The 55,927-nt window shown below is 64.0% G+C and carries 55 protein-coding genes (1 of these 55 running past the window's edge); 23 read left to right on the top strand and 32 right to left on the bottom strand.

The features are described from left to right. Positions 1–837: 837 nt before the first annotated feature. Together EHH60_RS11760 and EHH60_RS11755 are read left to right on the top strand one after the other, a co-directional pair. Entirely contained in the window at positions 838–2,403 is a 1,566-nt protein-coding gene (locus EHH60_RS11760; protein WP_124159817.1) for a glycoside hydrolase family 17 protein, read from the top strand. A 179-nt stretch (positions 2,404–2,582) separates the two neighbouring features. Then, the gene (locus tag EHH60_RS11755) at positions 2,583–3,161 is read left to right on the top strand and encodes a DUF1476 domain-containing protein (protein ID WP_124159627.1); all 579 of its coding nucleotides are present in this window, start codon (positions 2,583–2,585) and stop codon (positions 3,159–3,161) included. 77 nt (positions 3,162–3,238) lie between these two features. Here EHH60_RS11755 and EHH60_RS11750 read toward each other — a convergent pair whose 3' ends face one another. Then, on the bottom strand, positions 3,239–3,451 hold the full coding sequence (locus tag EHH60_RS11750) for a hypothetical protein (RefSeq protein ID WP_124159626.1): 213 nt from the start codon (positions 3,449–3,451) through the stop codon (positions 3,239–3,241). Positions 3,452–3,488: 37 nt separating this feature from the next. Next, on the bottom strand, positions 3,489–4,175 hold the full coding sequence (locus tag EHH60_RS11745; RefSeq protein WP_124159625.1) for a CBS domain-containing protein: 687 nt from the start codon (positions 4,173–4,175) through the stop codon (positions 3,489–3,491). 152 nt (positions 4,176–4,327) lie between these two features. On the opposite strand from EHH60_RS11745, the gene EHH60_RS11740 reads away from it, so the two are divergent. Beyond that, positions 4,328–5,149 carry a universal stress protein gene (locus EHH60_RS11740; protein WP_124159624.1) on the top strand — a complete coding sequence of 274 codons (822 nt, stop codon included), beginning with the start codon at positions 4,328–4,330 and terminating at the stop codon, positions 5,147–5,149. A gap of 25 nt (positions 5,150–5,174) precedes the next feature. After that, positions 5,175–5,357 (top strand): hypothetical protein, encoded by a 183-nt coding sequence (locus EHH60_RS11735; RefSeq protein ID WP_124159623.1) that lies wholly within the window; start codon positions 5,175–5,177, stop codon positions 5,355–5,357. 91 nt (positions 5,358–5,448) lie between these two features. Here EHH60_RS11735 and ppsA read toward each other — a convergent pair whose 3' ends face one another. Beyond that, positions 5,449–7,869 carry a phosphoenolpyruvate synthase gene (ppsA, locus tag EHH60_RS11730; protein ID WP_124159622.1) on the bottom strand — a complete coding sequence of 807 codons (2,421 nt, stop codon included), beginning with the start codon at positions 7,867–7,869 and terminating at the stop codon, positions 5,449–5,451. Positions 7,870–7,988: 119 nt separating this feature from the next. Here ppsA and EHH60_RS11725 point away from each other — a divergent pair, with 119 nt between their 5' ends. Then, positions 7,989–9,131: an SbmA/BacA-like family transporter gene (locus EHH60_RS11725; RefSeq protein WP_245454463.1), complete on the top strand. Its 1,143-nt coding sequence runs from the start codon at positions 7,989–7,991 to the stop codon at positions 9,129–9,131. Here EHH60_RS11725 and EHH60_RS11720 read toward each other — a convergent pair. The 3 genes from EHH60_RS11720 to EHH60_RS11710 form a co-directional block, all read right to left on the bottom strand. Beyond that, entirely contained in the window at positions 9,109–10,050 is a 942-nt protein-coding gene (locus EHH60_RS11720; RefSeq protein WP_124159621.1) for a 1-phosphofructokinase family hexose kinase, read from the bottom strand. The two genes, EHH60_RS11725 and EHH60_RS11720, sit on opposite strands and share 23 nt — an antisense overlap. Positions 10,051–10,054: 4 nt before the next feature. Continuing rightward, entirely contained in the window at positions 10,055–11,449 is a 1,395-nt protein-coding gene (locus EHH60_RS11715) for a GH1 family beta-glucosidase (protein ID WP_124159620.1), read from the bottom strand. A 157-nt stretch (positions 11,450–11,606) separates the two neighbouring features. Beyond that, positions 11,607–12,329 (bottom strand): c-type cytochrome, encoded by a 723-nt coding sequence (locus tag EHH60_RS11710; protein ID WP_124159619.1) that lies wholly within the window; start codon positions 12,327–12,329, stop codon positions 11,607–11,609. A 116-nt stretch (positions 12,330–12,445) separates the two neighbouring features. On the opposite strand from EHH60_RS11710, the gene EHH60_RS11705 reads away from it, so the two are divergent. Continuing rightward, positions 12,446–13,204 (top strand): CBS domain-containing protein, encoded by a 759-nt coding sequence (locus EHH60_RS11705; protein WP_124159618.1) that lies wholly within the window; start codon positions 12,446–12,448, stop codon positions 13,202–13,204. 244 nt (positions 13,205–13,448) lie between these two features. Here the strand turns inward: EHH60_RS11705 and EHH60_RS37095 are convergent, their stop codons facing one another. The 7 genes from EHH60_RS37095 to groL all read right to left on the bottom strand — a co-directional run bounded on the left by EHH60_RS37095 (position 13,449) and on the right by groL (position 17,785). Beyond that, the gene (locus EHH60_RS37095; RefSeq protein ID WP_158626726.1) at positions 13,449–13,613 is read right to left on the bottom strand and encodes a hypothetical protein; all 165 of its coding nucleotides are present in this window, start codon (positions 13,611–13,613) and stop codon (positions 13,449–13,451) included. 28 nt (positions 13,614–13,641) lie between these two features. Then, entirely contained in the window at positions 13,642–13,842 is a 201-nt protein-coding gene (locus EHH60_RS11700; protein ID WP_124159617.1) for a hypothetical protein, read from the bottom strand. A 256-nt stretch (positions 13,843–14,098) separates the two neighbouring features. Next, a complete protein-coding gene (locus EHH60_RS11695; protein ID WP_124159616.1) occupies positions 14,099–14,278 on the bottom strand; it encodes a hypothetical protein in 180 nt (59 codons plus the stop codon). Positions 14,279–14,297: 19 nt separating this feature from the next. Further along, the gene (locus EHH60_RS11690; protein ID WP_124159615.1) at positions 14,298–15,020 is read right to left on the bottom strand and encodes a CBS domain-containing protein; all 723 of its coding nucleotides are present in this window, start codon (positions 15,018–15,020) and stop codon (positions 14,298–14,300) included. Between the two features lie 77 nt (positions 15,021–15,097). Continuing rightward, positions 15,098–15,619 carry an Hsp20/alpha crystallin family protein gene (locus tag EHH60_RS11685; protein WP_124159614.1) on the bottom strand — a complete coding sequence of 174 codons (522 nt, stop codon included), beginning with the start codon at positions 15,617–15,619 and terminating at the stop codon, positions 15,098–15,100. Between the two features lie 245 nt (positions 15,620–15,864). Beyond that, entirely contained in the window at positions 15,865–16,083 is a 219-nt protein-coding gene (locus tag EHH60_RS11680) for a ChaB family protein (protein WP_124159613.1), read from the bottom strand. A gap of 79 nt (positions 16,084–16,162) precedes the next feature. After that, positions 16,163–17,785 (bottom strand): chaperonin GroEL, encoded by a 1,623-nt coding sequence (gene groL, locus EHH60_RS11675; RefSeq protein WP_124159612.1) that lies wholly within the window; start codon positions 17,783–17,785, stop codon positions 16,163–16,165. A 307-nt stretch (positions 17,786–18,092) separates the two neighbouring features. On the opposite strand from groL, the gene EHH60_RS11670 reads away from it, so the two are divergent. From EHH60_RS11670 to ftsH, 4 genes are all read left to right on the top strand, one after another. Further along, positions 18,093–19,328: an efflux RND transporter periplasmic adaptor subunit gene (locus tag EHH60_RS11670; protein ID WP_245454462.1), complete on the top strand. Its 1,236-nt coding sequence runs from the start codon at positions 18,093–18,095 to the stop codon at positions 19,326–19,328. Beyond that, complete coding sequence (locus EHH60_RS11665; protein WP_124159610.1) at positions 19,325–20,551, top strand: ABC transporter permease; 1,227 nt, start codon at positions 19,325–19,327, stop codon at positions 20,549–20,551. Before EHH60_RS11670 ends, EHH60_RS11665 begins: the two co-directional genes overlap by 4 nt. Beyond that, complete coding sequence (locus EHH60_RS11660) at positions 20,544–21,230, top strand: ABC transporter ATP-binding protein (protein ID WP_124159609.1); 687 nt, start codon at positions 20,544–20,546, stop codon at positions 21,228–21,230. Before EHH60_RS11665 ends, EHH60_RS11660 begins: the two co-directional genes overlap by 8 nt. Before the next feature lie 186 nt (positions 21,231–21,416). Beyond that, positions 21,417–23,228, top strand: coding sequence for an ATP-dependent zinc metalloprotease FtsH (gene ftsH, locus EHH60_RS11655; protein WP_502697401.1), 1,812 nt, complete (start codon positions 21,417–21,419; stop codon positions 23,226–23,228). Positions 23,229–23,292: 64 nt separating this feature from the next. On the opposite strand, the gene EHH60_RS11650 is transcribed toward ftsH, so the two are convergent. After that, positions 23,293–23,631: a hypothetical protein gene (locus EHH60_RS11650; RefSeq protein WP_124159607.1), complete on the bottom strand. Its 339-nt coding sequence runs from the start codon at positions 23,629–23,631 to the stop codon at positions 23,293–23,295. 349 nt (positions 23,632–23,980) lie between these two features. Between EHH60_RS11650 and EHH60_RS11645 the strand changes: the two genes are divergently transcribed. After that, positions 23,981–24,208, top strand: coding sequence for a DUF6894 family protein (locus tag EHH60_RS11645; protein WP_124159606.1), 228 nt, complete (start codon positions 23,981–23,983; stop codon positions 24,206–24,208). A gap of 430 nt (positions 24,209–24,638) precedes the next feature. On the opposite strand, the gene mgtA is transcribed toward EHH60_RS11645, so the two are convergent. The 5 genes from mgtA to EHH60_RS11620 all read right to left on the bottom strand — a co-directional run bounded on the left by mgtA (position 24,639) and on the right by EHH60_RS11620 (position 29,828). Next, entirely contained in the window at positions 24,639–27,179 is a 2,541-nt protein-coding gene (gene mgtA / locus EHH60_RS11640; RefSeq protein WP_124159605.1) for a magnesium-translocating P-type ATPase, read from the bottom strand. A gap of 220 nt (positions 27,180–27,399) precedes the next feature. Further along, positions 27,400–27,606 (bottom strand): hypothetical protein, encoded by a 207-nt coding sequence (locus EHH60_RS11635; RefSeq protein WP_124159604.1) that lies wholly within the window; start codon positions 27,604–27,606, stop codon positions 27,400–27,402. A 45-nt stretch (positions 27,607–27,651) separates the two neighbouring features. Beyond that, entirely contained in the window at positions 27,652–28,137 is a 486-nt protein-coding gene (locus EHH60_RS11630; protein WP_124159603.1) for a hypothetical protein, read from the bottom strand. A 415-nt stretch (positions 28,138–28,552) separates the two neighbouring features. After that, positions 28,553–28,846: a hypothetical protein gene (locus EHH60_RS11625; RefSeq protein ID WP_124159602.1), complete on the bottom strand. Its 294-nt coding sequence runs from the start codon at positions 28,844–28,846 to the stop codon at positions 28,553–28,555. 364 nt (positions 28,847–29,210) lie between these two features. Continuing rightward, positions 29,211–29,828 carry a helix-turn-helix domain-containing protein gene (locus EHH60_RS11620; protein WP_245454461.1) on the bottom strand — a complete coding sequence of 206 codons (618 nt, stop codon included), beginning with the start codon at positions 29,826–29,828 and terminating at the stop codon, positions 29,211–29,213. A 926-nt stretch (positions 29,829–30,754) separates the two neighbouring features. On the opposite strand from EHH60_RS11620, the gene EHH60_RS38675 reads away from it, so the two are divergent. Together EHH60_RS38675 and EHH60_RS11605 are read left to right on the top strand one after the other, a co-directional pair. Beyond that, positions 30,755–31,039 carry an EF-hand domain-containing protein gene (locus EHH60_RS38675; protein WP_349629063.1) on the top strand — a complete coding sequence of 95 codons (285 nt, stop codon included), beginning with the start codon at positions 30,755–30,757 and terminating at the stop codon, positions 31,037–31,039. 151 nt (positions 31,040–31,190) lie between these two features. Then, the gene (locus EHH60_RS11605; protein WP_124159598.1) at positions 31,191–33,509 is read left to right on the top strand and encodes a heavy metal translocating P-type ATPase; all 2,319 of its coding nucleotides are present in this window, start codon (positions 31,191–31,193) and stop codon (positions 33,507–33,509) included. A 34-nt stretch (positions 33,510–33,543) separates the two neighbouring features. Here the strand turns inward: EHH60_RS11605 and EHH60_RS11600 are convergent, their stop codons facing one another. Further along, the gene (locus tag EHH60_RS11600) at positions 33,544–34,266 is read right to left on the bottom strand and encodes a DUF72 domain-containing protein (protein ID WP_124159597.1); all 723 of its coding nucleotides are present in this window, start codon (positions 34,264–34,266) and stop codon (positions 33,544–33,546) included. A 90-nt stretch (positions 34,267–34,356) separates the two neighbouring features. On the opposite strand from EHH60_RS11600, the gene EHH60_RS11595 reads away from it, so the two are divergent. Next, on the top strand, positions 34,357–34,572 hold the full coding sequence (locus EHH60_RS11595) for a hypothetical protein (RefSeq protein WP_124159596.1): 216 nt from the start codon (positions 34,357–34,359) through the stop codon (positions 34,570–34,572). Between the two features lie 4 nt (positions 34,573–34,576). On the opposite strand, the gene EHH60_RS11590 is transcribed toward EHH60_RS11595, so the two are convergent. The 4 genes from EHH60_RS11590 to EHH60_RS11570 all read right to left on the bottom strand — a co-directional run bounded on the left by EHH60_RS11590 (position 34,577) and on the right by EHH60_RS11570 (position 39,632). After that, positions 34,577–35,725 (bottom strand): amidohydrolase, encoded by a 1,149-nt coding sequence (locus tag EHH60_RS11590; protein ID WP_124159595.1) that lies wholly within the window; start codon positions 35,723–35,725, stop codon positions 34,577–34,579. Between the two features lie 273 nt (positions 35,726–35,998). After that, on the bottom strand, positions 35,999–37,087 hold the full coding sequence (locus EHH60_RS11580) for a mandelate racemase/muconate lactonizing enzyme family protein (protein WP_124159594.1): 1,089 nt from the start codon (positions 37,085–37,087) through the stop codon (positions 35,999–36,001). A 74-nt stretch (positions 37,088–37,161) separates the two neighbouring features. Next, positions 37,162–38,355 carry a M20/M25/M40 family metallo-hydrolase gene (locus EHH60_RS11575; protein WP_124159593.1) on the bottom strand — a complete coding sequence of 398 codons (1,194 nt, stop codon included), beginning with the start codon at positions 38,353–38,355 and terminating at the stop codon, positions 37,162–37,164. 32 nt (positions 38,356–38,387) lie between these two features. Continuing rightward, positions 38,388–39,632 carry an MFS transporter gene (locus EHH60_RS11570; RefSeq protein WP_124159592.1) on the bottom strand — a complete coding sequence of 415 codons (1,245 nt, stop codon included), beginning with the start codon at positions 39,630–39,632 and terminating at the stop codon, positions 38,388–38,390. A 221-nt stretch (positions 39,633–39,853) separates the two neighbouring features. On the opposite strand from EHH60_RS11570, the gene EHH60_RS11565 reads away from it, so the two are divergent. The 3 genes from EHH60_RS11565 (at position 39,854) to EHH60_RS11555 (ending at position 42,006) form a co-directional block, all read left to right on the top strand. Continuing rightward, entirely contained in the window at positions 39,854–41,284 is a 1,431-nt protein-coding gene (locus EHH60_RS11565) for an ABC transporter substrate-binding protein (RefSeq protein WP_124159591.1), read from the top strand. Between the two features lie 143 nt (positions 41,285–41,427). Then, positions 41,428–41,622: a DUF3606 domain-containing protein gene (locus EHH60_RS11560; protein WP_124159590.1), complete on the top strand. Its 195-nt coding sequence runs from the start codon at positions 41,428–41,430 to the stop codon at positions 41,620–41,622. A gap of 201 nt (positions 41,623–41,823) precedes the next feature. Then, positions 41,824–42,006, top strand: coding sequence for a hypothetical protein (locus tag EHH60_RS11555; RefSeq protein ID WP_124159589.1), 183 nt, complete (start codon positions 41,824–41,826; stop codon positions 42,004–42,006). Between the two features lie 148 nt (positions 42,007–42,154). On the opposite strand, the gene EHH60_RS38545 is transcribed toward EHH60_RS11555, so the two are convergent. Beyond that, positions 42,155–42,376, bottom strand: coding sequence for an HGGxSTG domain-containing protein (locus EHH60_RS38545; protein WP_124159815.1), 222 nt, complete (start codon positions 42,374–42,376; stop codon positions 42,155–42,157). Positions 42,377–42,405: 29 nt separating this feature from the next. Continuing rightward, positions 42,406–43,041, bottom strand: a complete 636-nt coding sequence (locus EHH60_RS11545; protein WP_124159588.1) for a hypothetical protein — start codon at positions 43,039–43,041, stop codon at positions 42,406–42,408. 431 nt (positions 43,042–43,472) lie between these two features. Between EHH60_RS11545 and EHH60_RS11540 the strand changes: the two genes are divergently transcribed. Then, on the top strand, positions 43,473–44,456 hold the full coding sequence (locus tag EHH60_RS11540) for a Bug family tripartite tricarboxylate transporter substrate binding protein (RefSeq protein WP_124159587.1): 984 nt from the start codon (positions 43,473–43,475) through the stop codon (positions 44,454–44,456). A gap of 79 nt (positions 44,457–44,535) precedes the next feature. Here the strand turns inward: EHH60_RS11540 and EHH60_RS11535 are convergent, their stop codons facing one another. Further along, entirely contained in the window at positions 44,536–44,997 is a 462-nt protein-coding gene (locus EHH60_RS11535; RefSeq protein ID WP_124159586.1) for an NUDIX hydrolase, read from the bottom strand. A gap of 107 nt (positions 44,998–45,104) precedes the next feature. Between EHH60_RS11535 and EHH60_RS11530 the strand changes: the two genes are divergently transcribed. After that, positions 45,105–46,229 (top strand): DUF1236 domain-containing protein, encoded by a 1,125-nt coding sequence (locus tag EHH60_RS11530; protein ID WP_124159585.1) that lies wholly within the window; start codon positions 45,105–45,107, stop codon positions 46,227–46,229. Between the two features lie 42 nt (positions 46,230–46,271). Here the strand turns inward: EHH60_RS11530 and EHH60_RS11525 are convergent, their stop codons facing one another. Next, entirely contained in the window at positions 46,272–47,234 is a 963-nt protein-coding gene (locus tag EHH60_RS11525) for a lytic transglycosylase domain-containing protein (protein WP_124159584.1), read from the bottom strand. A 182-nt stretch (positions 47,235–47,416) separates the two neighbouring features. On the opposite strand from EHH60_RS11525, the gene EHH60_RS11520 reads away from it, so the two are divergent. Then, positions 47,417–48,448 (top strand): L,D-transpeptidase family protein, encoded by a 1,032-nt coding sequence (locus EHH60_RS11520; protein ID WP_124159814.1) that lies wholly within the window; start codon positions 47,417–47,419, stop codon positions 48,446–48,448. Here EHH60_RS11520 and EHH60_RS11515 read toward each other — a convergent pair. From EHH60_RS11515 to EHH60_RS11505, 3 genes are all read right to left on the bottom strand, one after another. After that, positions 48,445–48,720, bottom strand: coding sequence for a hypothetical protein (locus EHH60_RS11515; protein ID WP_124159583.1), 276 nt, complete (start codon positions 48,718–48,720; stop codon positions 48,445–48,447). The two genes, EHH60_RS11520 and EHH60_RS11515, sit on opposite strands and share 4 nt — an antisense overlap. Before the next feature lie 79 nt (positions 48,721–48,799). Then, positions 48,800–49,657, bottom strand: a complete 858-nt coding sequence (locus tag EHH60_RS11510; RefSeq protein ID WP_124159582.1) for a VOC family protein — start codon at positions 49,655–49,657, stop codon at positions 48,800–48,802. A gap of 144 nt (positions 49,658–49,801) precedes the next feature. Continuing rightward, positions 49,802–50,992: a urate hydroxylase PuuD gene (locus tag EHH60_RS11505; RefSeq protein ID WP_124159581.1), complete on the bottom strand. Its 1,191-nt coding sequence runs from the start codon at positions 50,990–50,992 to the stop codon at positions 49,802–49,804. 226 nt (positions 50,993–51,218) lie between these two features. On the opposite strand from EHH60_RS11505, the gene EHH60_RS11500 reads away from it, so the two are divergent. Then, positions 51,219–52,556 carry a PQQ-dependent sugar dehydrogenase gene (locus EHH60_RS11500; RefSeq protein ID WP_124159580.1) on the top strand — a complete coding sequence of 446 codons (1,338 nt, stop codon included), beginning with the start codon at positions 51,219–51,221 and terminating at the stop codon, positions 52,554–52,556. Positions 52,557–52,781: 225 nt separating this feature from the next. Here EHH60_RS11500 and EHH60_RS11495 read toward each other — a convergent pair whose 3' ends face one another. Beyond that, entirely contained in the window at positions 52,782–53,582 is an 801-nt protein-coding gene (locus EHH60_RS11495; protein ID WP_124159579.1) for an SDR family NAD(P)-dependent oxidoreductase, read from the bottom strand. A gap of 257 nt (positions 53,583–53,839) precedes the next feature. Between EHH60_RS11495 and EHH60_RS11485 the strand changes: the two genes are divergently transcribed. After that, entirely contained in the window at positions 53,840–54,673 is an 834-nt protein-coding gene (locus tag EHH60_RS11485; protein WP_124159577.1) for a cytochrome ubiquinol oxidase subunit II family protein, read from the top strand. Further along, positions 54,663–55,927: the 5' portion of a cytochrome o ubiquinol oxidase subunit I gene (gene cyoB, locus EHH60_RS11480; RefSeq protein WP_124159813.1), read on the top strand. It continues 736 nt past the right edge of the window; only the first 1,265 of its 2,001 coding nucleotides appear in the window; it begins with the start codon at positions 54,663–54,665; its stop codon lies off the right edge, out of view. Before EHH60_RS11485 ends, cyoB begins: the two co-directional genes overlap by 11 nt.

Genomic DNA, 55,927 nt, shown 5'->3' with positions numbered 1-55,927 from the left:
CAGCCCGCAAGGCGCCATTCGCCCTCTCAACGGCCGCTCGATCAATCGTTGCAGCTTTGATCGAGCGCAACGAAGGCTGCTGTTCAATTGCTAACGCTTCCGTTCCGGCTCGGAAGACAGTCATGCGAATTGTAGGAAAATTGAGCACACTCGCGGCCGTTGCCGTGATTGCCGCGGCAGCGTTGATGCCGACCGGAGCAGAAGCAAGGAATGGACGGATCGCCGCGGGGGTGATCGGCGGGTTTGCCGCTGGCATTCTCGCTGGAGTCGCCATGGGAGGGCCCTATTGGGGGCCCTATCCATATCCATACTATCCGGCTCCGGTCTACTATCCTCCAGGACCTTACTATGCACCATACGGGCCCATCTACTACGAACCGTGCGTTCGCCGCACCGTGTGGGATGGTCGGCGCTGGCGCCGCGTGCGCGTCTGCTACTGAGAATATGCAGATTGCAGCTCAGGGAGATCGCCAAAGCGGCGATCTTCCGGGCGATCATCCATGGCGACTTCAGGAATTGACTTGAAGCAACCGGCTTGTGGAAACGTGAGCGATCCTATAATTCTTCGGGAGCGACCGTTAACAAGCTCATTTGCATGATCCCCTTGCTTTTCATGCAAGTCGCGATCGCAGGCGCGCGCTTGAAGCAATGCGACGCGTCCGCGACATCGCGGCAGGTGAAAAGCGGCACCTCACATGTGATCAGTTGGTCCATCCTCAGAAAGCAAGCTGGTTCTCCAGGCTGTCGCTCTCGCCAAGCGAGGAAACCCGTCACGTCGCGCCTGCCGGAAAGCCCCCGGATGCTCTCCGCGTTTCGCTCGCGCTCTTCCTGATTTCGCTGGGCGTTACCGCCGTCGTGTGGTGGTGGTTGGGCACGCCGGTCCATCTGGTGCGCGCACCGATCGATCCGAATGACAAGGTCCAATGCATCTCATACGCTCCATTCCGCAACCATCAGACCTCACTTTCGCCGGCGACGCAGGTATCGCGTGAGCAGATCGCGGAGGATCTTGCCCAACTGGCGGAGATAACCGACTGCATCCGTACCTATGCAAACGATCTTGGTCTCGACCAGATCCCCGAACTTGCAGCCCGAGCGGGCCTGAAGGTCATTCAGGGCATTTTCCTCGACAAGGACAAGCAGAAGAACCGAACGCAGATTTCGACGGCCATACGCCTCGCCAGGGAATATCCCGGGACCGTGATCGCGCTCGTGGTCGGCAACGAGACGCTGCTGCGCAAGGACATAACAGTATCCGATCTCGCCGACACGATCCGCGCAGTCAAGGCGCAGGTCAATGTCCCCGTGACCTATGCCGACGTCTGGGAATTCTGGCTGAGCAATCGTGAGCTCTACGATGTCGTCGATTTCGTCACGATTCATATCCTGCCCTATTGGGAGAACGTGCCAATCCCGGCTGAGTCCGCTGCCAAGCACGCCGACGCAATACGCCGGCAGGTCGCAGCGGCCTTTCCGGGCAAGGAAATCCTGATCGGAGAGGTAGGCTGGCCGAGCCAGGGACGGATGCGGGAATCGGCGTTGCCGTCCCCTGTCAATCAGGCCCGAGTGGTCTCGGAGGTCCTCGACCTCGCCCGACGCGAGCATTTCCGCGTCAACCTGTTCGAGGCCTATGACGAATCCTGGAAGCGAGAGATCGAGGGCACAGTCGGCGGATCATGGGGCCTGTTCGGAGGCGAGGAACGTGTGCTCAAATATCCTGCCGGCATCCCCGTCAGCAACTATCCGCTCTGGAAGCTGCAGATGTGCAGTGGAATTGCGCTGGCGACGCTGATCTTCGGAGTGGCATGGTTGACCTCGCGTCGCAAGCCCGGCAGCCCTGGCCTGGCTTCATGGTTTGGGGTCGCAATATCGGCGACGACAGCCGGAATCCTGTTTGGCGTGGCCGCCCAGAAAGTGTTCTTTGAAAGTATCGGAATCGGTGGCTGGCTCATGTGGGGCTCTCTTCTGGTGGCCGCGACGGTTTCGCCGGTGTTTGGTACCAACGCCCTGATGTCGGGGCGCCCACCGCCCAGCTTTCAGGAGGTGCTCGGCCCGAAAGGCTACCGGACAGAATCGATGCTCGTGACCATGCACGGGGGGGCCTTGATCATGATCGTCGTGATCGGCACGGCGACCGCGCTCGGGCTTGTGTTTGACCCACGCTTTATCGATTTTCCTTTTGCCCCACTCACCATGGCAGCGGTCCCTTTCGCGGCCATCACCTTGCTCAGCCCGCCCGGGAAGGGAAGCCGTCCTGTGCCGGAGACGCTGTTTGCCGGCGTGTTTGTCGGAGCGGCGATCTATGTGGGGTTCAACGAAGGGCCGGCGAACTGGCAGGCGATGTGGACCTGCGCCGCCTATCTCCTGCTTGCCGCGATGCTGTGGCGGGCGCGTGCCTCCTGATCGGCATCAAGGTCGCTTCGGAACCGCAGCGATATGAACAACCATGCCTTCAGATCGCTCGATCAGCCAATCCGCCGCCGGAATGCGGGGGGCCTGAGCGTTGACCTGCATCAACCGGGAGCGCTGCTCTCAAGCTAACCTTTCAGTGTGGTGCTTCTGCGCCAGCTGGAGGACCGAGCATGTCTTCGTTCGACGAGCGCGAGAACGCATTCGAGGCCGAGTTCGCACATCGCGCGGAAGCAAAGTTCAGAGTCCGGGAGCGCGCGGTGGCGTCACTTGCGCAATGGGCAGCGCTTCGTCTCGGCAAGTCTGCAGCAGCCGCCAAGGTTTTTGCCCGGGAAATGGTAGCAGCCGACCTCGCAAGTCCGACCGTCGAGCCAACGATCGACCGGATCGTTGCTGACCTCGTACCGGCCGGCATCCCGAAGCAGGAGGTCCGGCAGGCGATGAACCGTTTCATGGCCGAGGCCGAAGCCGCCGAACGCGCCGGTCGTTCGTGGCGGGCGTTGGCGCGCGGCAAGTTTACCCTGCCCGAACTGGAGGCGAAGTTGGAAGCGCTGCAGAATGGGGCGATCCTTCAGATCGACCGCGTCGACTATGAGCGCCTGTTCGGATTGAACGATGTCGCACTTGGCCGCCTGCGCAATTTCGCCCGTGGTCACCAATGCGTCCCAAGCTTCGCCGACACGGCCGTCCTGTTTCGGAAGCATATCGCGCCGGTCGAGGAGTGGCGCGATCCACAACGCTCGCCAACCTGAGATCGTGCATCTCGCGGCGACGTGTCGCCCGGCAAGCGTGATGGCGGCTCATCGCGCGTCAATCACCGGGATGACTCTCAGGAAGGGAAATCGGCCGGCCTCACGTCGATCCGGTCGGCGTGGAGCGACCAGTCCCGGATTGCGCGAAGTTCGCAGAATTCCTGCTTCGCCAACCGCGCCGCCTCCTTCTCGTCGTCGGCATCGATCTCGATGGTACGCTGACATGCCTCACAGACTCGTCCTTGGTCGCCGACGACCTTCTTCAGAAAGCTGACGACAAAGTGCGGCATGAAATCCTCGCCATGTGAGCACGCGATCCGGCCTGCATCAGTAAACGAAAGCCGGAGTTTCGAGCAAGTGGTCATTCACCAGCACGACGCCCGGGATCGCCTCGGCCGCGACGCGGATAGCCGTGCGTTCGGCCGCAGATGGCGCGAAGCCCCAGATGTCGATGATGCCGTTCTGGACGGTTGCGTTCAGGTTGAACGTATGCGCCCAGGGCTGCTTCTTGAGCTCTTCAAGGAACCTCCTTCTGATGGTCGCATCGGAGACTGAAATCTCCAGCTTCGGCCGGGCGCTCGCGACGGCCTGCAGCAGATTGGCCCGGCTGACGATCCCGACGAGCTGGCCCTGCTTGTTGACGATCGGCACACGCTTGATCTGACGCTCCTCGATCAGCATGGCGATGTCGCTCAGCGGCGTTTCGGGGGTGGCAGTCACGACCTCGCGGGTCATGATATCCTTGACCTTGACCGCGTGCGACTTGACGTAGTCAGTCGCCATTTGCGCGTCACCGGTCAGGAGGCGAAGCCACCAGGCATAGTGGCGCTCGGTGCCGGATTCGGTTCGATGCATCAGGTCGCCTTCGGTCACGATCCCGAGGATCTTGTTGTCGGCATCGACGACCGGCACTGCGCTGATGCGGCGCTCGAGCAGGATCTTGGCGACCTCGCGAACGGTTGCATTTGCGCCGACGGTCACCACCGGTGCGATCATCACGTCCTGTGCTTGCATGGCGGGGCTCCGTGTTGGTTTTCGGCATCTTGCCGTCTCTCGGGCCAACCGGATTGATCGAGATCAAGGAGCGGCGGTGCCGCTTGATTTGCGTCAACGGGACGATTGGGAAACGCGAGATAAGGGTACAATTCAAGTCATGGAGCAATGACATGTCTCTTGCCAGCGTCATGGTCTACGTCGATTCCGAGCAGCAGGACGAAGGGCAGATTGCCGTCGCCGAGACGGTCGCGAGCGGCTTCGAGGCCGCCTTGCTCGGCGTCACGGCCGTCGCAATAGATCCTCCGTTCGTCGCCGAAGGAGTGATCATCGAACAGACCACCGAGGAGGATCTCAAGCGCATTCGCGCGACGCTGTCGGACAAGGAGGCGTGGTTCAGGCGCATCGTTCGCCTGCCGAACGAGAAGGTGGAATGGCGCTGGACGATCGGCTTTCCGACCGAGTTCCTGGTCGAGCAGTCCAGGGCGGCGGACCTCGTCGTGGTGAGGCGCAGCCAGCTGAAGCCGAATTACTCCAGGCATCTCGATGCGGCGGGAGCCATGTTGCGGCTGGGCCGTCCGATCCTCTCGGTGCCGGACGGCGTCACCCGGTTGTCGGGCGATCGGATCGTGGTCGGCTGGAAGGACGCCCGGGAGGCGCGCTTGGCCATTCGGGACGCGCTGCCGTTTCTGACCCGGGCTTCGCAGGTCACGGTCGTCGAAGTCTGCACGTCGAGCGAACAGGATGCGGCGCGAGACCGGTTGCGGGACGTGACCAGATATCTTCAGCGTCACGGCGTGAGTTGCCAGCACGAGGTGCGCGTGCATACGGCGGACCCTGATGCGGGCTACCTCGTTCGGCTGGCCGCCGACGTCGGCGCCGACCTCATCGTGACCGGAGGGTATGGGCACAGCCGGTTGGGCGAGTGGGTTTTCGGAGGCATGACGCAGAGCCTTCTGCGGCACGCTCCGGTCTGCCTGCTGATGTCGCACTGACGTCCACGTCCCAGGAGAGCGTGTAATGGACCAGCATGGTCAAGCGGCGAAGAAGAGCGTGGCCGAGCGAAAGGCCGAGGTACCCGCACCTGACCGGAACGCGCCGGTGCTGGAGACCAGGCCGGCAGACCGCGCGATCAAGGATGCCCTCGAGGACGACGAGGTGCGTCAGGCGCTTGGCGTACATCGCAGGGACAAGCGCCCCTGAAGCATGATCCGGAGAAGCGCGCAGCGGTTGCCCGCGCGACAAACGCGGAACGCGTTTGCGCGGAGATCATGCTCGAACGCTAACTGGCGCTCTAGCCCGCTGCCCGCCGGCCTTCCCCGCTGTCGCGCTCCGCGGCGCGGACGATCTCGATGGTTCGCAACACGCTCGACGGATTCACACTGATCGAGTCGATCCCGAGCTCAGCCAGATACTTCGCGATCTCCGGATAGTTGGCGGGAGCCTCGCCACAGATGCCGACGTGGCGTCGGTTGCGCCTGGCGCCGAGTACGGCCATCGACAGCATTTGCAGCATGCCGGGATCACGCTCGTCGAAGTCGAAGGCGACGATCTCGGAGTCGCGGTCGACACCGAGCGTCAGCTGGGTGAGATCGTTGGAGCCGATGGAGAAACCGTCGAACAATTGCGCGAACTGGTCGATCAGGATGACGTTGTTCGGGATCTCGCACATCATGAATATTTCCAGGCCGTTCTCACCTCGCCTGAGGCCATGACTTGCCATGGCTGCAATGACCTTGCGCGCCTCCTCGACACGCCGGCAGAACGGAATCATGATCTTGAGATTGGTGAGGCCCATCGCCTCGCGCACCCGCTTCATTGCAGCGCATTCGAGCTCGAACCCCTGCGCATAGGCGGGGTGCGCGTAGCGCGCGGCGCCCCGAAAGCCGAGCATCGGGTTCTCCTCGCGAGGTTCGAAATCGGCGCCGCCGAGTAGGTTCGCATATTCATTGGTCTTGAAATCCGAGAGGCGCACGATCACCGGCCGGGGATAGAACGCGGCGGCGATGGTGCCGACGCCCTCCGAAAGCCGCTCGACGAAGAATTCGGACGGCTGCTTGTAGCGTGCGGTCAACAGCTTGATCTTCCGCCGGTCCCGCGCCGAGGTCACCTTGTCGGGGCAGGCGAGCGCCATCGGATGGATTCCGATATGCTGGTTGATGATGAATTCCATACGGGCAAGGCCAACGCCATCACTCGGCAGGGATGCGCTCTTGAACGCGACCTCGGGATTGCCGAGGTTCATCATGATTTCGGTGCGCGGCCTCTGCACATTTTCGGTCGCGGTCCGTTCGACCTCGTACGGCAGGGTCCCCTCGAAGACGTGACCGATGTCACCTTCCGCGCAGGACACCGTCACAGCCGTGCCGGTCTTCGCCCTCTTGCTGAAGCTGCCCGTTCCGACCACTGCGGGCACTCCGAGCTCGCGTGCGACGATGGCGGCATGGCAGGTCCGGCCGCCATGATCGGTCACGATCGCGGCGGCGAGCTTCATGACGGGTTCCCAGTCCGGGCGCGTAGCCGTCGCGACAAGCACCTCGCCCGGGCGGAATTTCTGGAGATCCCGCTCGTTCCTGATCAGCCGGATGCGTCCTGCCGCGATCTTTTCCCCGACGGCGCGGCCTTCGGCCAGCGCCGTCCCGGACGATTTCAGGACGTAGCTCTCGAGCGCCTCCGGCTTCCGTTGCGAGGCGACCGTCTCGGGCCGGGCCTGGATGATGTAGAGCGAACCGTCCCTGCCGTCCTTGGCCCATTCCACATCCATGGGGGTCGGCTTGCCTGCCTTTTGCGAGTAGTGCTTCTCGACGAGCAGTGCGCATTCGGCCAGCGTCAAGACCTCGCTGTCATTGATGCAGAATTGCTGGCGCGCGTTCGCCGGCGTTGCCTCGTTCCGGGTCGTGTTGTGCCCGCGGCCGTAGACCATCCGCTTCGCCTTGGATCCCAGGCGGCGCGACAGAACCGCGCGGAAACCGGCGTTGAAGGTCGGCTTGTGGACGTAGAATTCATCGGGATCGACGACGCCCTGCACGATATTCTCGCCGAGCCCGTAGACCCCGGTCACGAATACGACGTCGCGAAACCCGGTCTCGGTATCGAGCGTGAAGGTGACGCCGCTCGCCGCGAGATCCGAGCGGACCATCTTCATCACGGCAACCGACAGCGCGACCTTGAAGTGATCGAAACCATTGTCGATCCGATAGGAGATCGCACGATCCGTGAACAGTGAAGCAAAGCAGCGGCGGCAGGCCTCCATCAGCCCGTCTGCGCCCCGGATGTTGAGAAAGCTGTCGTGCTGGCCGGCAAAACTTGCGGTCGGAAGGTCCTCGGCCGTGGCGGAGCTGCGAACCGCGACCGCGACGTTGCGTCCGTATTCCTGCTCCAGCTGCCGATACGCCCGTCTGACCTGATCGCGCAGATCCTCCCGGTCGGTCGCTGCGTAGACGATCGCGCGCGCGGCGGCGGCGCGGCGGGCAAGATCGGCGATCCGCCGCTTGTCGACGCCGGCGAGAAGGGGGCCGAGCCTGTCCCACGCGCCGGCTTCGGTCAGCGCGTCCCGATACGCGGCCGCGGTGAGCGCAAAGCCGTTCGGGACCTTGACGCCCTCCGGCGTCAGCGCCGAATACAACTCGCCCAGGGATGCGGTCTTGCCTCCGACCAGCGGCACGTCGGCAAGACGTATGTCCCTGAACCAGCGAATGTAGCTCGATGCGTCCATCGCGCATTCTCCCGCGCTGCAGAATGGGTCTGAATGGCGGCAACTTTCGCGCATGTCGGCACCTTCGGTTTGCGAAAGATCAAGTGCGCAGCACATGCCGGCTTTAGCTGTGAACATTGATGATGATCGAACCAGACCAGAACGGCTCTTCGCGGGCGAGGTCGCGATTCTGGCAGAGCGCCTCGGGCTTCTGGCGGGGAGCATCGGCCTGGCGCGTATGGGTGTTATGCGCGCTGTTGGTGATGATCGTCGTCCTCCAGCTCTACGTGCAATTTCGTTTCAACTACTGGAACCGCGACTTCTTCGATGCGCTGGAGAGCCGCGATCCTGCGCGGCTTAGGGGGCAGGCGTTCCTGCTCGTCCCATTGTGCCTCGGCAGCGTCGCGCTCGCCGTGACGTCGGTCTGGGGCCGCATGACCGTGCAAAGAAAGTGGCGGGAATGGCTGACCGGCAAGGTGATCGACTATTGGGTCGAGGATGACCGTTATGCCCGCCTCGCGGCCGTGCAGAGCGAGCAGCAAATTCCCGAATACCGGATCGCCGAGGACGTCAGGATCGCAACGGATGCGCCGATCGACCTCGCGCTCGGACTTGTATCCGCGCTGCTCAGCGCGGTCATTTTCATCCAGATTCTCTGGACCGTCGGCGGCGACATCGCGCTCCCTGTGGGACGTCATTCCATCCGGATCCCGGGCTACCTGGTCATCGGTGTCGCGCTCTATTCCGGCATCGTGACGACCGCGATGACGCTGGTCGGGGCGCCCCTGACCCGGCTCGTTCAGATCAAGAACCAGGCCGAGGCGGAGTTGATCACCGCGGCTCATGAGCTCCGCGATATCGGGGAGGGTGCCGCGCCGCGAGACCGACGGTCGGAAGTCTGCCGCGACGTTCGCAGTGCGCTCGGGGCCGCCATCGATCAATGGCGCCGCCTGTGCTGGCAACTGATGCGGACGACGATCGTGTCACACGGAAACACGCTTCTGGCGCCGATCATCGGCCTGGTGCTTTGCGCGCCGAAATTTCTTTCCGGAGCCATGACACTGGGCGAGCTCACGCAAGCCGCCGCGGCCTTCACGCTGGTGCAGGCCTCGTTCAACTGGGTTGTCGACAATTACGCGCGTATCGCCGATTGGAGGTCGTCGCTGGAACGGGTCGGCGGTCTCCTGCTGTCGCTCGACCGCCTCAACCGGGAAACGCCGCCGCAGCAGGCAGAGTCCTCGATGCTTCCGGCTGGACCCGTCAAACTGCCGTGGAAAGAATGACCTGTTCGGCGAGACGCTTGACGTCGTCGGGCCGGCAGAGTTCGGTGCCTGGATTGAGCAGGGCCGCGGCGCCGGCGGCGACCGCCTGTCGAAAGCAGTGTTCGAGGCCGGCTCCAGATGCCAGCCCGTAGACCAGCGCGCCGAGAAAACTGTCACCTGCGCCGACGGCGCCGACGGGCACGATCGCGAGAGGCTTGGCGCGCCACACGCGCTCGCTCGTCACCAGCGCGGCGCCGAGATGTCCCATCGTGAGGGCGACCATCGCCGCTTTGCCGCTGCGCACCAGCGTTCCGGCCGCTGCTTCCCATTCGGCGGGATCAGACGGCTCGCGGCCGACCAGCTCGCGCATCTCCCGCAGGTTCGGCTTGACCAGTTCGACTCCTTCCGCCACCGCAGCAACGAGGGCCGGACCCGAGGTATCAAGGATCATCTTGGCGCCGCGCTGTTTGACGATCCTTGCGACCCTTGCATAGAAGTCGTCGGGCACCCCTGCCGGGAGGCTTCCGCTGGCAACCACGAAGCTGGGAAACGGCTGCAGCGCCGACAGCAGTGCAAGGCATCTCTGCCATTCGTGCTCTGCAAGAGGCGGCCCTGGCAGAATGAATCGATAGGGCTGGCCTGTGCCGATCTCGCGGACGAAGAAGTCTTGCCGGGTCTCGCCGGCGATCGGAAAGGTCAGGCTTTCGACGCCCTCCTTGTCCAGCAATTGACGCAGCAGGTCTCCCGTGAGGCCGCCCACCGGATAGAGCGCGGTGCCATTGCCGCCGAGCCGCTTGACCACGCGCGCAACGTTGATGCCACCGCCGCCGGGATCGCGGCGCTGGCCGATGCCGCGCAGCTTGGCGACAGGGACGATCCTGTCCACCGATGTCGACACGTCAACCGCCGGATTGGGCGTGATCGTGAGGATCGCGCTCATCGGCTCAGCTGAAGACCGTGGAGGCGGCCATCGCGCCGGGCGTTGCCGTCACGTTGTCGAGCGCCGCGCGGTCTGCGGCAACCTGCGACCGTCGCGACGACCGAATGAGATCCGAATACCAGTGCGCCGACGCCTTCGGGGTTCGCTTCTGCGTGGCAAAATCGACATGCACGAGTCCGAAGCGTTGCGAATAGCCCGATGCCCACTCGAAATTGTCGAGCAACGACCACACGAAATAGCCCTTGACGTCGGCTCCGGCCCGCATCGCGTCCTGCATTGCCCTTGTGTAGGCGTCGAGATAGGCAATTCGTGCGGTGTCCTGAACGCGGCCGCTATCGTCCGGCTTGTCGTCCGCGGCGGTTCCGTTCTCCAGCACGTAGATCGGCAACCGGAAGCGCCGGTGGATGTCCAGCAGCGTATCGCGGAACGCGTCGGGAATGATGGGCCAGCCGATGGTGGTGCGGCGTACGCCAGCCGGCGGTGCACCGAAGCCGGCGCCGATCGGATTGCTGTCGGCCTTGATGTAGTGCGGTGAATAGTGGTTGAGCCCGAACCAGTCGACCGGCCGTGCGATCTGCGCCATGTCACCGGACTTGACGTAGGGCTCGATGGCCTCGGCAAGCTCCGGGGGATAGTAGGCAAAGTGCTGCGGATACGGGAATGCGTCATTCCAGTACGGCGCGAGGCGCCGCGTCGCCGCAACGTCCTCCTCTCGCGTGGTGGCGGGATAACAGGGCTGGCGGTTGTGAATGGCGCCGAGCGATGCGCCTGTCACCGATTGCCGGAGCACGTCGATGGCACGGCCGTGACTGAGGTTGACGTGGTGAATGGCTCGGTGCAAAGCGCCCCGGTCGGCAATGCCCGGCGCGTTCCAGCCGAGACCGTATCCGAACAGCGTGAATACGCATGGCTCGTTGAAGGTGGCGAACCGCTTGACCCGATCGCCGAAGCGTTGGGCCGCCAGCGCAGCATAATCGGCGAACCATCCCGCGATGTCCCGGTTCTGCCAGCCGCCAAGATCCTGCAGCGCCTGCGGCAGATCCCAGTGATAGAGACAGACCCAGGGTTCTATGCCGGCAGTCAGAAGTGCATCGACGAGCCTGTCGTAGAAATCGAGGCCCGCCTCGTTCGCAGCCCCGCGACCGCGAGGCAGGATGCGCGGCCACGAGATCGAGAGGCGGTAAGCACCGACGCCGATATCGCGCATCATCGCGATGTCTTCACGGTAGCGGTGATAGTGATCGCAGGCGATATCGCCGGTATCGCCATTCTTGATGCGGTCCTTCTGTCGGCAATAGCTGTCCCATATGCTGTCGCCGCGCCCATCCACATGGGAGGCGCCCTCGATCTGGAAGCTCGAGGTCGAGACGCCCCACAGAAATGAGTTCGCTGCCGGCATGCGCGTCCGGGCTGAGGGAGCGGCTCCGTCTGTCACTGTCATGTGCCTGCCTTGCGCAGTTCAGATTGTGTTGGGTCCACAATGCTGTTCTTTGCCGGTCACCGTTTGACCGAGATCAACCGCCGGGCTTGCAACGGGCGAGTGGAGCGGACCGGGTTTAGCGCAGCGGGCCGGCTCTCAACGTTTCGAGGTACGCGACGATTTCCTCGATCTGGTACTCCGCGAGCCGCGGGTTCGGCATGGCCTGGTCGGGTCCGAGCCTGCGGTGGCCCGATGCCAGGAACTGCCTGATGTCATCGGTGGAGAACGAGGGACGACTGATGATCTCCACGAGGCTCGGCGCCGGGGGGCGGGACTCCGGCGATTCCCTGGCGGCATCCTCGACGATATGACAGGTTCCGCAGGAGGCGTGGGCCAGCGCCCGGCCTTCGGTGACCTGATCGACGAACAATTGGTTGGTGACAGGTGGGCGAACCGGTACCTGGATTGTGATCGAGGCGTAGCCGCTGGCCCGATGGCAGCTGTTGCATTCGTTCGTGAGGGCCGAATAAGCCTTGGCGAAGGCAGGCACGTTCTTCTGTCGGATCGCCTCGCGTGCGGCTTGCAACTGAGCCTTTGCAGGAGCGGTCCGCGATGGGTCGGGCAAGAGCTTGCCGGCCGCTTCGAGGCTGGCATCGATCCGTTGGATCTCGTAGCTCGCCAGACCCCAGTTGCTGAGCTTCCCCGCAAACCAGAGCTTGGCATGCTGGAGCTGAAGCCGGGTCATGAGATCGGAGAGCGCGGCAGAGACCTCGACCGACGTCGTTGCGGCCGGCGCTTCGGCCCTCGGCGCCGCGACTGCCGCAAGGATCGCGGCCACCAACAATGCTTGCAGGCGCATGTCCGATGTCCAGATTTGACGGCAGCATGGCCCTCGATCGCGGCCAAGTGGTTGATCTCGATCAAGCCCCTGTCAGGGGCGGCGACTACCTGTGAGTTCTCTCTGGAGTTGATGACATGCGCGCGCACCAGATAATGTCCCGGCGGGTGATAGCTATTCGGCCCGAGGCTTCGATCGCCGATGCCATCAGGGTCATGCTCGGTCACCACATCAGTGGACTGCCGGTCACGGATGCTGCGGGAAAGCTCGTTGGCATCATCTGCGAAAGCGACTTCCTCAGGCGGGCGGAGCTCGAAACGGAACACACGCGCAACCGGCTGCTGACCGTCCTGCTCGGAACCGACCGAATCGCGCGCGAATTCGTCAAGGAGCACGGGCGCAAGGTCGAGCAGGTGATGACGCGTGATCCGGCGACGACCAGGGAGGATACTCCCCTCGAGGAGATTGCCGACCTGATGGAGCGCCGAAACCTGAATCACGTTCCGGTCATGCGCAATGATCGCGTTGTCGGCATCATTACCCGGTCCGACTTCCTGTCTGCAGTTGCCGGCCCGCTGACCGGCGCATCCGGCTATTCGGAAAACGACAATCAGATCCGCCGTTCGGTTCTTACGGCGATGGCCGGGATGCCCTGGCAGCCCGTCGGCTTGAACGTGAGCGTCAGGGATGGCGTGGTGACGCTGCGCGGCGTCGTCAAGGGCGACAACGCCCGCCGGGCGGCGATCGTGGCTTGCGAGAACGCTTCGGGCGTTCGCGGCGTCGATGATCGGCTGTGCCTTCAATCGGTCAGTCCCGATCCGGAGGACGATTACGGCGGCGGCGACTTCGTCTCGCTGCAGGCCGAACCATCCACGCTCGATGACGAACCGTTGTAACGCTCGTCCGTGAGGACGACAATCTCCCAACGGCGGCAGTGCAATCGCATCTGAGGAAACGCGGCGGGGACTCGCCTGCGGCCTACCTTCGAGACGCCCGCCTCCGGCGGGCCCTCAGGATGAGGGCGGAGTGTGCAGCAGCAGTTTCAAAGGAGAAGATCGCAAAGCGGTCGTCTCGAAGGACGAGGCGCTTGCTCAGCCCCGTCCGAAAGGTCCCCTCCGACGGGCGACCGTGCGGATCGACTTAGTTTTCCGCCCCCCGACGGGTGAGATCGGGATTCGCAGTCCGGCCGGGTGTCGAACGGACCGGCTGCTTGGCAGCTCTGGCGGTCGACGAAAAATAGAGCGCGAGCTCAAGGATGCCATACATCGCGAGTAGCATCAGCGCCTTGATTGCTTCGTTGGTCATCTGAATATCCTCCAACAGCCGATCTCACCTAGCGTTGGGCCATTTCGGTCAGCGCATGCATCGGACGCGCCTGGTAGACGGCTAGCGTCTTCGCCTTCTGGAAGCTCAATTCGGGCTGGACCAAGTGCACGGTCAGCGTGGTCGCCACGATGGCGATGCCGGCAAACAATCCGGCGACGACCACCTTCAGATGCGTTGCCTTGTCCGCAGTGTAAATCGAGTGGTTCATTTGCAGGCCCCTTGCCGGTGCGTGCTGACGAACCCTTACTAGCGAATAAATGGTCCGGCCGAAATTTGGGAGCTTCACCTAAGGTGATGTCCGTAGCCGCACGGAACTGAGGGTAACATTTGCATTTCTGAAGTACCGGCTCACCGCCTTACCTTTGCTGTGCCCGCCGGCGCCATCGGGCGGCTTCGCGCATGGGTTCGGCAGGAGCGGCCGCAGGCGGCGATCTCAGGGGTCGGCCGCCGTGTCGCGTCCGCAGCTAGCGCGGTGCCTGTCGGTCCCGCCCGGTAAAGGCGGCAATCAGCCCGACCAGGACAGTCACGAGCAACATGGTCACGATGGTCTGGATCAAGCCGAAGTTCAGTGCGTCACGTGCCACGAACAGCGCCGTGATCGGCGCTGCTATGGCGAAGAGAATCCGAACGAACCATCCGAGCATGGTGACCTCGACCGCGAGTTCAGCCGGCGGCCTTCATGTCTTCGGGCGATTCCACGTAGAACCCGGTATAGGTGTCGACGAAGCAGAGATGGTCGTGAACCTTCTTGACGCCGGCGGTGCTTTCGGCGGCGACGATCGCGGCCTGACGGGCTTCATCGGTGGTGACGAGGCCATGCAGATGCACGACGCCTTTGCGGACATTCACCTCAAAGCCGATCGGACGCCAGTCCGTGCCGTTGACCGCGCGCGTGATGCGCTCGCGAATGTGCTCGTCATCGGCGGTCGGATCCGGAATTTCGTGCAGGAGGCTCGCCACGGCTTGCAGCAGGTTCGTCCTCGTGACGATCCCGACGGGCGTCTTGTCCCGCATCACGGGGACGCGCTTGATGTCGTTCTTCTCCATCAGGTCGACCAGTTCGGCCAGATCCGTGTCTTCCTGCACCGAGACGACCTGCTTCGTCATGACGTCCGCGACCTTGCGGCCGCGCTCGTGAACGAACTCGGCAGCCGCGCGTCCTGGCCCCATGAAGAACTTCAGCCAGGCGGCGTGCCTGCGGCCGGTGCCAATCTCGCTGCGGCGGAGGAAGTCGCTTTCCGAGACAACCCCGACGAGGTTACCGGCATCGTCGATGACGGGCAGGCCGCTGATGTGCATTCGGAGCATGATCTTGGCCGCCTCCTCGATCGTCGTATGCGGTGTTACGGCAACCAGGTCCTTCGTCATGATATGATGCGCGCGCATGGTGTGTCCTCGAGTTCGCTGGCGAGTTTTCTGGGTGAGGCGAGGCTGCGACTATCGCAGCCTCGCGTCTCGGGCCTTCAAGCGGCCTTTACACTGATGGTCTTGGCCGGCTTCTGAGCTTCTTCGGTCTTGGGAAGCATGACCTTGAGCACGCCGTTTTTGAACGTCGCCTCGATCTTGTCGGCATTGACGCCGTCGGGGAGCGCGAAATAGCGCTCGAACGAGCCGTAGCGGCGCTCGGAAACGTAGTAGTCCTTCTTCTTCTCTTCGGTCTCTTCCTTCTTCTCGCCTCTGATGGTGAGACCTCCGTTGACGAGCTTGACTTCGATGTTCTTCTCGTCGAGGCCGGGAAGCTCGGCCGTGATCTCGTAGGCCTTGTCGCTTTCGGCGACGTCGACGGCCGGCGCATTGAAGTTCTTGGACAGATCGCGCTCCAGCCCTGCGAGCGATCGGAACGGCCGTTTCCAGAAACCGTTGCCGAAATCGTCGAAGATCTGATCGATTTCGTTTCTCAGCGCCTGGAACGGCTGCCATACCTCGCCTGCGGCTGCAGGTGCGGTGGACGTCTTGGTGACAGGAAGTTTGGTTTCGGTCGCCATGATCATTTTCTCCTTCGAGTTTGACCATTCCGGTCGCCACGAAGGATAGTGTCGGCCATCGTGCGCTGGTTGATTTCGCTCAAACCCAAGAGCTGCGCGCGCGAAATCAGATGCGTCCGCAGAGCATAGGACAGTCATGTCCCATGCAGTGTGAAACTCGTGGTTCCGCGTCTGCGTGTCGAGCAAAATAGGGCAGGTCCAGAGACATTTATCGATTGCAGGGGCAGTCGAGAACATGTGGGCGCTTATGAAGCCGGTCGCCTTGGTAGCCATTGGTCGCCAAGTTTCACGTATGAGCGCTTCACGGCAGCCCAGGCCGTGCGGTGAGCGATCTCTTCCTGGCGTAGGTCCCCGGCATGCGAGGCGAACGCGTGGTTGAACGCCTCCCGGTAGATGTCCAGGGCATGAGGCGGCAAATGGTGCCGCACGCCAGAGGGAAGGTCCTTGTTCGAGCGATAGGGCATCGTTGCATCCTGTACGGAATCTTCGCCCGCCTTGCGCCGACGGCTGATGCTTTTGCGTTTGCTGCAGGGCCTACGACCGCTACATCGCCATGTCGGGCTCGGGCAGCCGCTCGCGCCTCGGCTCCGGAATCTCCGTCATCGTCGCCTCCGTCAGAAGAAGCACGCTTGCGACGGACACCGCATTTTCGAGCGCGATCCGTACGACCTTCACGGGATCGACGATGCCGGCTTCCACGAGGTCGACGTAGACCTTCCGGGCGGCATCGAAGCCGGAATTGCCTTCGCTGGCCAGCATCCGGGCAACGACGACGCCGCCATCGGTTGCGGAATTCTCGGCGATCTGGCGCGCGGGAGCCTCGAGCGCGCGCTTGAGGATCTGAACGCCCGTTCGTTCGTCGCCCTCGCAGGTGGACTCCTCCTTGGCCACCGCCGCGATCGTACGGAGCAGGGCGAGCCCGCCGCCCGGCACAATGCCCTCGGCCACCGCAGCTTTGGTCGAGCTGATCGCATCGTCGAGCGCCTCCTTCTTCGCCTTCATCTCGGCTTCGGTCGGTGCTCCCACCCGGATGACGGCGACGCCGCCCGACAGCTTGGCGAGGCGCTCTTCGAGCTTCTCGCGGTCGTAGTCGCTGGTCGTCTTCTCGATCTCGATGCGGATTTGCGCGAGCCGCGCGTCGATACGGGCGCGATCGCCGCCACTCCCGATCAGAGTGGTATTCTCCTTGTCGGCGACCATCCGTGCGGCGCGACCGAGCTGCTGGAGGGTGGCACTCTCGAGCTTGAGCCCGATCTCCTCCGAGATCACCTGCGCGCCGGTGAGGATGGCAATATCTTCCAGCATGGCCTTGCGCCGGTCGCCGAAGCCTGGTGCCTTGACCGCGCAAGCCTTGAGCACGCCGCGAAGCTGATTGACGATGAGCGTCGCCAGCGCTTCGCCCTCGATGTCCTCGGCGATGATCAGAAGCGAGCGGCCGCTCTTGGCGACCTGCTCGAGCAGGGGAACCAGGTCGCGCAGGGCGCCGATCTTGTGGTCACAAAGCAGCACGTAGGGATCCTGCAGCACGGCTTCCATGCGGTCCGCATCCGTGACGAAGTAGGGCGACAGGAAGCCGCGGTCGAATTTCATGCCTTCCACGACGTCCAGCAGGGTCTCGGTGGTCTTGGACTCCTCCACCGAGATCACGCCGTCACCGCCGACCTTCTCGATCGCATCCGCCACCAGCTCGCCGATGGAGATGTCGTTGTGCGCCGAGATCGTAGCGACCTGAACCTTTTCCGCCCTGGTCTTCACCGGCTTCGCCATGGCGTGCAGGGCGGCGATGGCGGCCTGTGTCCCGCGATCGAGGCCGCGTTTGAGGTCGATCGCGCTTGCGCCGGCGACGACGTTCCGGACGCCGTCCGAAAGGATGGCGTGGGCCAGGATGGTCGACGTGCTGGTGCCGTCGCCAACGACATCGCCGGTCTTCTCGGCGGCCTGCCGCAGCACCTGGGCGCCCAGGTTCTCCTCCGCGTCCTTGAGATCAAATTCCTTGGCAATGGTGACGCCATCGTTGCACACGATGGGTGCGCCCCACGATTTCTGGATCAGGACGGATTTCGACTTCGGCCCGAGCGTGACGCGCACGGCATCGGCGAGAAGGGACGCGCCGCGCAAGACTTTTTCACGAGCCGCCGAGTGAAACAGGACCTGCTTGTGCGCCATTTCCATGTCCTCTGCTTTGCTGCCGTTGCCAGTGCGATTTTGCAGGCCAGTTTGGACGAGTGAGCTGTGGCCGGATTGATCTTCGTCAACGTGCGCATGCCGGCGTCGAAGCTCCCAGGCGGCGGAGCCTTCGACAGGCCGTCGATCGGTGCAAACGCGACAATGTTCTGGGACAGCGCGCATTTGCCGGCAGCGCGTTGACCTGGCGCAATCTGGAACAGCGGCGGTGCGGTATTCAGTTCGGCGGAATTCGCAGCAGCACAGAGTCATGGTCGAGCAAACACTATCTGTTTCGAAGCAGGAGCACATGACCCGGCTCTCCGCCGCGTCGGCCTGGTCGGGAGTCCTCGCTCACAAATGGTTTGTGCTCGCGATCCTTGTTCTGCTCACGCTTGGTGCCTGGCAAGGCGTCCGCATCCTGTTCGGACCTGCCGTCGTGGTCGACCAGGTCGCGCGCGGGCGATTGATCGAGACCGTGGTGGCGAGCGGGCATGTCGAGACACCATACCGCGTCGAGATCGGCAGCCAGATCACCGGCACGGTCGCGGACGTGCTGGTGCATGAAGGCCAGAAGGTCACCAAGGGGCAGCCGCTGATCTCGCTGGAGGCACGGGAACTCAAAGCGAGCGTGATCCAGGCGCAGGGGGCGGTGGCCCAGGCCGAAGCCCGGATCAGGCAGCTCGAAGAGCTGACGCTGCCCTCCGCAAAGGAGGCTCTGACACAAGCGCAAGCGACGCTTCTGAACGCCCAGCAGACCTATAGCCGCACGGCGCAGCTCGAACACAATGGCTACGCGACCAAGGCAGCCTTGGATGACGCGCAGAAGACGCTCGATGTCGCGCGCGCCGTGAAGCGTGCGGCGGAGTTCCAGGTCTATACGGCAAGTCCGGGCGGCAGCGACTATGTCATGGCGCAGACGCAGCTCAACCAGGCGCGAGCCAATCTGGACACGGCGGAATCCCGCTTGAGCTATGCCACGATCGTAGCCCCTCGCGACGGCGTTCTCATCACCCGGAACGTCGAGCGCGGCACCGTGGCGCAGGCGGGAAAGGCGCTATTGGTGCTGGCGCCATCAGGCGACTTGCAGCTCGTCTTGCAGATCGACGAGCGCAATCTCGGCAAGCTCGCGCTTGGACAGAATGCGCTGGCTTCCGCGGATGCGTACCCGGACCGGCATTTTGCCGCCAGGGTCTCCTACATCAATCCGGGCATCGACATTTCCCGCGCAACCGTTCAGGTCAAGCTGACGGTGGTGGAACCATCCGACGATCTGCGCCAGGACATGACCGTCTCGGTCGACATCGAGGTTGCCGCGAAAGACGATGCGAAGGTGCTTCCCGTCCGCTCGGTCCATGACGTCCTCTCCGGACAGCCCTGGGTGCTGACCGTGGAGGGCGGTCGCGCGGTCAAGCGTCCGGTGAAGCTCGGCTTGCGCGGCAACAGCAACATCGAGATCGTCGAAGGGCTGCAAGCCGGTGACGTCGCGATTCCGCAAAGCTCCGGCGTGGTGACCGGGCAGCGCGTGCGGCCCGTCCTGCCATGAATCGCTGGCTTCCATTCGAGTGGATCGCTGCCGTGCGCTTCCTGCGTGAGGGCAGATTGCAGACCGCTTTCATCATCGGCGGCATTTCGATCGGCGTGGGCGTCATTGTCTTCATGTCGGCGATGCTCGCGGGCATGGAGGCAAATTTCATCAAGCGCGTGCTGACGTCGCAGCCGCAGATCCAGCTCCTCACGCCGGATCAGGTCGCGCGCCCCCTGCGCAAAGCTGCCGGCGAGATCGAGGACGCGGTGGTGCAACGGCCGAGCCAGCGGGTGATCTCAATCGACCAGTGGCCGAAGATCAGAACCCAGATGCTGGCGATGCCGGAAGTCACCGCAGTCTCACCCACCATCACCGGATCTGCGCTGGCCATCCGCGGCGACGCCAGCCGGGCCGTGACGCTGACCGGAATCGAGCCGGACACCTATTTCAACATCGTCAAGGTGCCGGACTACATCGTCTCCGGCGGCGCGCGGCTGACCAGCGAGGACATCATCATCGGCACCGAGCTCGCCAAGAATCTCGGCGCCACTGTGGGTGACAAGCTGAACCTTCAGGCGGCAAGCTCTGCCAACCGGGTGCTGACGATCTCCGGCCTGGTCGATTTCGGCAACAAGGGGGCCAATCAGCGCGTGGCCTTCATCGCGCTGCGGACCGGACAGTCTCTGCTCGGCATGATCGGCGGTGTCACGACCATCGACATGACGATCAAGGACATCTACGCGGCCGAAACCATCGCCAGGCGGATCCAGGCCGCGACGGTTGTCGAGGCCGATAGCTGGATCGCGACCAACGCGCAGTTCTACACCGCCGTCCAGGCGCAGATCTACACGAACACCTTGATCCGACTGTTCGTCGGCTTGTCGGTGGCCTTCGGCATTGCCGCGGTGCTGATCGTCTCGGTGATCCAGCGCTCGAAGGAGATCGGAATCCTCAGGGCAATGGGAACCTCGCGCGGTCAGATCCTGCGGGTGTTCCTGCTCCAGGGCGGTCTGCTCGGCTTTGTCGGCTCGCTGTTCGGCGCGACGATGGGCGCCCTTGCGCTGATCTATTGGCACGCTGTTGCGCGTCAGGCGGATGGAAGCGAGTTCTTTCCGTTGATTCTCGAACGTAACCTCTTCATCTACACGGCGGTGCTCGCCACGGTCACCGGCTTGTTGGCTGCGACAGCGCCGGCGGTGCGCGCCGCGAAGCTCGATCCGGTGGTGGCGATCCGTGGCTGACGAGATCCTGAGGCTGGAGCGCGTCTGCAAGACCTACAATGTGGGCCTGCCATCGGAGGTCGAGGTACTGCACGACATCGATCTCGAGCTCGCCCATGGCGAGTTTCTGGCTTTGATGGGTCCGTCTGGCTCCGGCAAGAGCACGCTGCTCAACATCGTCGGTCTGCTCGATCGGCCGACCTCCGGCCGGCTCCTCATCAAGGGACGCGACACCGGCCTATTGGGCGACAACGAGCTCACGCATCTCAGAGGCCACACCATCGGCTTTGTATTTCAGCATCATTTGCTGATCTCAGCCTTCACCGCGCGCGAAAACATCATGATGCCGATGCTCGCGGACCGCGGATTTCCGAGCGCGGAGATCGCGGCCCGGGCCGATCATCTCCTCGCCGAGGTCGGTCTGGAGAGATTCGGAAACAATCTTGCCAACAACATGTCGGGCGGCCAGCAGCAGCGGGTGGCGGTGGCCAGGGCGCTCGCGATGAATCCGGATCTCGTGCTGGCGGACGAGCCGACCGGCAATCTCGATTCGAAGTCGGCCGATGCCGTCTTCGAACTGATGCGACGGGTCAATCGGGAGAGCGGCACCAGCTTCCTGCTCGTCACCCATAATCTCGACCTCGCGCGCCGCTGCGACCGCATCATCGAGGTGGTCGACGGCCGGATCGCGCAGCATTGAATGGTGGGAATCCTGCGCAAGCGTCATGTGCCGTCAGTCCTGTCGAACTCATCGGCCCGGTCGTGTGGGACCGCCGTGTTGACCTGAATCAAGCAGAGGTCGCCGTTCTCCATTACCATTCACGGCGCAGCCGACGGTGATGGGAGAAGCAGAGTGGAGTCCGATCAAGGTTCACGGAATCAGACCATGGTCATGGCCGCTGTGTTGGCAGGCGGCCTGCTGCTCGTCATGCTGCAGTTCGGGCTCACGACGTACAGTTCAATCGAAACCATTCCCTACAGCCAATTCGAGCAGCTGCTGGCGCAGGACAAGATCGCCGAGGTGTCCGTCGGCTCGGACATGATTCAGGGGAAATTGAAAGAACCGCTTCCGAGTGGAAAGTCCGCATTCATCACGGCGCGGGTCGATATGGCTTTGGCCGAGAAGCTCGCGGCAAAAGGCACGAGTGTGACCGGCGTTCCCAGTGGCGGCCTGCTGCAGAGCTTGCTGTCGTGGATCTTTCCGGTCATTGCCTTCTTCGTGATCTGGTTCTGGATCGGCCGCCGCATGGGAGGCGGCCAGGGCTTGGGCGGGCTGATGGCGATCGGCAAGTCCCGCGCAAAGGTCTATGTCGAAAAGGACATCAAGGTCACCTTCGCGGATGTCGCCGGAGTGGACGAGGCGAAGTTCGAGCTCCAGGAAGTCGTTTCATTCCTCAAGGACCCCACGAGCTATGGCCGATTGGGGGCGCATGTACCCAAGGGAATATTGCTGGTCGGACCACCGGGAACGGGAAAGACGCTGCTCGCCCGCGCCGTGGCGGGAGAGGCCGGTGTTCCGTTCTTCTCGATCTCGGGCTCGGAATTCGTTGAGATGTTCGTTGGTGTCGGCGCGGCGCGCGTCCGGGATCTGTTCGAGCAGGCCCGAAAGGCGGCACCGTGCATCATCTTCGTCGACGAGCTCGATGCGCTGGGACGCAGCCGCGGGCCGCTGTCGTTCGGAGGTTACGACGAGAAGGAGCAGACCCTCAACCAGCTCCTGTCCGAGCTTGACGGCTTCGACCCGAGCGCCGGCGTCATCCTGCTGGCGGCCACCAATCGCCCCGAGATCCTGGATCCCGCACTGCTGCGCGCGGGCCGCTTCGACCGGCAGGTTCTGGTTGACCGGCCGGACAAGAACGGGCGCGTCGCCATTCTCAAGGTCCACGTCCGCAAGATCCGTATGGGCAAGGACGTCGACCTCGACAAGGTCGCGGGACTCACGACCGGATTTACCGGCGCCGACCTCGCAAACCTCATCAACGAAGCGGCGATCGCCGCGACCAGACGGAGCGGTGAGGAGGTCACGTTCGATGATTTCGTCACGGCGATCGAGCGGATCGTGGCCGGCATCGAGAAGAAGAGCAGGGTGCTCAGCAAGGACGAACGGCGCAGGGTCGCCTATCATGAGATGGGCCATGCCCTCGTTGCGGCCAGCCTGCCCGGCGTCGACCCGGTGCAGAAGGTCTCGATCATTCCGCGCGGGATCGGCGCATTGGGATACACCATCCAGCGTCCGACCGAGGACAGGTTCCTGCTGACGATCGAGGAGCTCAAGAACCGCATAGCGGTGCTGATGGGGGGACGCGCATCGGAGCGTCTGATCTTCGACGGTGCGATCTCCACCGGCGCCGCCGACGATCTTCAGCGTGCGACCGAAGTCGCGATTGAAATGGTGACCAAATACGGCATGGACGAGACGGTGGGGCAACGCACCTATGCGCCCAAGCCGCAAGCGTTTCTCGGGGCGGCCCAGGACAAGATCGTCGGGGCTGCCGAGGCAACGGGCCGCGAGATCGATCTCGCCGTCCGCAATTTGATTGAGGAGGGCGACCGCCGCGCCCGGGATATCCTCCAGCGGAGGCGTGGTGACCTGGACGCCGGTGTGGAATTGTTGATCGCCAACGAAACGGTGACGTCCGAGCAGTTCGCGCCGCTGCTCGGCAAGCGCAGCGAGGAGAGCAAGCCGGTCGCGGCGTGATCGTGACACGCATGAACGACCGCGGCTCGCCTTGCAAGAGCTCGCATCAAGCCTGCCGAGGCCATCAGAGGCCGCGCGCGTTGATCTTCCTGCGCAGGCGATGACACGCATCTTCCAGGAGAGTCTGAAGATTCTCGATGTTCACCAGCAGCTCCTCCGCGCGTCCTCGTTCTGGCGTTCCGAAAGCAAAACCGTCGCGCAGATGCGTGACGTCCTCCAAGCGCTTGCGTCCGGCTGCGGCTCGATGCTCGAAGAACTCGAGTTGCTCCAGATCATGACCGAGCCCGTCCTCTTCGGAGATCAGCATCTTGGTGATGGCGCTCCGGCGGTCAGGCGTGAGGTCGTCGCCGTTCAATAGCGCGATGTAATGGTCGACATTCGCCCGAGCGATGTAGCGATGCATGACGCACTCCCGTAACCCAATACTACCACCGCAAGGGTAGGCGGCGAAGATGATCGTGTTTTTGGTAGGTCGGCCGGCAAGGTATTATAGTAACGCGGACGCAAGTGGTAAATCAGAATATCCGCGATCGTCCTGAATGGTGATCCACGTCGCGAAGAAGATGTTGCCGCAGATCTGGTTGAGCCCGATCAAGTCCGGGATTCGCGGGCTCGTTAGTATTCGATTTGCGTAACCCGACCCCACGGTTACGTCCCCGAGTCGCCGCCGAGGTCCATCCCACCGCATCTCGGCGGCTCTTTTTTCTGATGATTGTTTCAGTCAAGCTGTGTGGGGGCGCGGGAATCAGCCGATGCTCACCTACTATTTCGATATCAAGGACGGCGTGCCCGTCCGGGATAGGTCCGGACTGGAGCTTGTGAGTGATGGTGCCGCCATTGCACACAGCAAGATTCTCGCCGACAAGATGCGCAGAGAGAAGCCGAAAGGCCATCCCGCGCTCCAGATCGTCGTCATCGACGAGAGCGGCCGGGAAGTTCACCGCGAACAGATTTATCAAACGGGACCTGAGCACCGGTAAAGGGATGTCGTGCGCGCCTTTCTCTCCCTGCCGGAGTCCATCGCCCACATCGCGGAATTCGGTCGGCTCATTGATTTGGCGCAAAGCCTCAGGCCGATCGACTTCTAGCCTCACCCGACGCGCCGGGTCCAACAGGTGCTGACCGCAAGGGAGGGGAAGCACTGTGAAGTGGGAGCACGTCAAGCAGACCGTATCGTTCAAGGAGCGCCTTTCCGCGTGGGCCGAATAACTCCGCGAGCAGGCCGCCAGGCTGAAGCCTGGCCCCGAACGGGAGGCGAAGGTTCGTGAAGCCGATGTCGCGGCTCACCTCGACGAATGGGTCAACTCTCGGGGTCTTCAGCCACCAAGGTAGGGTTGCTCTCCTTCTGAATGCGGCTCCGATCGGTGCGTTGTCGCCTCATGCGCGGCATCAGCTCAGATCGACCGTCTGTCAACGCTCCGAGATTGCCAGGCGTTTGGCGACGTTCGCCGAGATCAGATAGGCAGCTGCGATGGCAATGATCGCCGCAACTATTCCTCCTGAAAGCGCGGTAAAGCCAAACAGCCCGCGCCACGGACCGAGCGCAAGCGCCAGCCCGGCGAGAAGGGCGCCGACAGACGTCGCGATCAAGATGTTGTGAGGGCGGTTCGCGCGCCACGGCATGCGGCGAGACCGGATGACGAAGATGACCAGGATCTGGGTGAGTATCGATTCCAGGAACCACCCGGTTCGAAACAGTGCCGCATCCGCCTCGAACACCCCGAGGAGAACGACGAAGGTGATCGCATCGAACAGGGAGGACGCCATTCCCATGATGATGGAGAAGCGCAGGATGCCGGCCATGTTCCACGTTTCGGGCTGGGCAACGTCTTCGCGGTCGACCTCGTCGAACGGGATCCCGATTTCGGAGAGATCGTAGATCAGATTGTTCAGCAGGATCTGCAGTGGCAGCAACGGCAGGAATGGAAGAACGATCGACGCCAGGGCCATTGAAAGCATGTTGCCGAAATTCGAGCTCGTTCCCATTCGGACATATTTCAGGATGTTGGCAAAGGTTCTGCGGCCTTCGCGCACGCCGGCCGCAAGCACTGACAGGTCGGGAGTCACCAGGATCATGTCGGCGGCTGCGCGGGCGACCTCGGTCGCGCCCGTGACGGATATGCCGACATGAGCTGCGTGAATCGCCGGCGCGTCATTGACGCCGTCTCCCATGAAGCCGACGACGTGATTGCGGTGGCGAAGTGCGGCAATGATCCGTCGCTTCTGATCGGGGTCGATCCGGGCAAAGAGATCGACGTCGTCGACCCGGGCGACGAGCGCGGCATCGGTGAGGCCGGAGATCTCGGCTCCGGTCATGACGCGCTCCGACGGAAGACCGACCGTTCGCGCGACATGCGAGACCACGGCGTCATGGTCACCCGAGAGGATTTTTATCGTCACGCCGAGCGAGGTGAGCGCTTCGATCGCCGAGGCCGCATCCCGCTTCGGCGGATCGGCGAAGACACAGAAGCCGAGCATGGTCAGATTGGTCTCGTCCCCGACGGCAATCGTCCGTTGCCCGGCCGGAATGGACCTGATGGCGACGGCAAGAAGCCGGAAGCCGTCGCGCGCATATCGAGTCTGGATGTCCGCCATCTTCCGTTGCCATGCGGCGTCGAGCGGATGAGTGAGGCCATCGATCTCGACGGCGGCGCAGCGGGCCAGGATGGATTCCGGAGCTCCCTTTGCGATCAGCATGTGCTCATCCTGCCTTGCGACGAGGACGGACAAGCACCTCCGCTCGAAGTCGAACGGGACTTCCGAAAGCCGGATCCAGCCGTCCGGGCCATCACGGCTCGCTGCCAGGATCGCGTCGTCGAGAGGGCTTCGGACACCAGCCTGGAATGTGCTGTTCAGGTGCGCGAAGCCCAGCACGCGATCGCTGGGCCGATCCTGCGGATCGATATGCGCCTCCAGCGTGATCCTGGCTTCCGTCAACGTGCCGGTCTTGTCGACGCAAAGCGTGTCCATCGCGCCGAGGTCGTGAATGGCGGACAGTCGCTTGACGATGACTTTTCGCTTCGCCATGCGCAGCGCGCCACGGGCGAGTGTCACCGTCATCACCATGGGCAGCAGCTCGGGTGTCAGGCCGACGGCGAGCGCGACCGCGAAGAGGAAGGACTCCATTGCGGGACGTTGCGCGACGAGATGAGCCATCAGCACAAAGAGGGTGAGAAAGAGAGTCAGTCGAAGGATCAGCACTCCGAGCCTTCGGACGCCCTCTTCGAGAGCGGTCGGCGGCGCGTTGGTGGCCATTGCCGCGGCGATCGCGCCGAAGCGCGTCCGGCTTCCGGTCCTCACGACCAGCATCTTGCCGCTTCCGCCCACGGTGCTGGTCCCTGCGAACAGGGCGTTTGTGGCATCCGCCGGCAATGCCGCCGAGCAGGAAGCGTCCGTCTTGAAGGCCGGAAACGGTTCGCCCGTCATCAGGGCTTCATTAACATGCAGTTCCTGGGCATCGAGGACGATGCCATCAGCCGGTATCAGATCGCCGATGCGGAGTTTCACGACGTCCCCGGGGACGAGAGCCGTCACCGAAACGGTCCTGTCCCTTCCGTCCCTGATGACGTCGGCCTGAATGGCGACGGATTCCCGCAACGCTTCGGCCGTCCGCTCGGCGCGATGCTCCTGAACGATATCGAGCGTGATAGACAGGGACAGCACGGTCGCGATGATGGCAAAACTGCCGATGTCGCCGCTCAGCCCGGATACGAGCGCAGCCGCCAGCAGCATCGCAATCAGCGGATTCCAGAGGCGTTGGCCGAGCTTGCGCAGGGCAGACCGGCTTTGGGAGGCGTCGGCGTGGTTTGCTCCGAAGATCGCCAGCCTTCGGTTCGCTTCGGTCTGTGTCAGGCCTCCCGGACCTGAGCCGAGTGTGCGGCAGAGCTCGTCCTTTGGCGCTTGCCAGAACTCGGCAACCAACGTCTCGGCCGGAATGGATTGCGCGATCATTGGGAGGGCTCGCCGGTCACTGACATCTGGGCCAGACGAGGGTAAGAGGCTATTCGACGCCTGGGTTGATGCAGCTCAACTCGGCTCCAAGGCGTACGAGCCTAATATCCCAACAGCGCCAGTCCGATCCAGAAGGCCGCGAAGGCAGAAAGCAGCGCACACCCGACGCCCGCGACCGAGGCTGCAATTCTCCAGCTCATGCCAGCCACGCCCCGCACTCCTAATAGACGGACACAGCACGACCTGCGTCTGCGTGAGCACCGTCCTGATGCGACGGCTCGATCGCGGCGAGGGCGGCCTGCTCATGCAACAGGCGCCACTCGATGTAGTTGCGCTCGACGTCGGTGAGATGCGTCTTCAGCAAGCGATGATAGCGCTCGATATTCCTGCTGTGGGCGCGACTGAGCGCAAAGCTGACTGCCGACATGTCACCTCCTCGTGCTGATGTTCCGAGCTGCGCTACTTCAGCGCATCATTTTTTCCGGCTGTTCGGCGATGGCGAAAAGATCTGGTTGGCAGGTGGTTGGCCGCCGGTTGGAATGGCGATGGTCACGAAGCCGCGGCCCATTGCGGTATGGCAGGCGTTGCAGCCGTCGGTCAGCGCGCGCATGGAGGCGACGAACTTGCGATCATCTGCCGCCGTGATCGCGTCGGCGACCGAGAGCAGCGGCTCCCTCATCGTTGTGACGTTGCTGACGGGCACCGCCGGATAGAAGATGGCTGCTTCGGCCAGGCTGTTCGTCAGCTGCCGCAGTTCATACGCGGCCAGGTCCCAGTTCTTCGCCTTGCCCGCATACCACAGCTTGAGATGCTCAACCTGCGCCATGCCCATGACCTCGACGAGGCGAGGCGCCTCCTGCTTCGCGCTCGCGGACGGCGGAAAGTCGGACTGAGCAATCGCGGACGTGACCGCACCCACCGAAACCGCGAGAACCGCACACCAATATTTTAGCGTCATCCGAGCATTCCCTGTCAATTTCGCCCTTTACTATCAGGCTCGCGTTCCCTGCGCTTGAGCTGAATCAAGCTTTCGCGTTCCCCCCCGCCCGCGGGCGGTCTCTCCAAAGCCGCCGACCGTCAATTCGAAATTGGTGTCTTGCCGCGAAGCGCCTGAGCGGGATCAGTTCAGCCTTCCGAGAAGTCTTCGGATGATCTTCCTCAGATTGTCGGCGTACTCGTCGATGACCTGACGCCTCTCGGCCGATGGCGAAAGCTGACCATTATCGCCTTCGTCCGCCGACGGACTATCCGTCCGCGATCCCCCACGGATGATGGAGTCGGTCGGCTTTGTCAGCTTCACGGGAATTCTGGCCTCTGGAGAGGGCTGCGCGCACTGTTCAGGATAAGGAACAGTTCCATCAGCCTGATCCGGTTCACCCGCGCCGGGCTGGATGCCCCGAGGCCGCCGGATCGCATTTGGGGCAGCGGCCGTCCGCGGCTGCTCCGAGCTGATGGCCAAGCTCCGTCCTCAGAGCTTCTTTCTCCCAATTCGTGCCGTCAGGTCTGACCATCCGCTTGGCGCGCTCGAAGGCGTGGCTCTCGGCGGCGTCATCTCCGATACGGATGATCACGTCGCGGTGGAAGGGGCAAACAGTCGTCGCGCGGGTCGACTCCAGTGCGTAGCGTACGGCAGCGGTGAGATCGTCGGTATGAATGTCGGCAAGCATGTCGGCTCTCCTGATCGGCGTACTCCTTTGCCCGGGCGATCCTATGGCTTCGACGCAAATCGGCCCCGGGCTCCATGGGAGCGCCGAGGCCGATTGTTCGCTTGGTTTTTCCATCTAGGGTCCGAGCTCGTCCAACAAACCCGCGTTGCCGACTTTCGTTCCATCGAACTCTCCGGCGGAGCCGCTCTCCGGCCTGCTCCATGCTCGCGGTCTTCTGCACCTGTGTATGAAGGCAGCGCCCGGAATGCCTAGGAATCCGAATTTCGCTCCTTCCGGCAGCGGTACCTCAGAAAGCGTTCCCGATGCCGATATAACGCTATAATCAGTGTCACCAACATGTCTTGATCCAGCTCAAAGTGCGCGATCAGGCGTTCATGTCCCTGAGGTGCTCTCGATTGCGCAGCACGATCTGCCTGGCACCGGAAAAGCCGAGAATGCCTCCGCTGTGCAGTTGGGACAGTGCGCGAGAAATCGTCTCCAGCGTCAGCCCGAGATAGTCGCCGATATCCCGGCGGCACATCGGGAGCGCCAGCATGCCCGCGCCCGCCAGCCGGCGATCCATTTCGAGAAGGAACGCCGCAACCTTCTCCATGGCGTTCTTGCGGCCCAGCAGCAGCATGTGATCCTCGGCATGATTGAGCTCGGCGGCCGTCATGTTCCACAATCTGCGCGCAACCTGGACGTCGGTGGTTGCGGCCTTTTCGAGCGCCGCGCGCTTCACGAGACGCACCGTCGTATCGACGATCGCTTCTGCCGCGAGACGGTGGCTCGCTCCCGACTCCAGGCCGAAGACATCGCCGGGCAGATGGAATGACCCGATCTGCCGCCGCCCGTCCGACAGCAGCTTGTACGTCCTGACGGAACCCGACACGACCTGGTAAACGTATTCGGCCGGCTCGTCTTCGCCAAAAATCTCTTCGTCCTTGTGGTAGGAGAACTCGCTTGCGACCAGTCCTGCCATGGCTGCGAATGGATCGGACATGCGGGACGCCTGGGTCGTTCTATGGCTAAGCGGCTGATTGACGCTGAGGGCGGTGGCCGGCATCGGAAACTCCTTTTGATGGAGCTCAAATACGCCAGCCGATCATGTCCGGATATCTAGGGAGGATTCGTAGGGCGATGTCCTTACGTATGTTTGCGTAAGTCGGCGCGGCCGGAAGCGCTCGATTGACCGCTCTCGATTGGCAATGAGGGCGCCGGCGCCGCGCGATATCCTCGCCGCTCCCGCGTAGATCCGTTCAGGACAGTTGCCTAAGTATTGGCCCGCAATTTCAATGCCGAAGCGGCGGGCGCATATGGGCAGCATGGAGCGCAATGTCATCTTCAAATGTCCCCGCAGCGGCATGAACGTGCAGCACTGGCTTCCCGACGCGACGTCGGGGGCCGTGGACACGCACGTTTCCGTCCGATGTCCCGCGTGCGGCTCGTTGCACTTTGTCGACATCGCCAGCGGCAAGATGTTGAGCGAAGGGGGCGGTCAGCGGCGTCGTCGACACTCGTCCGACGAAGCCCCGTCGCGCACGCCGCGACAAGCGCTCACGCCCAGCGAAAGCTGAGAACGTCCGAGCCGTCCCTCGCGATGGCGGAATCATCCTGCGCAACGCCAAAGATGGCCGTTGAGGCAGGATAGGACCTCTCTCCAACAGCCACATGTTGACTTGGGTCAAGGCGAACTTGGCGAGGTTCGACACTGTTCCGCTACAACCCAAAGCCGGAGGAAGCACCATGCGAGGCCGAACCATTGCTGCAGCGCTACTGATTGCCGTCTCGGGCCACACAGCCTTGGCTCAATCGCCGGCGGACCATGAGGCCCATCATCCAGGACAGGACCAGGCGCCCGCGTCACCACAGACGGACTCTCCCCCAAGCCAATCCGCAGAGCGGCAGCGCACGATGCGAGGTGGAGATATGATGGGAATGATGGGCCAGGGAATGATGGGCCAGGGAATGATGGGGCCGGGAATGAAGGGGCGCGGCACGACGGGCGGTGACAGGATGGGACCGCCGATCGGGTCTCGCATCATCTTCGCGCTGATAGACGCAGATGGCGACCGGAACGTCTCCTTGTCGGAATTTCAGGTCGCTCACGAACGAATATTCAAGGCCATGGACAGCGACAAGGACGGCAAGCTCACCCTGGAGGAGATGATGGTGTTCATGCACGGGACCAAGAGCTCCGCTCCTCAACAATAGCGAGCGAAATCGAGGGGGCGGGCCGCCGAGTTGCGCCAAATGAACTTTTACGTCGTTCCGATCGCCTCGCTGCCGTCGCTTCCGACCTCCATCGCGCAACGATCGCGTTGACCCGGCGCGACTGGCGAAGCTGGTTTCGGAAGAGTCATGTATGTCCAGTGTGGCCAGCGGTGGAAACCAAGCCGTGTCGTTTGATCGGGTCTTGCGATGGGCTCTGGTTGCGATTGCGATCGCGGGACTGACCGCAGGCATTCTCGCGCGAGCCGCAGGCCGGCCTGATCTGGCCAACCTCGCATGGGCGCTCGGCACGGTGCCCGTGATTGCGGGACTGGCGGTCTCCATCGTCAGGGATCTCTTGCGGGGGCGCGTCGGAGTGGACGCGATCGCGCTGCTGTCGATGAGCGCGGCATTGGTGCTCGAACAGCCGCTTGCCGGGGCTGTGGTCGCGCTGATGTATTCCGGCGGCAACGTCCTGGAAGAGATCGCGATCGCACGGGCAGAGCGTGACCTGCGGTCACTGGTTGATCGTGCACCGCGGCAGGCACATCGCAAATCCAACGAGCGGATCGAGGATGTTCCGATCGAGGCGGTGTCGGTCGGCGAGGAGCTTCTGGTGCGGGCCGGGGAGATTGTGCCGGTCGACGGTGTCGTCGGTTCGGCGTCCGCGACAATCGACGAGTCCGCGGTTACAGGGGAACCGATCCCGGTGGAGAAGACGCGCGGAAGCGCCGTTCTTTCCGGTTCACTGAATGCGGGTGAGGCCTTCCAGTTGATCGTGACCGCGGCGGCCGGTGAGAGCACCTACGCCGGCATCGTCCGCATGGTGACCGCGGCGCAGACGGCGAAAGCTCCCTTCGTGCGGCTGGCCGACCGGTATGCGCTGATCTTCCTGCCGGTGACACTCGTCATCGCCTTTGTAGCATGGCACGTCTCCGGCGACTTGACCCGCAGCCTTGCCGTGCTGGTGGCGGCGACGCCGTGCCCCTTGATTCTGGCAGCACCCGTCGCCTTCATCGCCGGGGTCGCGCAAGCGGCCCGCCGCGGCATCCTGGTGAAGGGCGGTGGAGCGCTGGAGGCGTTGGCCCGCGCGCACACCGTGCTGTTCGACAAGACCGGTACCCTGACGGTGGGCGGGGCGCGGTTGCTTTCTGTGGAAGTCGCTCCGGGGGAGGACCCGGATGAAGTCCTCACGCTTGGGGCATCGCTCGAGCAAGCCTCGCATCATGTGCTTGCGAAGGCCGTGCTCGCTGCGGCCGTCGATCGGGGGCTGAAGCTGAAGCCGCCGGAACATGTCAAGGAGACCATGGGTTCCGGCCTGAGCGGCCTGATCGACGGACGCCAGGTCACGGTGGGCTCGCGAGAGATGCTTCTCTCGCATGCCGAGCCGTCGCCATGGGAGCTGCGGGCGATTCGACGCGCCTCGTGGCGCTCGGCGCTGATCGTCTTTGTCGCGGTGGACGGCCGTCCCATTGGCGCGGCGCTGCTGGCCGACGAACTGCGGGCCGACACGCCACGAGCGATCAGGCTACTGCGCGATGCCGGCATAGCGCGGATGGTGATGGTCACAGGGGATCGCGCCGCAGCGGCGCAGGCCATCGGAGCAGCGCTCGATCTCGATGCCGTGCTGGCCGACCGCGTTCCTTCGGACAAGGTCGAGGCGGTGCGTAGCGAACAGCGGCTGCATCCGACCATCATGGTTGGCGACGGCATCAACGACGCGCCTGCGCTGGCCGTGGCCGACATCGGGGTCGCGCTCGGCGCGCGCGGTGCAAGCGCCTCGTCCGAGGCGGCGGATGTGGTGATTCTCGCGGACCGGCTCGACCGGGTTGGCGAAGCGATCATCATTGCGCAGCAGGCGCGGCGCATCGCCCTGCAAAGCATCCTCGTCGGCATGGGATTGTCCCTGGCAGCAATGCTCGCTGCCACGGTGGGCTGGCTCAATCCCGTGCCCGCTGCGATCGTCCAGGAGGTGATCGATGTCGCCGTCATTCTGAACGCGCTGCGGGCCCTCACTCCGTCCCTCGTCAGGAGCGGCCCGCGCATCAGCGCCGAGCAGGGGCGGACATTGCATCACGATCATCAGGCCCTGTTCAGGGATCTCGACCGCCTGCGCCAGATCGTCGATGCGCTGGACGATGTAATGCCCGGATCTGCCGCTGCCATGATCGGAGAAGCCAACCGGCTGGTCCAGAGCAGCGTCGTGGCTCACGAGCGCGAGGATGAAGACAGCGTCTATCCGAGGCTTACGGAAGTGCTGCGCGACCGCCACGGGCTCTCTGCCATGAGCCGTGCGCATCGGGAGATACTGCATCTCGCGCGGTTGCTCGCGCGGATCGCGGAGGATCTGCCGTCGGAGAAGATCGACCGCTATCTCGTTCGAGACGCTCAGCGCGTGATCGAGGCGATCGAGACGTTGGTACGCATGCACACCGCTCAGGAGGAGGACATTTACGAGGCCGTGGCTGCATAGGCGGCAGCTTCGTCAGCTCGCGCAACGATGTGCATCACAGTAAGTGCTTCAACGCCTTTGCATCGGCCGGCGCTGCGCTCTTCTGGTCGTTGTCGAAATAGACGTAGACGTCGCAACCCTGCCGCTTCCACGATTTGATCCGTCGCGCCCATTGCGCCAGCGTGGCCTTGGTGTAGTGGCCGTGATAGCGCCCGCCCGGCCCGTGTCCGCGCACATAGACGAAATCCGCCGTGCGCTTCCAGGGCGCCGGCGCATCGTGATGGTCGGACAGGCACAGCGAGATGTTCTCGTCCGCCAGCATCCGCAGGATGCGCGGCTGGTACCAGCTCGGATGACGAAACTCGAAGCTGTAGCGCCGCTTCCGCGACAACAGCTTGAAGAAGGAGGCGAGCCGGTCCGCGTTCGCCTCGAATTGCGGCGGCAGCTGGAACAGGATCGGGCCGGCCTTGCCGCCGAGCCGCGAGATACGGTCCTCCAGCAGCTCGAGGCTGTTGACGGAGCGGTCCGACAGGCGCTTCCAGTGCGTGATGAATTTGGATGCCTTCCAGGCGAACACGAAATCGCGGCCTGTCTGCTCGCGCCAGCCTTTCACCGCCTCCGGCGTCGGCGTGCGGTAGAACACCCCGTTCAGCTCCGTCGTGTCGAACTGTCCGGCATAGTAGCGAAGCTGCTCCTTCAGCGTCACGCCCTCGGGAAAGAACGGGCCGCGCCAGGAGGCGTAGTGCCAGCCGGAGGTTCCGATCAGAACGCGCGCCATGTTTCGTGCCATCCGTTGCCATTTGCCGGAGGGAACGTCCGTGCGGCCGATACGTTGCTCGTGAGCTTGATCAACGCAGGACCGGAACCGATGTACGCGCTGTTCGAAGGCAACAAGCAGATCGGCAATCCCTTTCCAACCGAGAAGGAGGTGTGGGAAGCCGCCTTGATCGAGGGCCTCGTCACCGACGTTCCGGTCGCAGACGAGGAAGGCGGCCGGATTCTGCCCGCCGGCTATCACGTCGAGCGCATCGAGGAGGCGTTCGAGCCGCGGCCGGGCTGGAAGCTGCCACGCGAGATCTCGTGATAGATTAGTTTGATGCCAGCGACGCCTTGGCGACCTCGGCCATCCAGCCGGACGCGACCGGCAGGATCGCGTCGTTGAAATCGTAACGCGGCCCGTGCAGCTCCGCGCCGTCCCGCAAGGGCCCATTGCCGATCCAGACGAAAGCGCCCGGCCGCTGCTGCAGGTAGTGGGCAAAGTCCTCGCCGGCCATGCTGGGCGCGAGGTCGCTCCGCACCGGCGCCTGCACCTTCTCCGCGGCGATGCGCGCGAGGCCGGCTTCATCAGGCGTATTGATCACGACGCCCACACCCATGACGATCTCCGGCGTGACCTTGACGCCGAAGCTGGTCGCAATCCCGGCGCAGGTGCGCTCGATGCCGTCGAGGATGGTGTCCTTGACCGCCTCGCGATGGTACCGCAGCGTGCCGCGGATGGTGACGCGTCCGGCGATCTGGTTCGGCGCGGTGCCGCCGTCGATCGTGCACAGCGACAGCACGGCGGTGTCGAGCGGATCGACCCCGCGCGAGGTGATCGATTGCAGCGCCACGATCAGGTGCCCGGCCGCCACCACCGGATCGCGCGTCAGATGCGGCATCCCGGCGTGGCCGGCATGACCCTCGATGGTGATTGTGATGCGCCCGCCGGAGGCCATGACGACGCCGTCGTGGACTGCAATGGTGCCGGCGGCAAGGCCCGGCCAGTTGTGGAAGCCAAATATCCGCTCCATCGGGAAACGATCGAACAGCCCGGCCGCGACCATCGCGCGCGAGCCGCCAAAGCCTTCCTCGGCCGGCTGGAAGATGAAATCGACCGTGCCGCTCCAGCTGCTGTCGGCGGCGAGCAACGCCGCGGCGCCGAGCAGCGAGGCGGTGTGGCCGTCATGGCCACAGGCATGCATCACGCCTGATGTCCTGGAGGCATAGGGCAGGCCGGTATCCTCGGTGATCGGCAGCGCATCCATGTCGGCGCGCAGGCCGACCCGGCTCCGTGCGTGGCCGCGCGTCAACGTCGCGACGATGCCGTTCCCGCCGATGCCAGCTTCGAAGGGAATGCCGAGCTCGGTGAGCCTGTCCTGCACGAAGGCGGAGGTCTCCTTCTCCTGGAGCGACAGCTCCGGGTGGGCATGAAGGTGCTGGCGCCACACGGTCAGTTTCTGGTGCAGTTCGGGAGGCAAGGTCGGGGTCTTTCGCGAAATGCAGGTTGCCGGCACAATAGCGGATTGTCCGCGCCATGCATCAAGCGTCTTGGAATGCCTCGCGTGCAGCAATGAGATCGGCGATCGCTGGGGCACCAACCGTGCCGTGTGCTCCACTTCACCTCTCCCGCTTGCGGGAGAGGCCGGGAGAGGGCTGGATCGTCATTGGGAGTCTTATTGCGGAGACACCCTCTCCCCAACCCTCTCCCGCAAGCAGGAGAGGGGGCGCACCTCGCTTGTTGTCGCATCTCTCTAAGGCGCCAGCTTCGCCAGTCCCTTCCAGTCGAAGCTGATGCCGTGCCCTGGCCTGTCAGGCGCCAGCGCAAGCCCGTCCTTCAGCACCAGCGGATGCTCGATATATTTGTCGAGCCCGAAGCCATGCGCCTCCAGATAGGAGCGGTTCGGGCAGGCCGCGAGCAGGTGCACGGTGATGTCGTGCGCGCCGTGGCTGGTGACGGGCAGGTTGAACGCTTCCGCCAGCCGCGCGATCTTCATGAACGCACTGACGCCGCCGCAATTGGTCACGTCGGGCTCGGGATAGGACACCGCGCCTGATGCGATGTAGTTCTTGAACTCCCACAGCGAGCGCAGATTCTCCCCCGCCGCGATCGGCACGCCGCCGGCCTGCAGGACGCGTGCGTGCCCGGCGACGTCGTCGGGAATGATCGGCTCCTCGAGCCAGGTGAGGTCGAAAGGAACGAAAGCACGCGCGGCGCGGATCGCTTCCTCGACGGTCCATTTCATGTTGGCATCCGCCATCAGCGGAAAGCCATCGCCGAGATGCTGCCGCATTGCGGAGACCTTCGCGACGTCCGTTTTCAGGTCGGGCCGGCCGACCTTCATCTTGATGGCGCGAAATCCCCTGGCGAGGTTGCCGTCGGTCTGCGCGAGCAGCGCATCGACGGAGAGATCGAGGTCGATGCCGCCGGCATAGCACGGCACGCGCGCATCGAAGCCGCCGAGCAACTGATACAGCGGCAGCTTGGCGCGCCGCGCCTTCAAATCCCACAGCGCGATGTCGAGCGCGGAGAGCGCCAGCACCGCCGGCCCGCCGCGGCCGCCATAATGCAGGCCCCACCAGACATGATGCCAGATCGCCTCGGTGTCATCGGCCTCCCTTCCCTCGACGAGTGGCGGGATCTCGCGCTTGAGGATGTCCGCAGTTGCCCCGCCGTTGCGCCCGACGGTGTAGGTGTAGCCGACGCCCTCGGCGCCGTCGGCATCGCGGATGCGGCAGGTGATCAGCTCGAACGCGGTGATCTCGCCATGCGTGGAGTCCGACAGCGTGACGGGGAGGGGGATCCGGTAGAGGGCGGATTCGATATTCGCGATGCGGGCCATGGTTCCTTCCTGCTTTTTTCTTGCAGGCTAGGACGATGGGCGCGGCCCGGCAAGCGCCCACCGCGCAAGGCAGCTCACCGCATCGTCGCGAGTTGCACCGCCAGCGCGCAGGCGCGGTCGTATTCGTCCAGGTTGATCCATTCGTCGACCGTGTGCGCCTCGTTCTGGCCGGCACCGAAGGTCACGGTCGGGATGGCGTGGCGGACCATCCAGTTGGCGTCGAGCCCGCCGTTGGCCGTGCGGACGTTCGGCGTGCCGCCGACCGCGGAGACGGCCTCGACCGCGCGCTTGATCACGGGCTGGCTGTCCTTCATGCGGAACGGATAATAGTCGGTCTCCGCCTTGAACTTGACCTTGCCGGACTTGCCTTGCGCGTTGGTGACCTTCTTGGCCGCCTTCTCGAACGCGGCCTTGTAAGCCTTGGTGATCTCCTTGAAGAACTTGCCGTCATGGCTGCGGCTCTCGCCGCGCACATGGACGTAGTCGGTGACGACGTTGGTGGCGTCGCCCGCCGGGCGGCCCTCGCCGCCGGTGACCGGGCCGACATTGCTGGTGCCTTGCTTCTTGCCCTTCACCACCTTGCCGAACCAACCGCCGGCTTTCACGTCCGCGAGCGCGAGCGCCATGATCATGGTCGAGGAGATGCCGCGCTCCGGCGCGACGCCGGCATGCGAGGCGCGGCCGAAGATCTCGACGCTCCAGCGGTCGGCGCCGACGGCACCGATCACGACGTTGGAGGCGGCGCCGCCGTCATAGTTGAACGCCATCACCGGCGAGCCGAGCTCGTCCAGCTTGACGTGGCGCGCGCCGTAGAGCCCGCTCTCCTCGCGCACGCAGAACAGCAGTGTGATCGGGGGATGATCGAGCTTCTGTCTGGCGAGCTCCGCTGCCAGCGTCACCAGCACGCCGCAGCCGCAGCGGTTGTCGCCGCCGAGCGCGGTCCTGGCTTCGTTGACGATCTTGCGTCCCGACTTCTTCGGCTTCGCGCCGGCGCAGAGCGGCACCGTGTCCATGTGCGTCATGAACATGATGCGCGGCTGGTTGTGCAGCGCGCCGCGGCCGGGCAGGTCGACGATGAGGTTGCCGGTCTCGGTCGGCACGGGAATGCGGGTATTGGCATCGTCGAGCCGGATCGCCTTCGCCGGCACGCCGGCCTCCTTCAGTGCTGCCGTGAGCTCGCGCCCGATCGCCGCCTCCTGTCCGGTGACGCCCTCCACAGTGAGGAAGCGCATGAGGCGGTCGGTGGCGGCCTTGGTGTCGACGGGCATGGATGTTCCTTTGGCGGGCGGGGCGCGTCATCCTATGGGCCCCGCGAGGTATAAGCCAAGAAGATCAGCACACCGAGCGCCAGCATGGCAGCCATGAACAGCAGCACGGCGGGCAAGCCCGCGAGCGCCGCCACCGCGCCGGTGACCGACTGCATCAGCGCCGCGCCGAGGAAGAAGGCAAGGTTGACGGCCGCGAGCGCCTTGCCCGCGGTCTGCGCATCGACCAGCTGCCTGGACATGCCGAACAGCAGCGGCTGGGCGGAGGTCGCAAGCCCGATCAGCACGAACAGCACGAGGTCGTATCGCGGCGGCATCATGGGCAGGCCGAACAGTGTGGAGACCGCATGATGCGGCGCGCCCAAGGCCATCAGCGCCAGCAGCACCGCCCCGGCCATATGCGAGCCCGCCACCAGCGCGCGGCGGCGGCCGAGCCTGCGGTCGATCATACCGATGCACAGGGGACCTGCGATCATCGCCAGCGTGAACGCGCCGAGCTGGTTGCCGGCCTCGACCCGCGAGAGTCCCTTGACGTCCATCAGCCATGGCCCGCCCCACAGGCCGCGCAGCACCAGCGAGGTCGCCAGCGACACCAGTGCCAGCGCGATCAGCCCGCGCAAGGGGCGCGAGAGGCCGAGCCTGAGCACTTCGATCATCTGCGCCAGCGGCGAGGACTTGTCCTTGTGCTCGGCCGGCTGGTGCGGGACCAGCGCGAACACCGCGAGCGCCACCGCGACTCCGCCGATTGCGGACATCCAGAACCCGGCGCGCCAGCCGTAAGCGTCCACCACGAAAGCGAGCGGGCTCGACGACAGCAGCATGCCGATATTGCCGATCGAAAGGATCGCGCCCGACCACAACCCGAAGCGGGCCGCCGACAATTGCTTGGCCGCCAGCGTCATCGGGCACATCAGCATGCCCGAGGTGGCAACGCCCAGCATCAGCTGCCCGACGGCAAAGCTTTCCGGCCCTGTCGCAAACCCGGACGCGACCGCGCCGAACACGGTCCCCGCGAGCAGGCTGAGCGACACCGGCCGCACGCCAAACCGGTCCATCGCCGCCCCGACCGGGATCTGCGCCGCCGCGAAGGCGAAAGGATAGATCGACGTGAGGCTGGCAAGAGCCTGCGGCTCCATGTGGAAATCCGCCGCCATCAGGTCGAGGCTCACGGCCGGAATGGTGCGCAGCAAGGTCGAGAGCATGTGCCCGCAGGCGAGCGCCACGAGCGCGAAGATCAGCGCGCGGGTGGCGGTGCCCGCGTCGTTGGCGGCAGTGGTCATGAGCGTTTCGTCCCGAGAAGGTTTCGGGTGGGGTTACAGGATTGAGGGGGCGGCCGGCAAGCAGCATGGCGCCGCCGAGTGCCTGCCGGCGGGCGCGACCACTCGCTTGGTACGCCTATCCAGGTCCCGCAGGTGAACCACAACGGGCGCCAAGACGTTATGCCGGGAAAACGTGGTATCCTGCTGACCAGGAAGCGCCATGACATGCGGTGGCAGCGGCAATGTCCTCGTCCGAGAGTACAAGTCAGACGACCAGTGACGCGGCCCGCCGAGAGCGGCGAAGGAGCAATTTCCTGCTGTTGGTTCTCGCCGTTGGCTTTCTCGTCTTCGGCGTCGCAGCGGGTGCACTTTATTACGCGTTGCGGCCGGAGATTCTCCGGATCGCCGTCGGACCGGCTGGCAGCGATGATGACAAGGTCATTCAGGCGATGGCCGATGCGTTCGCCAGCGAAAGCCGAACTGTCAGGCTGCATCCGGTCAAGGCCGACGGAGCGATGGAAGCGCTCGCTTTGCTTGGGTCTGGCAAGGCCGATCTTGCCGTCGGCCGCGGCGACCTGGACATGCCGGCCGAGGCGCAGACCGTCGCCGTCGTCCGCAAGAATTTCGTCGTGCTCTGGGCACCATCCGGGCTTGCGGGCAAGAGTTCGAAAAGAAAGCCGTCCCCGAAGATCAAGGAGGTCGCCGATCTCTCGGGGCGCCGTGTCGGCGTGATCGGGCGGACGCCGGTGAATCCTGCGCTGCTGCGCGTCATTCTGAACGCCTCCGGAGTGCAGCCCGGCAAGGTCGCCGTGGCGCAGTTCGGCACCGACCAGATCGATGAACTCGCGCGCGATCTCACCCTCGATGCGTTCATGGCGGTCGGGCCCCTCGACAGCAAGATCACCTCCGACGCCGTTGCCGCGACGGCGCGGGCGCGCGGCGAGCCGAAGTTTCTCGCCATCGAGGCATCGGAAGCGATCGCCATCAGGCATCCCCGGTACGAATCGGAGGAGATTCCGCCCAGCGTCTTCAATGCGGATCCGGCTTGGCCGGGTGACAAGGTTGAAACTCTCAGCGTCAGCCATCTGATCGTGGCGAGAAAGAGCCTGCCCGAAGCGACGGTCGCCGCGTTTTTCCGCCAGCTCTTTGCCGTTCGTCAGGCGATCGCGAGGCAGGCCCCAGGCGCCGCACACATCACCAAACCCGACATCGAGAAGGACGCCGAGCTGCAGGTCCATCGGGGCGCGGCGGCCGTCATCGACGGCAACGAACGCACGTTTCTCGACCGCTATGGCGACTATTTCTGGTTCGGGCTCCTGCTTCTCTCTGGAATCGGCTCCGCCGCCGCTTGGTTGCGCCGCTATTTGAACCGCAACGAGAGGGACGACAACACCAGCCATCGCAACAGGATCCTGGCCATGGTTTCCAGCGCGAGAATCGCGGAATCCAATCAGGAGCTCGTGGCATTGCAGCGCGAGGCCGATACCATCATCGCCGAGACGCTCGAATGCTATGACGACGGCGCAATCGAGCAAGAGGAGCTCGCGGCCTTTGGACTGGTGCTCGACCTCTTGAGCAATGCCATTGCCGAGAGGCGAGCCGCATTGCAGCGTACCAATCTCGAAACTGTTCGAGGCGCGGTAGCGAGCCATGGCGGTACGCCGCGGGGATGAAGTGTCGTGGGGGCCTTCTCCGTGCGCGCGACGGTTGCAGTGATCGCCTATGCATACTCACTTTCGTTGTCGAGGGCTTCCGCTGGCGGACATTGGAACAAAGAAGACATCGTCTCTCTTACCTCGGTTAAGGAGACTTGATCATGCTGTCCTCGAGACCACCACGGCCCATTCGCACAACGCTCGATCTTGCGAACGCCGAGCAGGTCAAGTCGGTGCGCAGGCGGCTTCGCATCTCCAATGCCGATCTCGTCAGGATCGTCGACAAGATCGGCAACTCTCTAGCGGCGATCGAGAAGGAAGTGGAGCTCGAAAAGGTTGGCCGCTCAGCAGTGTAGTGCCAGGGACGCGCAGACGACCCTCGAATGAATCCGAGCCATCACCTCGAAAAGGAGAATTGCGATGAACGGTCTGATCTACCTCATAGGGCTCATTGTTGTGATCGCGGCCATTCTTTCGTTCTTTGGCTTGCGATGAGCGCCGCGGTCTCGCGAGCCTGACGCAGCAACGAGCCGGTGAAGCAATGTGACGTGCATCAAATGGTTGATCCGCACCAGGTCAATACCATCATAGCGACGACGGTTTGCGCGTTCTTCAAGGACGCTCCCGACGCTCAAATCGGAACTGAAGAAGCCAAGCTGCTGGCCAAGCAAATCACTGAAGCGCTGAACGCAGCTGGGCTGCAGATCGTCCCTGTGGATTCGGTGATCACACGATCCTAGTGCCATGGCGGCGGCCCCGAGCTTGCTGGCTTAAAGAATCCATCAGATTTTTTGTTTTGTTCAATCATGTCTCGCGCCGGGAATGGCGCGCTCTTATTCGCCCCGCCCTCTGGCGGCGGAGGTCGCGCCGCAATCTACTTCAACTCGTTCAAAAGCTTCCAAGCGTCCTCAGCAAGGTCTTCACCTGGTGTCGCTCGGCCCGACCATCCGGTGTGTACATTCCATGTCGACGTGCATTCTGGTTTCCCTTTGGAGCGCCCGATCTCGGCGCGCCGCCATGCATGCGGCAGCGGGGCTTGCCGTGCATCGCCGGCGCGCGGCAAGCGGTGCCGTCGCGTGTCCGCGCCCCGCAGCGCGGGCTCGTCACCATCGCGCGGGTGCTGCGGACGTGACCGCCGCTCATGCGTTGGCGCCTTGCCTTGCGTCCGCCCATTCGGCTTCGCCGGCCGCGCCCGACGCGCTGTCCGGATGGGCACCCATCAGATGAGCATGCTGCGTGACGTTGCCCACGATCGCCCGTCCGCCGTCCTGAACCGACAGGTTCTGCACCGTGATCGCGCGCTCGTCGCTGTTACGGTGGCGATTCAGCGCTTCGACCTGGGCGGCGAAGGTGCGCGAGAGCCGGGTCAAGGCGCGGGCGATGCCCTCCTGCTGCGCGAGATCGTCAGTGCAGGCGAGCCGGCAGGCACAGCGCATTGCGGCCATGTGCACCGACACCATTTGCGACACCAGCATGGCCTCGACCGAATCCTTCGGCGCGATGCTCCTGATCGTCGAGATCATGAAGGCGAGGTTGGCTTCGTCGGGCTTCTGCCCGACCACACTGGCCTTGACCAATTGCCTCAATATGCCGTGCATCGCGTCGCGGTCGGCGGCGCCGAGCGCCTCCGCCAGCAGCCGCTCGCCGGCCTGCGGGTCGGGATGGCTGATCGCGATGCGCCGCTTGTAGAGTTTTACGCGCGGGTTCGCGGCGGGGCCGCTGTGATCGTTTGCCGCGAGCGGCGACGTGATGGGACGCGAGAGAGCTGTCGTCATGTGCTGTGTCCTTCTGGCGGCGCAGGCGCGAACGGCCGTTCGCCGCTGCGCGCGAATGCGGATTTCGAAATGTCGGTGAAGGGTTTAGGCGCAACCGCGCCGGGACGGCTCCGGCCTGGCAGGCCGTGACGCTCGCGACTGTTGCGATGATGCCATCATGCCACTGTTTTGCCCGACGCGTCAGAATTTATTTCGTAAATCCGGAAAAATTTCGTCCATCCCCCGCAAGTCCTTGTTCTGACAGGGGCCGTCTACTGTGCATGGGGTTGTTTTCGCATTTTTTGTTTGGAAGGGGTCGTACGTGCCGTGCGACGGAATGCCAACGCCCGAACGTGATTGCGGAATCCGGCGTGGCCGCTATTCATGATCCTCGAATGCGTCGCACGAACAAACATGCACAAGCGGCGCCAAGAGGTCTGGGGAGAAGACGAATGCAACGAACGGCCCGCCTGCTGGCAGTCATCGCCGGATTGTGCGCTTCTGCGCTGTCGACGCAGGCCCTGGCGCAGAAATACCCGGTGCGGCCGGTCAAGGTCATGGTCGGCTTCAGCGCCGGCGGCCCGGTCGATGTGGTCGCGCGCATCGTCGGCGATCGCCTCGGCAGCAAGCTCGGGCAGCCCTTCGTGGTCGAGAACCGCGCCGGCGCCAACGGCATGATCGCCGCCGAAGGCGTCGCGCGTGCGGACGCAGACGGCTACACCATGCTCGCCTGCAACTCGTCCACGATCACGCTGAACAAGACGCTGTTCAAGGATGTCCGCTATGACCCGCAGGGAGACTTCGCGCCACTGACGACCGTCGTCTCGGCGCCGCTCGTGCTCGTCGTCAATCCCGAGAATCCCAAGACGGCCAACATCAAGACCGTCGCCGATCTCGTCGCCGCGGCAAGGGCCGCACCGGGTGCGCTTGCCTACGGCTCGGGCGGCAACGGCAACCTCGCCCATCTCGCCATGGAGCTGCTCGGCCAGAAGGCCGGCATCAAGATGATCCACGTGCCGTATCGCGGCGGTTCGGCCGCCGAGGTCGGCATCCTCGCGCAGGAGGTGCTGGCGGTGTTCGATCCGCTCTCCGCCGTGCCGCTGGTGAAGGCCGGCAAGCTGCGCGCGCTGGCGGTGTCGTCGGCCGAGCGCTTGCCCGCGCTGCCCGATGTGCCGACCGTCGCGGAAGCCGGCTATCCCGGCTTCGACATCTCGTTCTGGGTCGGCTTCTTCATGCCGAAGGCAACGCCCGCGCCGATCCTGGAGACGCTGCACCGGGAGATCATCGCTGCTGCCAAGGATCCGGCGGTCGCGGAGAAGCTCGGCTCGCAGGGCGTCGTGAGCGTGCTCGGCCCGGCCGACTACGCCGCGAAGATCGCGAAGGAGACGAAGGAGCTCGCCGAGGTCGTCGCGGCCGCGAACATCAAGGCGGAGTAGGGCGCCGCTCGAAATGGAGCATGATCGCGCCGCGGGCTCTTTGCCTCTCCCGCGAGCGTGAGCGGCGGATCGCGACAGCCTATCCGCTGCTAGGCAGCTGGGCCAGCCGGTCAAGCAGCGGACGTTGTCCTGCGTTGATCCTCTCCTTCGCCGCTTCGAGCGTGAACCATGCGGCGCGGTCGACTTCCGGGAACGTCTGCCGTTTGCCGCTGCGAGGCGGCCATTCCAACTCGAACGTGTTGCTGCGAATGCTGCCGGTGTCGATGTCGAGCTCGGCCGCGAACGCGGTGACCGACTTCCCGCCGCGTTGCTTGACCTGACCCAGCGCCATCAGAGGCATCGTCACCTCGAGGCCAAGCTCCTCGGCGAACTCTCGTCGCGCAGCGACTTCCGCATCTTCTCCGTCCTTGTACTCGCCCTTCGGGATCGACCACGCACCGAGATCCTTGTTGCGCCAGAACGGGCCCCCGGGATGAACGAGGAGAACTTCGATCTCTTCGCGCATCCGATAGGCGATGATCCCGGCACTCTTCGATGGCATCTCAGGTTCCGCAGGAAAGTGGCACGGCCTTCGCTCGGGAAAAAGTGGAACGGAGCGTTCTAGCGCAGGTTAGTAACCAACGTTCATTTGATGAAAGGGAGTGAATCATGATCCGCCTGTTGGCAACCACCGCATTAGGGCTGGTGCTGGCGAACGCCGCCTTTGCGCAATCGCCCGGCACGACCACCAAGTCTGAGCAGACGCCGCAATCACAGTCAAACTCCGCGGCACCATCCGCCACCTCGCCGTCGGGCGCGACTGACACGCAAAAGACTACATCGCAACCGCAGCAATCACCGGCGACGGGAACGTCGGCGCAGAATGCGCAGAGCACCGCGCCATCGTCTGGGGCCGCCAATTCCGGCTCCGGCACGTCGAACGCCGCGAACAGCACGGACCCCTCGCGGCCGCAGAGCGGCACGGCAAGCTCGAACACGACCGGAAACCAGCCTTCGACCCAGCAGGGCGCCAACCCGCCGCCGGCGAACACGAACCAGGCGCAGGATCGGTCCAATCCACCTTCGACGAATAACCAGGCCCAGCAGGCACCGGCCGCATCGGGAACCAACCAGGGGCAACAGGCGCCGAGCGCGCCAGCCAGCAACCAGGCGCAGGGCGAGCGCACCGGCACCAGTTCACAGGCGGCCGCTCAGACGAACGTCAATCTCAACCGGCAGCAGGAAACCAACATCAGCACCTCGATCTCGCGCCTGAACGTTCGGCCGCTGACCAGCGTCAACTTCTCGCTGAATGTCGGCACCGTCGTGCCGCGCGACGTTCATCTTTCGACACTGCCGCCCGATGTCGTCGAGATCGTTCCGCAATATCGCGGCTACAGCTTTGCGCTGGTGAAAGATCAGATCGTCGTGGTCGATCCGGCCACGTACAAGATCGTGACGGTTCTGCCCTATGCGGGGCAATCCACGGCAACAAAGACAACGACCACGCGCGAGCGCAGTGCCAGCAAGTTTTCGGATCGCGATCGCGAGGTGATCCGCAAGCATGCGAAGACCCGTACCGAAGGACGGAGCGAGGCGCGGACCACAGGAAGCACCGCACGCACGGAGATCCATGTCGGTGATCGCGTCCCGGACACTGTCGAGGTCGAGGAATTCCCCAGCACGGTCTATCGGGATGCGCCTGACCTGCGGGAGTACCGCTACATCCACCGCGACACGCGGACCTATCTCATCGAACCGCGTGAGCGTCGCGTCATCGAGGAGATCGACTGACGATGGATCTCGGAGCCACCCAAGGGGGTGGCTCCGAACACGCTAACCCGAGGGCCGTTCGCGCGATGCGAGGCGGACGGCGCGGGCTTTCACGCTCTTTCCGGCCGCACGCAGTGCAATCATGCTGCGCGCCTTGCCATGAGCAGAAGCGTTCTTCCGGAGCAGGGTTGCGAACCGCTTGCGGGCGCGGTTCGCCGTCAGGCGCGCGGCGAGTTGTTCGGCCTTGCGCATGATGATCGTGACCGAGGGCGTCAAGTGGACCGGAACCCAGGCGACGTCCTTCGTCTTGGAGAGGCTGCCGATGCCTTCGCAGGGTGCTTCGCGCGGCAGGTCGATGCGGATCGCCAGCGCCTCCGACCGTTCGATCCAGTCTTCGGCTTTGGTGCCGGTGATGATCCGGACATAGTCGCGCGTCTCGCGCGGCAGCTCGCTCTCTCTGGCAAGCCATTTCTGGATGCGGCCGGGGCCAGCATTGTACGCCGCCGCCGCAAGGCCGAGATTGCCGAAATCGTCACGAAGCTTGCGCAGGAACTTCGCCGACGCAGGCAGGGCCTTCATCGGATCGAAGGGATCGTCGAGCCCGACCTCGGCGGCCGTCGCCGGCATGAACTGCGCGACGCCCTGCGCGCCGGCATGGCTGACCTCGTTGGACTTGAAGCGGCTCTCCTGCCAGATCAGGCGCGCGAAGAAGGGCACTGGAATGCCGCTGGACTCGGCGGCTTCACGAAGCGCGTGACAGAATTGTTCAGTTGGTGAGGCCGGCGCCTGCACCACCGGATCGACCGCGCGCGTTGGCTCGATCACGTCCTCATAGGACGCGCGCGCGTTCGCAAGCTCGATGGCCTGCACGCTGGCGACGAAGAGGTCGACCATCGGAACAAGTGGCGAGGCATGATGGTTCTGAAGAAAGGTGGTGTGGAACGGTGAGGCTTGCCGGGATGCCGGCGGATCGAGGTCGCACATCAAAATCAGAAATGCGGCGCAAGCCGCGACGACAGATCGCATTTGCGGAGACAACCTCGAACTGTGGGATGAACGGTCGGCGATGCGCCGGCACAAGGAGTTCTTAACCGTCGGATTGCGGCAAAGCTGCGGTCTCGCCGGTTCCGTCGGTGTTACTACGGTGTTCCCGAGGAGAAACTCTCCGCGGCCTCGCGGGCCGCTTGCGAGTAGGATGCGCGATGACGATGCGATCGATGCTTGGCGCGGTGATTTCGCTGTGGCTCATCGGCCCGGCGCTCGCGGGCAATCTCGATCCGTCTGCGGTGAATGATGCTGCGCGTCCCGCCAAGCCGCCGGCGACCGACAAGCTCAGTCCGGCGGTGGTGAAGCTCCAGGTCCTGCTCGATCGTGCGCAGTTCTCGCCCGGCGAGATTGACGGCAAGCTCGGCGAGAACGCGCAGAAGGCACTCAAGGCATTCGCGGCGCAGAACGGCATCGCATCCGACAAGGCAATCGCGCCGGAGCTCTGGGACAAGCTGACGGCGGCGAGCGAGGGTCCGATCGTCGCCGGCTACGAGATCGCCGACGCTGATGTCAGAGGGCCGTTCCTGAAGGAGTTGCCGAGCAAGCTCGACGACATGAAGTCGCTGAAGGCGCTGAGCTACACCAGCCCTCTCGAAGGACTTGCCGAGAAATTCCACATGAGCGCGGATCTGCTCAGGGCGCTCAACCCGGGCAAGGCCTTCGACAAGGTGGGAGAGACGATCGTCGTCGCCAACGTTCCGGCACGGCGAGAGCTGCCGCGCATGGCCCGGCTCGAGGTCGACAAGAAGAACGGGACGTTGAAGGCGTTCGACGCAAGCGGCGCTCTGCTGGCGTTCTATCCGGCGTCAGTCGGCAGTCCGGATCGCCCGACGCCGACGGGGACGCTGAAGGTCACCGGCACACACGAGAATCCGACCTATCGCTACAATCCCGACTACAAGTTCAAGAGCGTCAGATCCAAACGGCCGTTCGACATCAGGCCGGGTCCGAACAATCCCGTGGGGGCGTACTGGATCGGCCTGTCCGCGCAGGGCTATGGCATCCACGGAACGGCAGAGCCCGACAAGGTCAGCAAGTCGGCGTCCCACGGCTGCGTCAGGCTGACCAATTGGGACGCTCGCGCGCTCGGCGAGAACGTCAGGCGCGGCACGCCCGTCGTCTTCCTGGATGCGCCGACGGAATCCTCGTCGAAGCAGCAGGAGAAGCCCGCTGCGAGGCGTGCCGCGAACTAGTCCCTGGGAAAATCCTTGCGCATCGCGATCTCGGCGGCGTCGCCGGGCGACAGCACGGTCTGGTCGAAGGCCGGTTGTGGCGTCGTCATGATATCGTAGAGCGAGATGCCTTTGATCGGCTTGCCCATGAGCTCGCGGACGCATTCGGCGAGCGTGCCGTTGTAGACGAGATAGGGCGGGCCCCGGTCCTTCAGCCTCTCGCCCTTCAGCGACGGCCACTTCTTCAATTCGGCCGGGGCGTCATAGGCGATCGGCGATTCCTCTTTGAACATGCGTATGGTCTCGGCGACTTGGATCGCCGGGAATCCTAGAGCCGCCGGGGGTAAGCACCCGTTAAAGAATTAGTTCAAATCAGCCGGCAACGAAGGCGAGCAGGGTGCCGTTGGCCTTGGCCGGCGGCACGCAGATCGCGTCGCCGCTGCGGACAGCGGCTGAGCCCAGCGCCTTCTCTGTCGCCGCCAGATCGCTGCTGACCAGCACGAGCGCGGCCCCGCCGCGCTCGGAGAGACCGGTCAGCGGTACGCCGGGATAGCGTTTGCCGAGCTGGTCCAGGGTCAGATAGACGAAGTCGGCGCGATCTCCGCCGGAAGGCACTGTCACCGCGCCGTCCGCCTCGGGCTTCGGCGCGCGGTCGATGAGCCGGCCGAGATGCGCAGCTTCCTCCGCCGGCTCGGGCGTTGCGATCAGCGTCTGCGTGATCCGCCTGGCCGCATTGGCGTGCTGCATCAGTTCGGGAATCCACACGGTCTCCGGCGTCTTGTGCTGGCACGCGAAGATGCGCACGCCGCCGGGCGCTTCCGCGGTCGGCCACATGAAGGTGCGGAATTTTGCCGCCGCGACCGTGCCGTCGGGCAGAGTCACCGGCCGTTCGAAATCGGTCGGGCCGATCGGCGTCAGGCCCCGTGCGCGGATCTCTTCGGCGCCGGCGGCGGAATCGACCGCAGTGAAAGCGATGCGCTCGATGCCTTCGCCACGCTTGTCGAGAAAGGCGCGCGCCGGCGCGTTCTGTTCGGTCGCAGCGAGCACGCCGAGCAGCTCCATATAGTCGGGGTCGAACATGATGGTGTAGTTGCCGGTGCCCATATGCGCGCTGTGCGTGCCGCGCGGCGACACCGTGAAGCCGAGCTGCCGGTAGTTCTCGGCGCCCTTGTCGAGGTCTTTCACCATGACCACGGCGTGGTCGATACCGATGACGTTCTTGAGGGCCACTGTTCTTTCCCCGATTGCAAGCTGATTTTGGGCCGCGCCGGCGGCTGCCGGTCATGTCTACGCCGGTTAGGCGGTCAAGTCATTTTCAATTCAGCGGCAGATGCGGAATTTCATTCCGCGCAACGCATCCTCGTGCGAGGCGGATCAGCGCGCCTGCGCAAGATAGGCGGCGAGGACGGCGCGCTCCTCGCTGGTCATCTCGGTGATGTTGCCCGGCGGCATGGCATTCGACCAGGCCGCGACACGGCCGATCAGGCGGATGTTGCGATGGATGTGCTCGGGGGCGTCGAGCAGGATGCCTTTCGGGGCGGTCGCGATGCCGGCCCAGACCGGCTCGGCCGCGTGGCACATGCTGCAGCGGGACATCACGATCTCCTCGACATTCGCGAGCGTTGGCTGCGCTGGCAGCGCGCCGGTCTTCATCTCGCGCGGGCCGGCCGCGGAGAGGAACAAGATCGCGACCATGCCGACTGCCGCCACGCCCCACACCCACCACGGCGATTCGCGCCCCGCGTGCCGTTCGTTGAAGAAGTGGCGGATCACCGGCCCCAGCGCCAGGATGATCGCGACGATGATCCAGTTGAAGCGCGTGGCGTAGAGCAGGGGATAGTGGTTGCTGATCATCAGCACGACGACGGGAAGCGTCAGATAATTGTTGTGGACCGAACGCTCCTTGCTGGCCTTGCCGAGCTTCGGATCGGGCGCCTGGCCCGCGATCAGGCTGGCCACGATCTTCTTCTGGTTCGGGATGATCAGCGCGAAGACGTTGGCGACCATGATGGTGCCGATGATCGCGCCGATCTGGTTGAAGGCGCCGCGGCCGCTCAGCACGCGGGTGAAGGCGTAAGTCAGCGCGACCAGGAACAGATAGCCGCCGATGGCAAAGGGCAATTCGTGCTGCGCAAGTCCGGTGCGACAGGCGGCTTCATAAAGCAGCCACGCCAGCGCGAGGCTGCAGAAGCTGAACAGCCCGGCCTGGAACGGCGTGATGTCGAGAATCGCCTTGTCGACCAGGAACAGGTCGGCCTCGAGATAGTAAACCACCACCATCAGCGCGAAGCCGGACAGCCAGGTGGTGTAGGCTTCCCATTTGAACCAGGTCAGCTCGTCCGGCATCTGGCTTGGGGCCACCAGATACTTCATGATCCGGTAGAAGCCGCCGCCATGGACCTGCCAGGCCTCGCCCTGCACGCCGTCGGGCAGGTCGCGTCTAGGCCTGAGGCTGAGATCGAGGGCGATGAAATAGAAGGAACTGCCGATCCAGGCGATCGCCGCCACCACGTGCAGCCAGCGCAGCAGCAGGCTCGCCCATTCCGATATGACGGATCCCCACATGATCTTCCCATCAGTCACGACAGCGATGTCGCAGCTTTGATGACCGCAACCGAACCCTTACAATGTGTCGCATCTATCTGCGGTGTTTTCCAGTACGATGGGTGCACCTGATGCACATCGTGCGGGCATGAGCTGACGTCGAATGCGGCGGGTGTTTGACTTGCCGCAGAACGTTTGCGGAAGAATGGCGTTGACGACCTGTACGTCCAGGTGGGGAGAAGGCGACGTGAAGAACAGGACTCCGTACGCGGCGATATCCGCGGGGCTGCTGGCTGCAGTTGCGGCCGGCGCGCAGGCCGAGCCGGTGTTGCAGGGCAAGGACGCCTATGGCGACTGGCGGGCCGACAGGCCCGGCACCGTCAGGTTGATCCAGCCGCAGGATCTGGTCAGGCCCGGTGCCACGCGCTCGGTTGCGAGTTCCGCGCGCGTCGTCACGCGTCCGCATGAAGCCTCGCCCCAGGTGCCGGCAGGCTTCAAGATCGAGCTGTTCGCCGAAGGCCTGCGCGCGCCGCGCATCATCCGCGTGGCGCCGAACGGCGACGTCTTCCTCGCGGAGACACGGGCCGGTAACATCCGCGTGTTGCGCGCCGGGGAGGACGGCAAGGTCGCGACCAACGAGGTGTTTGCCAGCGGATTGCGACAGCCGTTCGGCATCGCCTTCTTTCCGAACGGCGACAATCCGCAATGGGTCTATGTCGCCAACACCGACAGCGTCGTCCGCTTTCCCTATCAAGCCGGCGATCTCAAGGCGCGCGGCAAGGCGGAGACGATCGTGGCAAGCCTGCCGCATGACGGCGGCCATTCCACGCGCGACATCGCCTTCACGCTCGACAACAGGCGCATGCTGGTCTCGGTCGGCTCGCTCAGCAACGTTGCCGAAGGCATGGGCACGCCGCCGGGCGGAATGGAGGCGTGGTCGAGAGCGCAACCGCTCGGCGCAGCCTGGGCGAGCGAGACCGAGCGCGGCACCGTGCTGGCCTTCAATCCCGACGGCAAGGAGCGGAAGATCTACGCCACCGGCCTCCGCAACTGCGTCGGCCTCGCAATCCAGCCGCAGAGCGGTCTGCCCTGGTGCTCGACCAACGAGCGCGACGGCCTCGGCGACGATCTCGTGCCCGATTACGTGACCAGCGTGAAGCAGGGCGCGTTCTACGGCTGGCCCTGGTTCTACATCGGCGGCAACGAGGACCCGCGCCACGCCGGCGCGCGCCCAGACCTCAAGGACAAGGTGACGGTGCCGGACGTGCTCATACAGTCGCACTCGGCCTCGCTCGGCATGACCTTCTATCAGGGCACGCAGTTTCCGTCCGAATACCAGGGCGACGCCTTCGCCGCTCAGCATGGCTCCTGGAACCGCTCGAAGCGCACCGGCTACAAGGTGATCCGCATCCGGATCAAAGACGGCAAGCCGACTGGCGAGTATGAGGATTTCGTCACGGGATTCGTCGTGAGCGACTCGGAGGTGTGGGGGCGTCCGGTCGGCGTCGCCGTGGCGAAGGATGGATCGCTGCTCGTTTCGGAAGATGGCAACGGCACGATCTGGCGGGTGACATATTCGCGGTGACCGAGCATGCTTCGCGTCTCCCCGCAAGCGGCAGGGAATCGCATTGAATTCTGCAGAGGTCGTCATGCCCGGGCTTGTCCCGGGCATCCACGTTCTGTGTGCTGCGTGGAAAGGCGTGGATGGCCGGGACAAGCCCGGCCATGACGTTGTGGAGACAGCCGGTGCCCATAGCCACATCTCATATGCGATAGCGCTGCCGCGTGCGGGGAGAGGGAGAAGAACGACCTACCCCCGTCGCACGCTGGCACCACCATCCACCGGCAGCGTCACACCCGTAATGAAGTTCGCCTCGTCGGATGCCAGAAACAGCGCGGCGTTTGCGACGTCCCATCCGGTGCCCATCTTCCCGCGCAGCGGCACCTTGCTGTCGCGCTCGGCTTCGACCTCGGCGCGGGTCTTGTGCCATTCGCGGGCGCGGGTGTCGACGGCCATCGGTGTGTTCATCAGGCCGGGCAGGATGACATTGGCACGGATGCCGTACTCGGCGTTCTGATACGCCAGCTGTTCGGTGAAGGCGATCATCGCCGACTTGGTTGCCTTGTAGGCGACATAAGGATACGTCGTGATCGCGGCCATCGAGGAGATGTTGATGATTGCGCCGCCTCTCTGCGCGCGCATGATCGGGATCACTTCCTTCGCGGCGAGTATGCAGCTCTTCAAATTGATGGCTACGACGCGGTCGAACGCCTCCTCGGTCAGCTGCAGCAGCTCGGCGTCGCCGCCGCCGAGGCTGACGCCGACATTATTATGCAGCACGTCGATCCGGCCCCAGCGCGACTGCGTCTCGACCACCATCGTCTTGATGTCGGCAGCTTTGGTCACATCGGCCTCGAAGGCCGCGGCGGTACCATGTTTCGCGGTGATCATCGCCACCGTTTCCTGCACCGACTCCAGATGATGGTCGACGCACAAGACCTTCGCTCCCTCGCGCGCGAAGGTGAGCGCGGTGGCGCGGCCGTTGCCCATGCCTTCGCCGGGACTTTGACCGGCCCCGACGACGATCGCGACCTTGTCCTTCAAGCGCATCACAGCTCACTCCCCGGTACGGGCACCATTCGTCCCATTATTTTCGTGCAGATTAGCAATCGCCCCGTCCGGAGAGAAGCGCGCGGCTCCTGCGTACATGTCATTGACATCACATGCAATTGCATGCTGCGGCCGGCCTGTCGCGCATGACTGACCCTTGCAGTCCAGGAACCGTTCTGAGGCCTCGGCGTTTGCTGCCGGAGCCTTTCCCGCGCTAGGCTCAGTCCCGGGGCTTCCCAACTACCAGTGGCGTGCCGATGAATCTGCTCGATCCGCAAGGGCCCGTGGCCGCGGGCAACAGCACCATCCTGGTCGATTCCGTCTTCATCATGCTCGTGATCGTGGTACCCACCATCATCGCGATCCTCGGCTTTGCTTTCTGGTTTCGCGCCTCGAATCCGAAAGCGCGTTACCAGCCCCACTTCGTCTATTCCGGCCGGGTCGAAATGGTGGTGTGGTCGATCCCTGCACTCACGGTCATCCTGCTCGGCGGCGTTGCCTGGATCGGCTCGCATCAACTCGATCCGGCCGCGCCCGTGCCGGGCACCGGAAGTCCGGTGCGGATACAGGCCGTTTCGCTCGACTGGAAATGGCTGTTCATCTATCCGGACCAGCGCATCGCCACCATCAACACGTTGACGGTGCCCGCGGGCGCCGAGCTGAATTTCCAGCTGACATCGTCGAGCGTGATGAACACGTTCTTCATCCCGCAGCTTGGCAGCATGATCTACACCATGAACGGCATGGTGACGAAGCTGAACCTGCGCGCCGACAATGAAGGCAAGCTCCAGGGCCTGTCCGCGCATTTCTCCGGCGACGGTTTTCCCGACATGATGTTCGACGTCAACGTGGTCTCGCCGCTCGCCTTTCCGGACTGGGTCGCGACCACGGCGAGGACGGATGCGGTGCTGAATGCGGACACCTACAAGAAGCTGATGCAGCAGGGCATCGAGAAGGGCCGACCTGTCTACCGCCTGGACGATCCGCGGCTGTTCGACCTGATCGCGAGCCAGCACATTCCGCCGGGGCCGGGGCCGGAGCTCGCATCCGAAGCGGGCCGGCCGCACAGTGGAGGCCATGATGCTCGGTAAGCTCGATTGGTCGGCCATTCCGATTGATCAACCGATTCCGCTCGTCGCCGGCGCGGTGGTGCTGGTCGCAATCCTCGGCGTCTTGACCTGGGTCGTGGTGAAGGGGCATCTGCCCTATCTCTGGGGCGAATGGATCACCAGCGTCGATCACAAGCGCATCGGCGTCATGTACATCCTGCTGGCTTCGGTGATGCTGCTGCGCGGCGGCAGCGACGCCATCATGATGCGGATCCAGCAGGCGGTGGCCTATCAGTCGCAGGGCTACCTGCCGCCGGAGCACTACAACCAGATCTTCTCGGCGCACGGCACCATCATGATCTTCTTCGTGGCGATGCCGTTCGTGATCGGGCTGATGAACCTCGTCGTGCCGCTCCAGCTCGGCGTGCGCGACGTCGCGTTTCCGACGCTCAATTCGGTCGGCTTCTGGCTGACCGCGACCGGGGCGCTGCTGGTCAACGTCTCGCTCGTGGTCGGAGAGTTCGCGCGCACCGGCTGGCTCGCCTTTCCGCCGCTGTCGGAGCTGGCCTACTCGCCCGGTGTCGGCGTCGACTATTACGCCTGGTCGCTGCAGATCTCCGGTGTCGGGACGCTGGTGGCCGGCATCAATCTCGTCACGACCGTGCTCAAGCTGCGCACGAGGGGCATGAACTATCTGCGCATGCCGATGTTCTGCTGGACCACGCTGGCCTCGAACCTTCTCATCGTCGCGGCCTTTCCGATCCTCACCGCCACGCTCGCGATGCTGCTGCTCGACCGCTATCTCGGCTTCCACTTCTTCACCAACGAGGCCGGCGGCAACGTCATGATGTTCATGAACCTGATCTGGGCCTGGGGCCATCCCGAGGTCTACATCCTGGTGCTGCCCGCCTTCGGCATCTTCTCCGAGGTGGTCTCGACCTTCTCCGGCAAGGCGCTGTTCGGCTATCGCTCCATGGTGCTGGCGACCATGGCGATCTGCGTCATCTCCTTCATGGTCTGGCTGCACCATTTCTTCACGATGGGGGCGGGGCCCGACGTCAACGCCATCTTCGGTATCGCCAGCATGATCATTGCGATACCGACCGGCGTGAAGATCTACAATTGGCTGTTCACGATGTATGGCGGCCGCATCCGTTTTGCGACGCCGATGCTGTGGTCGGTCGGCTTCATGGTCACCTTCATCATCGGCGGATTGACAGGCGTCCTCGTCGCGGTGCCGCCGGCCGACTTCATGCTCCACAACAGCATGTTCCTGGTTGCGCACTTCCACAACGT

This window comes from Bradyrhizobium sp. RP6, assembly GCF_003837805.1.
Taxonomy (GTDB): Bacteria; Pseudomonadota; Alphaproteobacteria; order Rhizobiales; family Xanthobacteraceae; genus Bradyrhizobium.
Note: the sequence above shows the minus strand (reverse complement) of the source record. Positions and strands in the feature narration are given on the sequence as shown.

Coding starts and splice junctions, on each gene's coding strand:
- EHH60_RS11755 (WP_124159627.1), top strand. CDS start 2,583: ATGTCTTCGTTCGACGAGCGCGAGAACGCATTCGAGGCCGAGTTCGCA.
- EHH60_RS11750 (WP_124159626.1), bottom strand. CDS start 3,451: ATGCCGCACTTTGTCGTCAGCTTTCTGAAGAAGGTCGTCGGCGACCAA.
- EHH60_RS11745 (WP_124159625.1), bottom strand. CDS start 4,175: ATGCAAGCACAGGACGTGATGATCGCACCGGTGGTGACCGTCGGCGCA.
- EHH60_RS11740 (WP_124159624.1), top strand. CDS start 4,328: ATGTCTCTTGCCAGCGTCATGGTCTACGTCGATTCCGAGCAGCAGGAC.
- EHH60_RS11735 (WP_124159623.1), top strand. CDS start 5,175: ATGGACCAGCATGGTCAAGCGGCGAAGAAGAGCGTGGCCGAGCGAAAG.
- ppsA (WP_124159622.1), bottom strand. CDS start 7,869: ATGGACGCATCGAGCTACATTCGCTGGTTCAGGGACATACGTCTTGCC.
- EHH60_RS11725 (WP_245454463.1), top strand. CDS start 7,989: ATGATGATCGAACCAGACCAGAACGGCTCTTCGCGGGCGAGGTCGCGA.
- EHH60_RS11720 (WP_124159621.1), bottom strand. CDS start 10,050: ATGAGCGCGATCCTCACGATCACGCCCAATCCGGCGGTTGACGTGTCG.
- EHH60_RS11715 (WP_124159620.1), bottom strand. CDS start 11,449: ATGCCGGCAGCGAACTCATTTCTGTGGGGCGTCTCGACCTCGAGCTTC.
- EHH60_RS11710 (WP_124159619.1), bottom strand. CDS start 12,329: ATGCGCCTGCAAGCATTGTTGGTGGCCGCGATCCTTGCGGCAGTCGCG.
- EHH60_RS11705 (WP_124159618.1), top strand. CDS start 12,446: ATGCGCGCGCACCAGATAATGTCCCGGCGGGTGATAGCTATTCGGCCC.
- EHH60_RS37095 (WP_158626726.1), bottom strand. CDS start 13,613: ATGACCAACGAAGCAATCAAGGCGCTGATGCTACTCGCGATGTATGGC.
- EHH60_RS11700 (WP_124159617.1), bottom strand. CDS start 13,842: ATGAACCACTCGATTTACACTGCGGACAAGGCAACGCATCTGAAGGTG.
- EHH60_RS11695 (WP_124159616.1), bottom strand. CDS start 14,278: ATGCTCGGATGGTTCGTTCGGATTCTCTTCGCCATAGCAGCGCCGATC.
- EHH60_RS11690 (WP_124159615.1), bottom strand. CDS start 15,020: ATGCGCGCGCATCATATCATGACGAAGGACCTGGTTGCCGTAACACCG.
- EHH60_RS11685 (WP_124159614.1), bottom strand. CDS start 15,619: ATGGCGACCGAAACCAAACTTCCTGTCACCAAGACGTCCACCGCACCT.
- EHH60_RS11680 (WP_124159613.1), bottom strand. CDS start 16,083: ATGCCCTATCGCTCGAACAAGGACCTTCCCTCTGGCGTGCGGCACCAT.
- groL (WP_124159612.1), bottom strand. CDS start 17,785: ATGGCGCACAAGCAGGTCCTGTTTCACTCGGCGGCTCGTGAAAAAGTC.
- EHH60_RS11670 (WP_245454462.1), top strand. CDS start 18,093: ATGACCCGGCTCTCCGCCGCGTCGGCCTGGTCGGGAGTCCTCGCTCAC.
- EHH60_RS11665 (WP_124159610.1), top strand. CDS start 19,325: ATGAATCGCTGGCTTCCATTCGAGTGGATCGCTGCCGTGCGCTTCCTG.
- ftsH (WP_502697401.1), top strand. CDS start 21,417: ATGGTCATGGCCGCTGTGTTGGCAGGCGGCCTGCTGCTCGTCATGCTG.
- EHH60_RS11650 (WP_124159607.1), bottom strand. CDS start 23,631: ATGCATCGCTACATCGCTCGGGCGAATGTCGACCATTACATCGCGCTA.
- EHH60_RS11645 (WP_124159606.1), top strand. CDS start 23,981: ATGCTCACCTACTATTTCGATATCAAGGACGGCGTGCCCGTCCGGGAT.
- mgtA (WP_124159605.1), bottom strand. CDS start 27,179: ATGATCGCGCAATCCATTCCGGCCGAGACGTTGGTTGCCGAGTTCTGG.
- EHH60_RS11635 (WP_124159604.1), bottom strand. CDS start 27,606: ATGTCGGCAGTCAGCTTTGCGCTCAGTCGCGCCCACAGCAGGAATATC.
- EHH60_RS11630 (WP_124159603.1), bottom strand. CDS start 28,137: ATGACGCTAAAATATTGGTGTGCGGTTCTCGCGGTTTCGGTGGGTGCG.
- EHH60_RS11625 (WP_124159602.1), bottom strand. CDS start 28,846: ATGCTTGCCGACATTCATACCGACGATCTCACCGCTGCCGTACGCTAC.
- EHH60_RS11620 (WP_245454461.1), bottom strand. CDS start 29,828: ATGTCCGATCCATTCGCAGCCATGGCAGGACTGGTCGCAAGCGAGTTC.
- EHH60_RS38675 (WP_349629063.1), top strand. CDS start 30,755: ATGATGGGAATGATGGGCCAGGGAATGATGGGCCAGGGAATGATGGGG.
- EHH60_RS11605 (WP_124159598.1), top strand. CDS start 31,191: ATGTCCAGTGTGGCCAGCGGTGGAAACCAAGCCGTGTCGTTTGATCGG.
- EHH60_RS11600 (WP_124159597.1), bottom strand. CDS start 34,266: ATGGCGCGCGTTCTGATCGGAACCTCCGGCTGGCACTACGCCTCCTGG.
- EHH60_RS11595 (WP_124159596.1), top strand. CDS start 34,357: ATGTACGCGCTGTTCGAAGGCAACAAGCAGATCGGCAATCCCTTTCCA.
- EHH60_RS11580 (WP_124159594.1), bottom strand. CDS start 37,087: ATGGCCCGCATCGCGAATATCGAATCCGCCCTCTACCGGATCCCCCTC.
- EHH60_RS11575 (WP_124159593.1), bottom strand. CDS start 38,355: ATGCCCGTCGACACCAAGGCCGCCACCGACCGCCTCATGCGCTTCCTC.
- EHH60_RS11570 (WP_124159592.1), bottom strand. CDS start 39,632: ATGACCACTGCCGCCAACGACGCGGGCACCGCCACCCGCGCGCTGATC.
- EHH60_RS11565 (WP_124159591.1), top strand. CDS start 39,854: ATGTCCTCGTCCGAGAGTACAAGTCAGACGACCAGTGACGCGGCCCGC.
- EHH60_RS11560 (WP_124159590.1), top strand. CDS start 41,428: ATGCTGTCCTCGAGACCACCACGGCCCATTCGCACAACGCTCGATCTT.
- EHH60_RS11555 (WP_124159589.1), top strand. CDS start 41,824: ATGGTTGATCCGCACCAGGTCAATACCATCATAGCGACGACGGTTTGC.
- EHH60_RS38545 (WP_124159815.1), bottom strand. CDS start 42,376: ATGGTGACGAGCCCGCGCTGCGGGGCGCGGACACGCGACGGCACCGCT.
- EHH60_RS11545 (WP_124159588.1), bottom strand. CDS start 43,041: ATGACGACAGCTCTCTCGCGTCCCATCACGTCGCCGCTCGCGGCAAAC.
- EHH60_RS11540 (WP_124159587.1), top strand. CDS start 43,473: ATGCAACGAACGGCCCGCCTGCTGGCAGTCATCGCCGGATTGTGCGCT.
- EHH60_RS11535 (WP_124159586.1), bottom strand. CDS start 44,997: ATGCCATCGAAGAGTGCCGGGATCATCGCCTATCGGATGCGCGAAGAG.
- EHH60_RS11530 (WP_124159585.1), top strand. CDS start 45,105: ATGATCCGCCTGTTGGCAACCACCGCATTAGGGCTGGTGCTGGCGAAC.
- EHH60_RS11525 (WP_124159584.1), bottom strand. CDS start 47,234: ATGCGATCTGTCGTCGCGGCTTGCGCCGCATTTCTGATTTTGATGTGC.
- EHH60_RS11520 (WP_124159814.1), top strand. CDS start 47,417: ATGCGATCGATGCTTGGCGCGGTGATTTCGCTGTGGCTCATCGGCCCG.
- EHH60_RS11515 (WP_124159583.1), bottom strand. CDS start 48,720: ATGTTCAAAGAGGAATCGCCGATCGCCTATGACGCCCCGGCCGAATTG.
- EHH60_RS11505 (WP_124159581.1), bottom strand. CDS start 50,992: ATGTGGGGATCCGTCATATCGGAATGGGCGAGCCTGCTGCTGCGCTGG.
- EHH60_RS11495 (WP_124159579.1), bottom strand. CDS start 53,582: ATGCGCTTGAAGGACAAGGTCGCGATCGTCGTCGGGGCCGGTCAAAGT.
- EHH60_RS11485 (WP_124159577.1), top strand. CDS start 53,840: ATGAATCTGCTCGATCCGCAAGGGCCCGTGGCCGCGGGCAACAGCACC.